At 50.9% G+C, this 57,671-nt stretch carries 53 protein-coding genes and 1 other RNA gene (1 of these 54 running past the window's edge); 16 read left to right on the top strand and 38 right to left on the bottom strand.

Annotated elements, in window-relative coordinates; genetic code table 11:
* From ATY27_RS11510 to ATY27_RS11460, 11 genes are all read right to left on the bottom strand, one after another.
* On the bottom strand, positions 1-397 hold the 5' portion of the coding sequence (locus ATY27_RS11510; protein ID WP_208930789.1) for a hypothetical protein. Its footprint begins 47 nt before the window's first position; only the first 397 of its 444 coding nucleotides appear in the window; the start codon lies at positions 395-397; its stop codon lies off the left edge, out of view.
* 110 nt (positions 398-507) lie between these two features.
* A complete protein-coding gene (locus tag ATY27_RS11505; protein ID WP_208930788.1) occupies positions 508-2,019 on the bottom strand; it encodes a M20/M25/M40 family metallo-hydrolase in 1,512 nt (503 codons plus the stop codon).
* 178 nt (positions 2,020-2,197) lie between these two features.
* Entirely contained in the window at positions 2,198-3,214 is a 1,017-nt protein-coding gene (locus ATY27_RS11500) for a hypothetical protein (protein WP_208930787.1), read from the bottom strand.
* 122 nt (positions 3,215-3,336) lie between these two features.
* The gene (locus ATY27_RS11495) at positions 3,337-3,666 is read right to left on the bottom strand and encodes a hypothetical protein (protein ID WP_208930786.1); all 330 of its coding nucleotides are present in this window, start codon (positions 3,664-3,666) and stop codon (positions 3,337-3,339) included.
* Positions 3,667-3,818: 152 nt separating this feature from the next.
* Positions 3,819-4,121 carry a YciI family protein gene (locus ATY27_RS11490; protein ID WP_208930785.1) on the bottom strand — a complete coding sequence of 101 codons (303 nt, stop codon included), beginning with the start codon at positions 4,119-4,121 and terminating at the stop codon, positions 3,819-3,821.
* Between the two features lie 91 nt (positions 4,122-4,212).
* Positions 4,213-4,488: a hypothetical protein gene (locus ATY27_RS11485; RefSeq protein WP_208930784.1), complete on the bottom strand. Its 276-nt coding sequence runs from the start codon at positions 4,486-4,488 to the stop codon at positions 4,213-4,215.
* Positions 4,489-4,613: 125 nt separating this feature from the next.
* The gene (locus tag ATY27_RS11480) at positions 4,614-5,783 is read right to left on the bottom strand and encodes a type 1 glutamine amidotransferase domain-containing protein (protein ID WP_208930783.1); all 1,170 of its coding nucleotides are present in this window, start codon (positions 5,781-5,783) and stop codon (positions 4,614-4,616) included.
* Positions 5,784-5,910: 127 nt separating this feature from the next.
* Positions 5,911-7,209 (bottom strand): HAMP domain-containing histidine kinase, encoded by a 1,299-nt coding sequence (locus tag ATY27_RS11475; RefSeq protein WP_208930782.1) that lies wholly within the window; start codon positions 7,207-7,209, stop codon positions 5,911-5,913.
* The gene (locus ATY27_RS11470; RefSeq protein ID WP_244151280.1) at positions 7,196-7,888 is read right to left on the bottom strand and encodes a response regulator transcription factor; all 693 of its coding nucleotides are present in this window, start codon (positions 7,886-7,888) and stop codon (positions 7,196-7,198) included. The genes ATY27_RS11475 and ATY27_RS11470 overlap by 14 nt, the downstream gene beginning before the upstream one ends.
* 27 nt (positions 7,889-7,915) lie before the next feature.
* Positions 7,916-9,355, bottom strand: a complete 1,440-nt coding sequence (locus tag ATY27_RS11465; protein ID WP_208930780.1) for a S41 family peptidase — start codon at positions 9,353-9,355, stop codon at positions 7,916-7,918.
* A 148-nt stretch (positions 9,356-9,503) separates the two neighbouring features.
* Positions 9,504-9,845 carry a helix-turn-helix domain-containing protein gene (locus ATY27_RS11460; RefSeq protein WP_208930779.1) on the bottom strand — a complete coding sequence of 114 codons (342 nt, stop codon included), beginning with the start codon at positions 9,843-9,845 and terminating at the stop codon, positions 9,504-9,506.
* Between the two features lie 93 nt (positions 9,846-9,938).
* Here ATY27_RS11460 and ATY27_RS11455 point away from each other — a divergent pair, with 93 nt between their 5' ends.
* Complete coding sequence (locus tag ATY27_RS11455; protein WP_208930778.1) at positions 9,939-10,271, top strand: nuclear transport factor 2 family protein; 333 nt, start codon at positions 9,939-9,941, stop codon at positions 10,269-10,271.
* 87 nt (positions 10,272-10,358) lie between these two features.
* On the opposite strand, the gene ATY27_RS11450 is transcribed toward ATY27_RS11455, so the two are convergent.
* The 12 genes from ATY27_RS11450 to ATY27_RS11395 all read right to left on the bottom strand — a co-directional run bounded on the left by ATY27_RS11450 (position 10,359) and on the right by ATY27_RS11395 (position 18,577).
* Positions 10,359-10,898, bottom strand: a complete 540-nt coding sequence (locus tag ATY27_RS11450; protein ID WP_208930777.1) for a GNAT family protein — start codon at positions 10,896-10,898, stop codon at positions 10,359-10,361.
* Between the two features lie 140 nt (positions 10,899-11,038).
* A complete protein-coding gene (locus ATY27_RS11445; protein WP_208930776.1) occupies positions 11,039-12,208 on the bottom strand; it encodes a serine hydrolase domain-containing protein in 1,170 nt (389 codons plus the stop codon).
* Between the two features lie 116 nt (positions 12,209-12,324).
* Positions 12,325-13,470 (bottom strand): alpha/beta hydrolase-fold protein, encoded by a 1,146-nt coding sequence (locus ATY27_RS11440; protein WP_208930775.1) that lies wholly within the window; start codon positions 13,468-13,470, stop codon positions 12,325-12,327.
* A 119-nt stretch (positions 13,471-13,589) separates the two neighbouring features.
* Positions 13,590-14,114 carry a hypothetical protein gene (locus tag ATY27_RS11435; protein ID WP_208930774.1) on the bottom strand — a complete coding sequence of 175 codons (525 nt, stop codon included), beginning with the start codon at positions 14,112-14,114 and terminating at the stop codon, positions 13,590-13,592.
* Positions 14,115-14,354: 240 nt separating this feature from the next.
* Complete coding sequence (locus ATY27_RS11430) at positions 14,355-14,621, bottom strand: hypothetical protein (RefSeq protein ID WP_208930773.1); 267 nt, start codon at positions 14,619-14,621, stop codon at positions 14,355-14,357.
* A 115-nt stretch (positions 14,622-14,736) separates the two neighbouring features.
* Positions 14,737-15,126: a DUF1801 domain-containing protein gene (locus tag ATY27_RS11425; RefSeq protein WP_208930772.1), complete on the bottom strand. Its 390-nt coding sequence runs from the start codon at positions 15,124-15,126 to the stop codon at positions 14,737-14,739.
* Between the two features lie 132 nt (positions 15,127-15,258).
* The gene (locus ATY27_RS11420; RefSeq protein ID WP_208930771.1) at positions 15,259-15,756 is read right to left on the bottom strand and encodes a GNAT family N-acetyltransferase; all 498 of its coding nucleotides are present in this window, start codon (positions 15,754-15,756) and stop codon (positions 15,259-15,261) included.
* A gap of 278 nt (positions 15,757-16,034) precedes the next feature.
* Positions 16,035-16,496 (bottom strand): hypothetical protein, encoded by a 462-nt coding sequence (locus tag ATY27_RS11415; protein ID WP_208930770.1) that lies wholly within the window; start codon positions 16,494-16,496, stop codon positions 16,035-16,037.
* Between the two features lie 65 nt (positions 16,497-16,561).
* Positions 16,562-17,200: an ASCH domain-containing protein gene (locus ATY27_RS11410; protein WP_208930769.1), complete on the bottom strand. Its 639-nt coding sequence runs from the start codon at positions 17,198-17,200 to the stop codon at positions 16,562-16,564.
* A gap of 70 nt (positions 17,201-17,270) precedes the next feature.
* Positions 17,271-17,726 carry a hypothetical protein gene (locus tag ATY27_RS11405; RefSeq protein ID WP_208930768.1) on the bottom strand — a complete coding sequence of 152 codons (456 nt, stop codon included), beginning with the start codon at positions 17,724-17,726 and terminating at the stop codon, positions 17,271-17,273.
* Positions 17,727-17,925: 199 nt separating this feature from the next.
* On the bottom strand, positions 17,926-18,336 hold the full coding sequence (locus tag ATY27_RS11400; RefSeq protein WP_208930767.1) for a hypothetical protein: 411 nt from the start codon (positions 18,334-18,336) through the stop codon (positions 17,926-17,928).
* Positions 18,329-18,577, bottom strand: a complete 249-nt coding sequence (locus tag ATY27_RS11395) for a hypothetical protein (RefSeq protein WP_208930766.1) — start codon at positions 18,575-18,577, stop codon at positions 18,329-18,331. The genes ATY27_RS11400 and ATY27_RS11395 overlap by 8 nt, the downstream gene beginning before the upstream one ends.
* A 224-nt stretch (positions 18,578-18,801) precedes the next feature.
* Between ATY27_RS11395 and ATY27_RS11390 the strand changes: the two genes are divergently transcribed.
* A complete protein-coding gene (locus ATY27_RS11390; RefSeq protein ID WP_208930765.1) occupies positions 18,802-19,977 on the top strand; it encodes an IS4 family transposase in 1,176 nt (391 codons plus the stop codon).
* 47 nt (positions 19,978-20,024) lie between these two features.
* Here the strand turns inward: ATY27_RS11390 and ATY27_RS11385 are convergent, their stop codons facing one another.
* The 7 genes from ATY27_RS11385 to ATY27_RS11355 all read right to left on the bottom strand — a co-directional run bounded on the left by ATY27_RS11385 (position 20,025) and on the right by ATY27_RS11355 (position 28,551).
* Positions 20,025-20,312, bottom strand: a complete 288-nt coding sequence (locus tag ATY27_RS11385; RefSeq protein ID WP_208930764.1) for a hypothetical protein — start codon at positions 20,310-20,312, stop codon at positions 20,025-20,027.
* 96 nt (positions 20,313-20,408) lie between these two features.
* Positions 20,409-20,714 (bottom strand): hypothetical protein, encoded by a 306-nt coding sequence (locus ATY27_RS11380; RefSeq protein WP_208930763.1) that lies wholly within the window; start codon positions 20,712-20,714, stop codon positions 20,409-20,411.
* A gap of 62 nt (positions 20,715-20,776) precedes the next feature.
* Positions 20,777-21,214: a hypothetical protein gene (locus ATY27_RS11375; protein ID WP_208930762.1), complete on the bottom strand. Its 438-nt coding sequence runs from the start codon at positions 21,212-21,214 to the stop codon at positions 20,777-20,779.
* 658 nt (positions 21,215-21,872) lie between these two features.
* Positions 21,873-22,349 carry an RES family NAD+ phosphorylase gene (locus tag ATY27_RS11370; RefSeq protein ID WP_208930761.1) on the bottom strand — a complete coding sequence of 159 codons (477 nt, stop codon included), beginning with the start codon at positions 22,347-22,349 and terminating at the stop codon, positions 21,873-21,875.
* Positions 22,349-22,801, bottom strand: coding sequence for an antitoxin Xre/MbcA/ParS toxin-binding domain-containing protein (locus tag ATY27_RS11365; RefSeq protein WP_208930760.1), 453 nt, complete (start codon positions 22,799-22,801; stop codon positions 22,349-22,351). Before ATY27_RS11365 ends, ATY27_RS11370 begins: the two co-directional genes overlap by 1 nt.
* Positions 22,802-22,857: 56 nt before the next feature.
* Positions 22,858-23,235 (bottom strand): hypothetical protein, encoded by a 378-nt coding sequence (locus tag ATY27_RS11360; RefSeq protein WP_208930759.1) that lies wholly within the window; start codon positions 23,233-23,235, stop codon positions 22,858-22,860.
* Positions 23,236-23,286: 51 nt separating this feature from the next.
* Positions 23,287-28,551 (bottom strand): S8 family serine peptidase, encoded by a 5,265-nt coding sequence (locus tag ATY27_RS11355; RefSeq protein ID WP_208930758.1) that lies wholly within the window; start codon positions 28,549-28,551, stop codon positions 23,287-23,289.
* A gap of 261 nt (positions 28,552-28,812) precedes the next feature.
* Between ATY27_RS11355 and ATY27_RS11350 the strand changes: the two genes are divergently transcribed.
* Genes ATY27_RS11350 through ATY27_RS11335 form a run of 4 tightly spaced genes read left to right on the top strand, consistent with a single transcriptional unit; the run spans position 28,813 to position 31,950 of the window.
* Positions 28,813-29,601 carry a MipA/OmpV family protein gene (locus ATY27_RS11350; protein ID WP_208930757.1) on the top strand — a complete coding sequence of 263 codons (789 nt, stop codon included), beginning with the start codon at positions 28,813-28,815 and terminating at the stop codon, positions 29,599-29,601.
* A gap of 38 nt (positions 29,602-29,639) precedes the next feature.
* Positions 29,640-29,999, top strand: coding sequence for a DUF3019 domain-containing protein (locus ATY27_RS11345; RefSeq protein WP_208930756.1), 360 nt, complete (start codon positions 29,640-29,642; stop codon positions 29,997-29,999).
* On the top strand, positions 29,999-30,733 hold the full coding sequence (locus ATY27_RS11340) for a response regulator transcription factor (protein WP_208930755.1): 735 nt from the start codon (positions 29,999-30,001) through the stop codon (positions 30,731-30,733). The genes ATY27_RS11345 and ATY27_RS11340 overlap by 1 nt, the downstream gene beginning before the upstream one ends.
* Complete coding sequence (locus ATY27_RS11335) at positions 30,730-31,950, top strand: HAMP domain-containing sensor histidine kinase (RefSeq protein ID WP_208930754.1); 1,221 nt, start codon at positions 30,730-30,732, stop codon at positions 31,948-31,950. Before ATY27_RS11340 ends, ATY27_RS11335 begins: the two co-directional genes overlap by 4 nt.
* A 141-nt stretch (positions 31,951-32,091) precedes the next feature.
* On the opposite strand, the gene ATY27_RS11330 is transcribed toward ATY27_RS11335, so the two are convergent.
* Positions 32,092-32,940 carry a transporter substrate-binding domain-containing protein gene (locus ATY27_RS11330; RefSeq protein WP_208930753.1) on the bottom strand — a complete coding sequence of 283 codons (849 nt, stop codon included), beginning with the start codon at positions 32,938-32,940 and terminating at the stop codon, positions 32,092-32,094.
* 305 nt (positions 32,941-33,245) lie between these two features.
* Here ATY27_RS11330 and ATY27_RS11325 point away from each other — a divergent pair, with 305 nt between their 5' ends.
* From ATY27_RS11325 to ATY27_RS11310, 4 genes are all read left to right on the top strand, one after another.
* The gene (locus ATY27_RS11325; RefSeq protein WP_208930752.1) at positions 33,246-37,988 is read left to right on the top strand and encodes a DUF3320 domain-containing protein; all 4,743 of its coding nucleotides are present in this window, start codon (positions 33,246-33,248) and stop codon (positions 37,986-37,988) included.
* Positions 37,989-38,060: 72 nt separating this feature from the next.
* A complete protein-coding gene (locus ATY27_RS11320) occupies positions 38,061-38,528 on the top strand; it encodes a hypothetical protein (RefSeq protein ID WP_208930751.1) in 468 nt (155 codons plus the stop codon).
* A 123-nt stretch (positions 38,529-38,651) separates the two neighbouring features.
* Entirely contained in the window at positions 38,652-39,665 is a 1,014-nt protein-coding gene (locus ATY27_RS11315; RefSeq protein ID WP_208930750.1) for an SIR2 family protein, read from the top strand.
* Between the two features lie 9 nt (positions 39,666-39,674).
* A complete protein-coding gene (locus ATY27_RS11310; protein WP_208930749.1) occupies positions 39,675-41,408 on the top strand; it encodes an ATP-binding protein in 1,734 nt (577 codons plus the stop codon).
* A gap of 210 nt (positions 41,409-41,618) precedes the next feature.
* Here the strand turns inward: ATY27_RS11310 and gcvP are convergent, their stop codons facing one another.
* From gcvP to ATY27_RS11275, 7 genes are all read right to left on the bottom strand, one after another.
* Positions 41,619-44,507 (bottom strand): aminomethyl-transferring glycine dehydrogenase, encoded by a 2,889-nt coding sequence (gene gcvP / locus ATY27_RS11305; protein ID WP_208930748.1) that lies wholly within the window; start codon positions 44,505-44,507, stop codon positions 41,619-41,621.
* A gap of 171 nt (positions 44,508-44,678) precedes the next feature.
* Positions 44,679-45,068: a glycine cleavage system protein GcvH gene (gcvH, locus tag ATY27_RS11300; RefSeq protein WP_208930747.1), complete on the bottom strand. Its 390-nt coding sequence runs from the start codon at positions 45,066-45,068 to the stop codon at positions 44,679-44,681.
* Between the two features lie 71 nt (positions 45,069-45,139).
* Entirely contained in the window at positions 45,140-46,219 is a 1,080-nt protein-coding gene (gene gcvT, locus ATY27_RS11295) for a glycine cleavage system aminomethyltransferase GcvT (protein WP_208930746.1), read from the bottom strand.
* 218 nt (positions 46,220-46,437) lie between these two features.
* Positions 46,438-47,682 carry an FAD-dependent monooxygenase gene (locus ATY27_RS11290; RefSeq protein WP_208930745.1) on the bottom strand — a complete coding sequence of 415 codons (1,245 nt, stop codon included), beginning with the start codon at positions 47,680-47,682 and terminating at the stop codon, positions 46,438-46,440.
* Positions 47,676-49,022 (bottom strand): 2-octaprenyl-6-methoxyphenyl hydroxylase, encoded by a 1,347-nt coding sequence (gene ubiH, locus ATY27_RS11285; protein WP_244151279.1) that lies wholly within the window; start codon positions 49,020-49,022, stop codon positions 47,676-47,678. The genes ATY27_RS11290 and ubiH overlap by 7 nt, the downstream gene beginning before the upstream one ends.
* Before the next feature lie 58 nt (positions 49,023-49,080).
* Positions 49,081-50,415, bottom strand: a complete 1,335-nt coding sequence (pepP, locus tag ATY27_RS11280) for a Xaa-Pro aminopeptidase (protein ID WP_244151278.1) — start codon at positions 50,413-50,415, stop codon at positions 49,081-49,083.
* A gap of 68 nt (positions 50,416-50,483) precedes the next feature.
* Positions 50,484-51,065, bottom strand: coding sequence for a UPF0149 family protein (locus tag ATY27_RS11275; protein ID WP_208930744.1), 582 nt, complete (start codon positions 51,063-51,065; stop codon positions 50,484-50,486).
* A 138-nt stretch (positions 51,066-51,203) separates the two neighbouring features.
* Between ATY27_RS11275 and ATY27_RS11270 the strand changes: the two genes are divergently transcribed.
* The 6 genes from ATY27_RS11270 (at position 51,204) to ATY27_RS11245 (ending at position 57,501) form a co-directional block, all read left to right on the top strand.
* Positions 51,204-51,461 carry a cell division protein ZapA gene (locus ATY27_RS11270; protein WP_208930743.1) on the top strand — a complete coding sequence of 86 codons (258 nt, stop codon included), beginning with the start codon at positions 51,204-51,206 and terminating at the stop codon, positions 51,459-51,461.
* 36 nt (positions 51,462-51,497) lie between these two features.
* A non-coding RNA gene (gene ssrS, locus ATY27_RS11265) (6S RNA) lies at positions 51,498-51,680 on the top strand.
* Position 51,681: 1 nt separating this feature from the next.
* On the top strand, positions 51,682-52,323 hold the full coding sequence (locus ATY27_RS11260; protein WP_244151277.1) for a 5-formyltetrahydrofolate cyclo-ligase: 642 nt from the start codon (positions 51,682-51,684) through the stop codon (positions 52,321-52,323).
* A 118-nt stretch (positions 52,324-52,441) separates the two neighbouring features.
* Positions 52,442-53,767: a hemolysin family protein gene (locus ATY27_RS11255; RefSeq protein WP_208930742.1), complete on the top strand. Its 1,326-nt coding sequence runs from the start codon at positions 52,442-52,444 to the stop codon at positions 53,765-53,767.
* A gap of 199 nt (positions 53,768-53,966) precedes the next feature.
* Complete coding sequence (locus ATY27_RS11250; protein ID WP_208930741.1) at positions 53,967-55,667, top strand: M28 family metallopeptidase; 1,701 nt, start codon at positions 53,967-53,969, stop codon at positions 55,665-55,667.
* 391 nt (positions 55,668-56,058) lie between these two features.
* Positions 56,059-57,501 carry an IS1182 family transposase gene (locus ATY27_RS11245; protein ID WP_208930740.1) on the top strand — a complete coding sequence of 481 codons (1,443 nt, stop codon included), beginning with the start codon at positions 56,059-56,061 and terminating at the stop codon, positions 57,499-57,501.
* Positions 57,502-57,671: the final 170 nt, after the last annotated feature.

The raw sequence follows: 57,671 nt of genomic DNA, 5'->3' as shown, positions 1-57,671 counted from the left end.
CAAACAAACTACCGATGACCAGACAAATTAAAGAACTGACCCACCAGAAAGTCAGAGAATTTTCCGGAAACTTGGGCATCAGCCAAACAAATGCGGATCCACGCAATAAAAACACAGCGCTAATCAATACCAATGCAATTCTGGTCAGCGGCAATCCGGATAATACACCTGCGCCGGCCAGCGCATAAGCCGCCCAGATCAGCAGCACCGCGGTGATCCCGGCGGTGACCACAGTCGGATACCACAGCTTTTTTTCCGCCATTTGCGCCATCGCCTCACCGGCCCCAAAAAACCGGTACCAGTCAGCGCCAAACAGGATACAACCGGCATGCGCAAGCGCCGCCAGTACGCAACAGACTGCAGCTGCAATCAAGTAATTATTTTGTTCCAGTGCCATTGCCGATCCTTAAATGTGCTCTGACGTAAAATTTTTAGCTACTGCAGCATCGCTGACAGCAGCCCAGGTATTGCAGGATCATTCAGCGCCTGCCACACGCTTTTACCCGCTTAATAAGGTGTGCGCAGCACGCGCAACAAGGTTTGCATGCCAGCGACGTAATGCCCGATGCGCAGGTTTTCGTCAAAACTGTGCTGATTGTTGTCGGCGTTGACCAGCGGCAGAATGACAAAAGGCATCTGCAGCGCGCTGACCAGTTGTTCAGTTGGCAGACTGCCGCCCATCATCCGTATCCGCACCACTGAGTTGCTGTCTTGCAGCAGCACGGCATATACCCAGTTACCAAGTTGAGAATCCAGCGGTGTGCGCGCTGCATCGCCGCCGGCACCAGGGATCAATGACGCGATTTTGTTGTGCATGGCGCGCTCAGCGTCAGTTGGCTCACCTTTGGTTAAATACCAGCCCTGCGCTTTGATATGGCGCTGCAGCAATCCAGTCAGATAGGCAGAATCAGCCTCTGGCGTGGTGCGAAGGTCCAGCTCTGCCACCGCCAGATGCGGGATAATATTGGCGGCTTTGTCTCCGATAGCTGCGGATTGCATGCCGCGAATATTCAACGACGGATATTGCAGCGCTTCCTGATAATTTACGCCCACCGCATCAGGACGGGCGATGCCGGTCCGCTTTAACAGCGCCGCAGCATCATCCGGCACTGTGGCTAACGCCTCACGCTCAGTGGCCGACAGTTGCACTGTGTCGTAATAGCCAGGCACAGTTACGCGGCCAGCATCGTCTTTCATACTGGCCAATAACGTAGCCAGACGCTGCGCCGGATTCGGCACATAGTTGCCATAATGGCCGCTGTGCAGCGGCGCTTTCGGCCCATAGACCGTCAGCGCCAGGCTGGTGGCGCCTCTGTTGCCAAACACCAGCGTGGGTTGATTACTGGCGTGCTGCGGACCATCCAAAATCAATAAACCATCTGCTTTTAACAAAGCTGCGTTAGCCTTGGCGATGGCCTTAATCGTCGGTGAACCTTTTTCTTCTTCACTGTCGAGCAACACTTTGACGTGAAACGCCGGCGCCTGCCCTGCCGCTTTGAGTGCATCAAAGGCCGCCAGCAACATCATGATCGGGCCTTTATCATCTGCCGATGCGCGGGCAAACACCCGAAGTTCAGGGTCCAGCGGTTGGTGCTGGAGTACTTTAGGGTCAACCACCTGCCACTGGCCTTGCTGGTTGCGTTTTTTCACCACCGCCTGCCACGGACTGGTCTGCGCCCACTGCTCGGGCAACACCGGCTGGCCGTCCAGATGCATATAAAACAACAGCGTTTTTGCGTCAGGCGACTGGCTGCGATATTCAGCGTACAGCAGCGGTTTGCCGTTATTGGCCAGCTGTTGCGTGGTAAAACCACGGCGGTTAAACGCCTGCTGCAGGAAATCAGTATTTTTCTGAATATCGGCGGCGACCACGGCGTCATTTGGCAACGCCAGTAACTGAAAATACTCGGTAAAACTGGCTTGCGCCGCCGCCAGCACTTGCGCCTGTGACGGGACAGTTGTCGTGAAAACCTGGGGCAGGCTGGCTTGCGGAGAAAGCGGTGTTTGGGCAGGTACCATGCAACTACTGCATAACAATAGACTCGACAACACTGTCCGATTCAGGCGACCTTTGATTGTGAATGCACTCACTGGTTAGCTCCAGACTGAAAAAACTGCCGGTAAAACACAAGATATAACATCATCGTTCGCTCCTGTGTATCAGTCGCACATTGCTGCTGATCTGGTGCTTTAGGCGTTATGCCACGTGCATAACACTGCGGTGTAGTTTGCCGCGAATTTTTTCTATCCGGCGCCAGCTGCTTTCGTCATTCATCGTGATCCAGCGCCGTTCTTCGCTGCGATAGAACCAGTCCTTGTCGTGCTGATAAAACACCTGCAGGTTTTCGCCTTCGAGGATATTCAGAATTTCGTTGCCATGAGCGCGGAACTCGTCAAAATCCGTGGTCGCCTTTTGCCCCATTTCACTATAGAAACGATTCAGTTCAAGCAACAAGGAGTTAACTTCCCGACTTAATGGCACGGCTTTTAAGCCAATTTTCACTGCTTCATTCAGCAGGATTGGATAATTATGAGACGGATATTTTGAGTTCAGCACGGCCGCAATTTCATGCGCTTTGTTTTCGTCAGCGATATGGTAAGACAGCAATTCCCGGCACAACATCACAGACAATGACTCGGCACGGTCGACAGCCCCAATCACCAGGGGGTGCACATATGAAAACAGCGTTTTATAGGGATTGTCAGTCGAATCATGCTGCTCAGAACGCCAACGGTTAATCACCCGGTTCAGCTCATCCAAACTGACACTGACACGCTCATTATCCCGATCAACCGGCGATAAAGAATGATTCAGCGATGTATCCACAGCAGTAAGATATGCGGTTGGCCCCATTCTGATTTCATCAGCCCCCAGGGTGATCATGGTTGCGGCAGATGCGCATTCAAGTGGCACCAACACCACCAGCTTCTGGCAATATTGACGTAACAGATTGACAAATCGAAGAGAAACCCGGCCACTGCCGCCGTCAGACTTCAAAAATAAATAGAGCGTTTCATGGGTACCTACCCGCTCAAGAATTTCATTCAGTGCCACCACATCATTGGCGCAGACAGAACCCCGAGGGTTATTCCAATAAGTGAGCAGCGGTCCACCAAGCAGTTTGCTGAGTTGTGAGATCACAGCCTGAGTTTTGCTAAACAAGACCGGCGGTTGTTTTATTTTGCGATCCGTCTGAGTATTCTGTTGTTCCATATCCACTTGTCCCTTCAGTTCGTCATGCCTTTTTAGTTTCAACTCTTTTATGCCACATATTTATAACAAACCAAAGAGGGCTGATGAATTCAATCAGAAAAGTATCTGGGATTGAGTCTTTATCAGGCAAAAAGCCGGATATGTTTGGCCACTTTATTGCGTAGCAGACGCACCAACACAGGATCCATCCGATCGTAATTATCCGGAATATCCAAACACACCAGTTTTTTGCCTTTCAGCTGATCCCTAAATTTTTTGGCAACCTTATTTTTATGCGATTTTTCCATTACGAAAATCACATCAGCCCAACTTATCAAGTCACCACTAACCACGGTTTCAGCATCGGCGTTTGTGCCGGCGCCGATCGCATGAATGCCGTCATAAGCCGAAAATACTTCTTCCCCTGTTGGGCTGCGCAGACGATTTTCACTACAAACAAAAAGTAAGTTCATGTTTTTCAAATCCAGATGCAGGTTAGCTATTCATGTCTGTTTGGGCAGCGCCAATCCGTCAAAGATGCTTTACCTTGGCGTTATCATTCCCACCGGCTCGGATTTGGTCAAATCTATCCAAAATAGAACGCTGGAAAAGGTCGCCGATGAAACTAATCCCTTAGTAACTCACGAATTTCGACAGTTCCGCCCGCCTCGTAAATCGGGTTGCCGGACAGAAACTGCTGCGCCGCCAGCAAGTCTTCGGCGCGAACGCGGATAAATCCGGACAGTTGGTTCGCGCTGCCTGCTGCGGTGCCGCTTTTACGAAACGACTGTCCTGCACCAATGGAACTGCCGCCATCAAAGCAGCCACTTTGGTGTAAAAAAGCAAAATACTGTTGCCAGGCGGTATCGTCGGCGGCCGCGGCTTGATCGGTTGCATCGTTGTACATCAAGAACAGATAGTCCTGCATCACTGCATTCTCCTCGGTGGGCCCGCGTGGTCTGGCACAGCGGCAGTGTATCGAACTCAAACCAGCTGGAACATTCTGCAGGCATCCCGTCTCAAACGGTCGGTTCATCTGGCGGCGGCTCGCCCGCTTCCTGCTTGCGTTTGACCTGTTCCTGTTTGATGTGCTGTAGCTTTTTGACTTCTGCCGGCGGGATTGGCAACAACGAGATTAGCGGCAGCAATGCCAGCAAAAAATAGGCACCAGCCGGCCTGCGCTTCGCCCAGCGGATTAACTTTGCCATGGTACAGAACAACAACACAATCCCTGCGACCAGTGCGGCATAAAGAAATAAGACTGCCGGGGACATGACAGTTTGCAACAAATCCATCTGATGGCCTCATGTGACATCGGTATTGGAGGTATTGGGCGTGCAGGAACAGAACTCAAGGCAGAGCCTGATGCAAATCTCAGGCTCTGCGCACGGTGAATGAATTGGTAAAGGAATGGCGACCGTTACTGTTTCACGGCGCTCCAGTAGGATAAGCTGCTGACGCCTGCCTGTTCCAATAATTTCGGTGCTTGCTCTTGCAACTGCAGATACAAAGCCCGCGCAGGTGTCAGCTGTTGCTCCGCCAGGTAGGCCTGCAATAACGCCAGCTGATATTGTGGATGCTGAAAATGTTCGGCGATTTTTGCCATCAGCCGCAGTTCGGTACTTTTGTCGGCGGGCGATTGCGCCAGGCGATAACTGTACATGCCATACAAAGCCAGGTAGTTCAGATCATAAAGACCGGGCTGTTGCGCCAGCGCGATATCAAGATGAGCGACTCCGTTGCTGCGGGCGGTTGCCAGCAACGCCATAGTAGCTTCTTCCGGAAAAGGCGTACGGGTGCGGGGTGTTTGGCCCAGTTGCAGCGCTAATAAATCAGCAGCGGCAGGCACCGACATTGGGTTTTGCGCCGTGATCAACAGTTTGTCGTGCGCCACAAAGGGTAACATCGGCTGGTTGGCGACAAACAAGGCACCAAGTTCGCGTAAACGGGTTTCGAGGATGAACGGGAACTTATCCAGCAACTCAGCGCTAAAAGCCTGCTCTTCGCGCAGCGTAAAGCTGTTCATTTCTTTGCCTGCAACCCAATAACTGCCATCCGGATTTTTCAGATTAACCAACGCAGCTGGCCCATGACAAACCGCCGCAATCGTTTTTTTTTGCTGCACCATCGCCTGCAGGAACTGCTGTGTGCCAGCATCCACCGGCAAATCAAACATGGCGCCATCACCGCCAATAATAAATACCGCTGCATACTGAGTGGCAAGTTCAGCGGTTGGCGCTAAGGTCTGTTTCAGCTGCATGAGGGCTGGCGTCTGCTGCTTAAATTGCTGCATGTAGGGCAAATCGTCTTTGCGGTTGTGCACCGGTACTGCACCACCTTTGGGCGACAAGATATCCAGACTCAAACCGTTTTGTTGCAGCACCAGATACGCCTGGGCCAGCTCTTCCAAATCATAACTGATGGCTGGATCACCTTGCTTGCCATAACCGGAAATCAGCAAGGCCACCTTAGAGTTGCTGGCAGGTTGCGCCGCAGGCGGTTGTATTGCTTTGGCTGGCAGTTGTGTTGCTTTAGCTGGCGCCATGGCGAGCCCAACTATCAGGCCGAATATCATCAATGGTAACTTCATCTTTTACTCCTTAGTGTTGATTCAGGCTGAAGTTACCCTGGTGCTTGTCGTGCTTTTGTGAAGGGCTATTTTTGCAGGGGGGCAGAGAGTTGGTGAAAAACGGTTAGCGGTGTTTTTCGACAATCGCTCAGGCAAGGGTTGAAATTGCATCAAACCGGATGGTGATTTCGAATTTATGCGCATCGTTAGCAAGCTGCAATTGCCAATGTTGTACCTGACAAATGCGCTGGATCAGGCTCAGTCCCTGGCCTATCCCTGTGCTTGCCGCACTGCGTTGGCCACTTCGGAGTGGATCGCTTGGTAACGGCAAGCGAAAGCTGTTGCTGATCACTAACTGCGCAGCGCAGAGTTTAATGCCGACTTCGGGTTCTGACGCATACTGCAGCAAATTGGTCAGCAGGTTTTGCAGCAACATCTGGCACAGGCTGGGATTCGCGACAACCCAGACCGTTTCGGCCAACTGTATATCCAGCTGTAAGCGCTGGCCGGCAGCACTGTGATTTAAAGCGTAATGCTGAAGCAGAGTTTGCTCCAACAGCGCCGTCAGATTGAACTGCTGCTGCGGTACCGATTCCGCCCGTGCCAACGCCAATAAAGTTTCAGTGGTTTGTTCCAGCGTCAACACTGCTTGCGCAAAAGCCTGCCGCTCTGGTACAGATAGCGCAGTACCGAGAGTGGCACCATGAGTGACATCAGGCAGCAGATTTTTCAGCACGCTGAGCGGTGTGCGGATCTCATGGCTGATATCTTTGGTAAAGTGGCTTTCCCGCGCCAAGGCCTGCTGCAAAAATTTTTGGTTGTCGGCAATCGCCTGCGCCAGAGTACCGATTTCATTGTTTGGAAACAGGCTGGCAAATCCGGGCGCCAGCACCGGTAAGGCTGGATCCTGCACCGCTGCGGCCAAACGCAGCACCGGATCGGTGATCTGTCTGGCTAACAGCAGCGCGACCGGCAGCACGACCAGCAAACATAACAACAACAGTAACAGCAAAGCACTGGCCAACAGTGGCGATAACTCGCGGCTCACTTCAAAAGCGCCGACATCCGCCAGTAACACATAAGGTTGTCCACCCAACTGCAGCACTTGCAAATGTACTGTTTTGCCATCCTCCAACCGAAATTCTACCCGCATAGGTTCACGCAGGTAACTTTGATACAAAGTGTCGGGGAGTGCTTGCCAACCCTGATACAACTGCATAAAAGCCGGTCTTGGCGGGTTTACCATGCCGGATTGCTGATAATGTTGTTGCAGATACGCGGCTTCTTCGCTGACCAGCCGGTTGAAAATATTGTCTTCCACGACCCAGGCATACACCAGCACCAACAGGCTGTAGCCCAGCGTCAACAGCAACACCAGGCCGGTAACGAGCTTTAACACCGCCACACGAATAGAATGAGCCGTGCGGATTGGCCTAATGTCCGGCATCGGGCAACTCCAGCCGAAAGCCAATACCATGCACAGTTTTGAGTAAAGCGCTGGCAAAAGGTTTATCCAGCGCGTTACGCAAGGTGTAAATATGACTGCGCACGGCGTCACTTTCCGGTGCGTCATCGCCCCAGAGTTTGGCATTCAATTGACGTTTACTGACCGCATGCGGATAAGCTTCGGCCAGCAGTTGCAACAAGCTAAAGTCAGTGGCTGATAAGTTGAGCGGCACCCCGCCGCGACTGGCCTGCCGCGTTGCGCGGTCGATGGTTAAATCGCCCAACAACAGCGCAGAGCTTTGATGCAACCGATGGCGACGGCACAAAGCCAGCACGCGGAAATACACTTCTTCCAGCGCAAAAGGTTTGGTCAGGTAATCATCGGCGCCTACTTCAAAACCGCTGATTTTATCCTGCAGGCTATCGCGGGCCGTCAGCATCAACACCGGCGGGTTATAAGCGCTTTGTTTGAATTGCTGACACAGCACTAAACCATCGACATCCGGCAAGGTTAAGTCGAGGATCACCAAGTCAAACTGCTGCTGTTGCATCAGCAACTGCGCCAGCTGACCGGTGGCAGCGTAATCGGTGACCAAACCCTTCGCCTGCAAAAAGTCCAGCAGCTGCGTCGCCAGCACGGCATTGTCTTCCACCACTAAAATATGCAGTTTTTCGTTCATCGCCATTCTTTATTTGAGATTGATAGATCACTGAGCGGTTTGCTGTCGCTGTTCAATCAGTTGCAGGCTCTGTTGCAATTGAGGGTCGGCTTCAGCGCCGCCCGGAATGGCCAACGCTGTGTCGTCATTACGGACGTCAAAACGGACATCCGGCTCAACACTGTGACGATGCGGTTTGCCATCAGGCCTGACCAAGATACGTGTTGCGACATAAGCCCGCAATTGTGAATGTGGCAGATTAAATAAATTCCCTTGCGCCGTCTGATTGGCAAAACCTTCAGTCGGGCTGCCGAGCAGCGTGGCAAATTGTTGATCCTGAGCGGCAGTGGCAAACACGATGGCGGCAGAATAAGTCCGTGGGCCAATCAACAGGTAACTTTTGCCCCCAAAACGCTTATCGACCGCAAAAGGCTGTTCCCATTCAGTCCAGTCTTGCTGCAGCAGCGTACCGGATTGGCCTTTATAACCAAACCAACCGCTGTTATATGGGTTGAGTTTTTCCCGCAGTTGCGAGACCAACCGAAAGGGTTTATGACTGAGATAACGGCTTAAATAACTGACGGTATCGGTATTGCCGCCGGTATTTTGCCGCAGGTCGATTAATAAGGAATGCACCTGCTGTTGTTGTATAGTGGCAAAACTTTGATCAAGAAAATCAGCAAATTCGGCTTCATCCAGGTCAAAAGTGTTGAGTTGCAATAAACCTACCCCAGGCCGGATTTGCTTGTAAGCATAATCCTGGCGCTCTGCGTCAACCATTTGCCAATCTTGTCCCCGTTCTAATTGCAGGGTCTGCACGGGCTGCTGCATGGGTTTGAGTGTCACTTCAAACTGATCCTTCCAGCCAAGCGACGCCCACAAACTCAGGCCAAAACGTGACACCAGCATTTCCTGGCGCAAAGCTGCAGTTTCACCATTGCCATAGGCTTGCAGTGAATCGAGTAACTGAGTAACCGGCACTTGGTTGATGCTCAGAATTTCGCTGCCTGCGGCGACCTGCAAACCATCGGCTAACTGGTAGCTATGCTGCAGCAGCAAACTGCCATTTTCGGCCAGTTTGAGCTGCCAGGGGAAAAATAAATGGCCTTGCGACTGCAATTGCTGGTACTCAGGATAGGGCCACAATAACAGGGTATGGCCATCATTAAACATCTGATTTAACCGCGCAATCACGGTGTAAAACTCAGTACGCAGCAGTGGTTTATTAATCTGCTGCTTTAATAGTTTTGCTTGTTGTTGGATCTTTGCCAGATCGGCGTATTCGCTAAGCTCCGGATGCCAGGCGACGACCACTTCAATTAAATGATCGATGTCAGCGTGCATCTGTGTAACGCTTAGCTGTTGCTGCGACATGGCCGGATTCTCCAGCTCCGGGAATATTTGCAGATGAGATTGAGTACAAGCCCCCAGACATAAAGCACAGAGGGCGATGAAGTATTTGGCGAATATTTGTGTCAGCTTTTGCATAAAAGTTTCCTTCAAAAACCTGAAGTTAATGCAAAGCTTGTCGTGGTTTTGTCGTGGTTTTGCTCTGGCTTAAGGTGGTCAATTAAATGCAATGAATCAACAGGCGATACGTCGTAGCTGGTTCAGTGATATCCAGTGCGCAAAGCAGCTAGACCACCTGCCCGCCGCTATTTTTTTGCTCTGCCCAGTGTAACAGCGCGTCGAGCGCGGGACAGAGCGCCTGCCCCCATTCCGTCAGCCGGTACTCAACCTTTGGTGGCACCTGCGGGTACACAGTGCGGTGCACAATGCCGTCGGCTTCCAATTGTTTCAGTTGCTGCGACAGCATCTTTTGCGAGATCTGCGGGATCAATTTTTCAAAATCAGAATAACGCTGCACTTTGCCGTCAAACAGATGAAACAACAGCAGAAGCTTCCAGCGCCCTTCCAATAATTTAATCACATCCTGCACATCGGCCGCAGCGGTAGATGGCGTATAAATCTTTCTCATCGGTCTGTCACTTACCTTTTGGTGCGTTCTTGAAATCGGTTCAGTCTAAGCAGAAACTGCCCGCTCAACAACACAGCAGCAGGCGCACAAGCCATGACAATTGAACTACCGGAATCGATCAAACAGTACTTTTCAGCCGGCAACATCGCCGACCTGCAGGGGCTACAAGATTGTTTTACCAAAGACGCAGTGGTGTTTGATGAAGGTGGCGCGTTTCGCGGACTGGCAGCGATTGCAGCATGGTTTTCAGAGGCCCGGCAGAAGTATCAGTTCAGCGCCACCCCGCTCAGTATCACCACAAAAGATCAACACCAACTCGTGCTTGCCAGCGTCAGCGGCAATTTCCCCGGCAGCCCAATCCAATTGCAGTATGCGTTTTTGCTGCATGACGACAAAATTCAATCGCTGCAGATCTCATCAAGCTGAGGAATTTAGACCTTTCAGGACATAAAACACAGCGTACTGGTGAGTACAGACACCAGATAAACACTTCACCAGTGCGCCGCTGATTTGTCAGGCCTGTTTGTGCCACTCAGTACACAATATCGCTAAAACGACAGTGTCCCACCAGCGTCCTTTAAAGTAGCGGTTTTCTCTGAATACGGCTTCTTTACGCATACCCAGTTGCTCGCATAACTTTACCGCCGCTCGGTTAGCGCTGATAGTCTCGGCATAAATTCTATGCACATTCAATTTCGTGAACGCGAAATTTGCTAACGCAACAGCGGCTTCCTGCATCAGAGCCCTGCATTGATATTGTCTGGCCAAACCACAGCCCATCGCGGCCTGATGATCTGACTCCAGCCTTAAACAAACAGTACCAATCAGATTGCCAGTGGCTTTTAACTCAACTGCCAATTGAAATGCAGTTCTTGGGATGGCACATGCTTGCTGAATAAACAACTGAGTGAGTGCCTGATATTTCTCCACCGTACAATCTTCTTCCGCATAAAATCGTTGATATTTGCTGTCCCGGCTCAAGGCCACAAATGCTTGCTCATCGTCGATGCGCATATCACGTAAAATCAAATGTTCAGTCTCAATAAAAAACATCAAAATAAACCTTTAGGCTGATGATCCGCGTTGAAAGCGATTACCGCACATGACGTCAGGAGCCTGCTCAGCGACTCGACATCAAAAACCAGAGCTGCCGCTATCCGGCCGGACTATAGACCCGGCCCGCAGCAACCGCTTTACTTCGAAGACTCAGCATTCCAGCCGTAGGCGTTGGTAATACGGTCTGCCACCTGATTCATCAGGGCCATGCCATTGTCGCCATTGGTCATGATGATCATGCCATAGCCTTTGCTGAGATGACCCGTCATCCAGGCCCGATAGCCCCAATTGGCACCACTGTGCGAAAAATACTGTTCCTTGCCAAGCTGCTCGATTTTAAAGCCGACCGCGAACTGCCCGACCCGCACCGGTGTCGTCATCTCTGTGGCGGCCTGCCGGCTCAGCAGCTGGCCTTTTTCAGCACGCAGCGCGGTCTGAATTTCAATGATAAATTTGGCCAAATCAGTCGGTGTGGTCCACAGTGCCGAGGCGGCTTGTTCCGGGTAAACATGCCATGGCGCCTGCATCCGCTTGCCATGTTCATCATGTGCCAACGCCGCGGTTTGTGCTGCCGGCATGGACTCAAAGGCACTGTGGGTCATCTGTAGCGGCGTCAGCACTGAGGTTTGCATCAGCTTATCAAAAGCGCAGCGACACAAATCCATCATCGCCTGTTGCATGATCAGGATACCGCCGCCGGAGTACTTAAATTCGCTATAAGGCGGCCGCGCAAACAACACTTTGCCCACATTAGAGGGCGCCTGACCATTGAGGATCTGCACGACGGTCGGCAGCGCTGCCTGCGGGGCGTAACCGGGAAAACCGAACCCGTCATCGGCACCGGACGTGTGACTGAACAATGACCGGGCCGTCACCGGCTGTTGTTGGTTTAGCTTCGAAGACGGTACTTGCCATGAAGTGAGAAAGGTATTGATGTCCTTATCCAGGTCAAGCTGCCCCGCCTCGACCATCCGCATCGCCGCCATTGCCGTCACCGGCTTTGCGATCGAAGCCGCCTGAAAACGACTATTGGTATCCAGCAAACGGCCAGTGTTGGCATCGGCAACGCCGTAAGCCTTGGCCCAATGAATGTTGAAATCTTTGACCACCGCAATGCTGAGACCCGGCACCTGCAACTGCTGCATCAATGCGGGCAGTGCAAGTTTATCGAACTCCGTTTTTCCGGCAGTTTGCGCGGCTTCAATCCGCGTGATCAATGGCGCTGCATCACCTGGTGGCAGCGTTGCCGGCGCTGCAGACACCAGAAAAGCGCAAAATAGCGGTAACAACATATAAATTTTGGTCATCACTGAAAATGTCCTTGATGATGGGGATACTGACGATACCAGTCGGCAAGACAACGGATGCCAAACGACAGGCTGTGTCAGCCAATTCTGACACAGCCAGAAACTTCACGGCCAGATTAACCGGCTTTTACATTAAACAATGCGTCCAGCTCAGCTTGTTGCGCCGCCGTGATACCTGTTAGCGACTGCAGGGTTTCTTTATAAGCGGCTTTTGCTTTATCTGTTAACTTAAAATGCAAATAAGCCTGGATGACACTGATATGCGTGTTAAACGACTGCGGATAGTTTTTTCTGTTCCATACCAGCAGTTCCAATACCTCATCCTGGCGGTTTAAATACTGCAGCCACTGGGCATAACCATTGGCTTTGTCCTCCGGGATCTGCAGCTTTTGACCCAGCAACTGCGATCTGGCATTAAACACCGCCTGCAGATCAGCTAAGTTTTGCGGGACATTGGGGATAGCCCAATTGGTAAACAGGTGTTTTAAGCCTTGGTATTGCCCAACCAAAGTTGTCGAGTCATGACTTTCGTCGCTAAAAGTTTGGGTTTTTACCTGAAGTTTCGGACCCGGATATTGATTGGTTAAATCCACCAGCTGTTGAAAAGCGTTAGTCATCACAGGCTCTTCGTTTGCAATGGACAGAAACACCCGCCCTGAAATGCGCTGTGTTTTTAACGCCGCCGCAGCCAAATCAATCATTTGATTGTTATTCCAATACAATGAAGGGCTTATTGCGATGACACCATTGAACAACCCTGGTCGTTTTATCGCGGCATTGACGGCAAACTGACCACCATGCGACGTGCCCGCCAACGCCTGATAATCTGAAGTGCGATACCGGCTTTTGATAGCTGGGATGATTTCTTGTGCCAGATGGGCCAGCATAAGGTCAGCACCGGCCAATTTATCAGACTGGGCCGCACTGTTTTGCGCTAAGGTCAGTTCTTCCACGCGTTGCTGGCGCGGCGTGACAATCCCAACCACTATCATCGCGGGGATCAGATCAAACTTTGACAGATAATCAACTGTGCCGGCAGTATGCGCGCCCTGAATATCACCATCTGTGATGTACAGCACAGGATATTGTTGTTTTGACTGCGCATAATCAGCCGGCAAATAGACGATTAACTCGCGTGGCTGCAGCAATAGTTGGCTTTTAAGCGTGAATTGTTCGGTTTGGCCTAACGGCATCGCGGCAAACACATGCAGATGCACAAAACACATCACTGCCAGCATCAATTTCACAGTTCTATTTTTCATCGTTTCCCTTCGTTTGCTTGTTGTTTATTAAGTTAAATCATCAATATCGATAAACCGTCGGACGCCGCAACTGTCTGTAAAAATCAAAGTAGCGGGCATTTTTAGGCATAAATGCCTGCTTAGCTTGTTTGAGATAACAACAGCGCGCGATTAACCTGGCGGATGAACCGCCAATGCCAGACCCAGCAAAAAATAGCGACCAGGCCGGCGATTGAACCAAGCAGATTGGGAATTAAGGAAAGGACTTGTGCGCTACACCAGCCAAGCCCCGACATCCTGCCAAAGGAGCGAAATCCGCCGAGTGCAGGGTTGCTGACCGCCTCGGCCTCCAGTGATTTGGCGACATTGGCGATTATGAAAAAATCTTCGATAAAATTGTACGGCAACACAAACATCCACCAAACGCTATTGGGCCTGGCTGTTCTTGACGCCGGCGCAACCAGTTGTAGTGTCTTAACCAGATCGCGGGCATAGAAAAACACCAACAGCAAAAACACTGCAATGGCGACCAAGGACCCAACCGGACCGAATATCTGCAGCTCCGCCAGGATGCCGCCACTGGCATCAGGTTGCAGCAACGGATAGATCAGGCCAATCCCAATCGGGATGCTCAGGATAATTTTGAGCAAGGTCATTGCAGTCATTTTTAATCCAGGCCGTTCGCAGGCGCAAATAAACAAACCACGTTGCGCAAAGCGGGATTTGTAAACAGACAGTGAAAAATACACTACCAGAAGGGATAGAAAGAACACAACTGCTGTTTATTACCAGACAGCGCGACAAGCAACCTGGCTGGTGCTGGCTGCTATCGCTAAAAACTTAAAAAATCAACGCTGGCTAATGGCGGGGTCAGCCGCTGCATCAACAAATAGTCGGGATATCACTCATAGAAACTTCCACTTAACAACAAGGGCAATAATGGTGGGCACAGCAAACAACAACAGAAAGATCGGTAACTCTTCGGCGATTGAATAGCCCGCACGGCTCACGCCAACCCACATATTAAACCCGGTCGCACACAACCAGAGCAGAACAAAAGCTGAAATACCCCATGTTGTTGCAGCAGGGTATTGTTCCGCAAAGAGCTTACTAAAAATAGATATCGCAGCAAGCAGGAACAGGCCGACCAGCAAAATAAGCACTGTACGCATTTCATCTCTCCTGGCATTTTTCATCAAGCAAACTTTGTGTTCGTTACATATAGCTAATCATATGAACCGGCTCGACGGCGCGATTAGCTGTGACAATATTCTGCAGAGATCGCGGCTACTTCAGGCGTTCCAGCCGGCCTTTGCGGCGCACGATGTTTTTGTAGTCCCACTGTATATCGCGGCTCTCGGCAAGCCATGCGCGCAAGGCTACAACGTCGATTTGATCCACCGCCACAAAACGTGCTTCTGCAGCTTTAAATTTGCCCTCAGCCGTCAGGCCAGGCGACGCAAAGGACTGACCACTCCAGAACAGCAAACGGATACATCCTTTCAGCTTGCTATAGCCAACAATTGGATTGCCGTCGAGAAACCATACCGGATGTGCATGCCAGACCTTGTTTTGGGCGTCAGGCAAGGCGTTGTCTATCTCTTGCGCAAGCAGTGCGCATATCTGCAGATCCGCCAGAGATTGCGCATTGTTGTACCACAATGTGTCTTCATGCATGCCAAAGACTCCTCCGGTATTAATAGCTAAAGCCCATATTGCGACTGCCATATCCGCCGTGAACCTTAAAAAAGACCAACCCCACTGCAGCCACAGTTATCGCACAGGATCCCTGCGCCGCCCTGCCACAGCTCAGACTGCATGCGGGGTTAAGGCGAGCCGATAGAACTTCGAATCGACCGCCATCACCGGAAACGTCTGCGGCAGACTAGATTTTTGAACCTCAGCAAAGCCATTTTTTTCGTAAAACCGGTGTGCGGCCACAAACTTGTCGGTGGTTCCCAGTAAAATGTCTGCAATGCCCTGCTTTGCCGACCATACCAGCAGTTCGTCGAGCAGCTGCTTGGCGACGCCCTGTTCAGCACCCCGGTACGCGGCCGCGACAAACATCTTGCGAAGTGCAGCCTGTTGATTACCGATATCGAGCAGGCCAATAGTCCCAACTACATGCTCGCCGTGGATAGCGACCCAAAAGTTACCGCAATTGCGCTGATAAAAACCGGGGATGTCCAGCAGATCAGGCTGGGCGTCCAGCGTGATCGGTACACCAAACTCCGATTGCTGAATGGGCAGGATGACTGAAACTACGCCTGCGGCGTGTTCAGCTGTAAAGGGAATAATCTTAATCATCAGTCATACCGTCAAATGATAACTGTACGCGGCTGAACCTTGCGCAGTGTCGCTGCGCTATTAGATCCGCGTCTTGTCAGCCAAAAGCCGACACAAAGATCACAGCAGCCAGGTATCACTGCAGAGATCTTGCTGCTGCCTTACTGCTATGCCTGTTGCAACCTTTGCTGCGCATAGCAGCAGATTGTATCGCCGATAAAATTAACCATATTTGCATGGTACGCAGTATGGAATGTAGTCATCGCGTCATTTTCAGCATAGTCAAAGTGTGCCCGGCCTCAATTTGTGGCAGCTTTTGCCCGCTGAAGCGCCGATTCAAAGGGCAAAGCTCCGGCGGACTTTATTGTTGCTGCCATCTGTTCATCCAGCGACATCAATCGCTGCCTGAGTTCTTGCAGGTCCTCAACGATCAGCGTGTGACCATAGTCGACCGCAATGCCCCGGTGAATGCTTGCCAGCTTTTTGCACTCAGCCTGATAGCTTTCGCATCCAAGCTTGGAGTGCACTATGGTGAGCGCGCCACTAATCAGCGACAACACTCCGGCTGTGGTTGGACTTAAGATTTGGTTATCGATCAGGAACCCGCCGCCAGCCACCAGCGCCAGTAACGCCGCACCAATGACCAGAATAAAATTGGCCGGGATTAATCGCGCCAGTGTTGTTGCGTAGGCCAGCGAAAGCGCCATGTTCTCCGAGCGGCGTTCCTCGGCGACTTGTCTGAGATCCTCTATCGTAAGCATGCTGGCTTCCTTTGCTGTCTGACGCTGAAGTTAAGCCGCGAAGCGGCGTTGACCTGAATGCTTGGTCAGGCCGCGCCTGACGGAAATATGCACTCGAACTGCTGAAAGACAACAGGCATATCAGGCTGAGGCTGATAGCCAGTCCCCCGGAGTTCCCAATGATAATAGTCCCAATGCGCCTTGCGCCACCAATCCAGTGAGCCGTCGCCCTCACCTTCAATTTTTGCATGGCTTGCCGTGATCTGGTTAAACGGCAGGATCTGCACATGGGTTGTGCGAATAATACAGATGGCCTGCCCGCTCCAGTCCGTCACTATGTTCAGATCGCCAACAACCGGCAGGCTCTCGCCACTGTTGTCAAAAAACCACAAAGACGGTGAGGTCGCACGCTTGCGACCAGTCAAAACCAGCCGGGCACACTCATTCGCATCAGCCTCGTTGTCGCAGAAATACCAGGCTGGTGGCGCATCAATAGGAGCTGGTGATGGTGGAGACTGACCAGCAAGGTAGTCGGCCCACAGCTGCGTGACTGTTCGGTGCATATAAAGTGTTCCTTCCCTGGAGCCGCGAGTGGCTTGAATTACATGGTACTGCCAGTTAAAGCTGGATGAGCGATTAACACAGGCGCTGCCACAACCAACGAACTGACACGCCGAATGAGCCAATAAAGCACAATTGCACAGATTCTGTTTTTGTAACTTCACCTTTGGTTATGCACGGCTTTTAGTCGATCCCGCAGTGACGAAGTGCACAACTTGAACCAGTTGTCAGCCATCAGGAGCCTGAAAGTGCACTGCAGGCCATGACAGTGCTGCACAACACTGTTTGATTAATGATGAAGCCTGTGCCGAAACCCAGGAAGCCCATAATAAAAACGAGAATTGGCTTGTGACACTTTGAGGATCTGCTGATCACTCCGGTTATAAACAGGCCGACAAATGCGCCTGGCAATGAAAATATATGACCTAGACCCAGCAGGTCGTTTATTGCTGATGGCCCCCAGTTGGCCCGAATGTAGACTCCGAAGGTTAACCCTACAGCAAGAACTGCGCCCGAGATAAACAGAGGCTTTGTTTTAATAACAGCGCATGCGATGAAAACTAATAAGAAGACCGATGCGTAGTACCAATGTCCGATGAAAAGAACATCACCTTTCGTTAGTGTAATTGCTGCCAGCAGCGCAATTGCTGCTGTTGTGATGATTGCATCCGTGCTTAGTTTCAGCTCCATGTTGGTTCTAACGCCAAACGCACGTGCGACAAACCGATTGAGGTCTGACGCCCCAGAGGCAACGGACGCGCTTACCCCGTTTTGTTAGACAAACTTGCAACAAACAGCACCACCCGTGTAATTTAAACACTGACAACAGCAAGATAACAATCACGCTGTAGCATTGTTATGTTTGGCAAAAATACGAATAATTTCAGCATTAGTGAGTTTCAAAATACTTTTTCAATTCTTTATAAAGAATTGCGCACTTTGGCGGCTCATCTATTTTGCCATCATGATCACAGTCATATCCTTTAACTGTAGCCAGACGACCGTTTCCGAATATATCGCGATCATCTTTTTCTATATAAGTTACCGTTGGAGACTTTTTGATCCACACTATGTTTTCTTTGAACTGCAAAAATTCTGTTTTATCAGTCAAATTTATCAATCTCTCAAAATCTGCGCGCTCGTCAGCAATGACCTGAAAGGTAAAAAAGCTCAATAAGATTAGAAATAATCTCATGATTCCTCCGCTAACGTTTAGCGCACGAACCCGGTCCTTGGTGAGCGTCGCTGCGGCCTCAGGCCGCAATGTGCCACGCTCCTTGTTAGCAGAAAATTTAAACATGAGGATCATGTAGTAAGACTATCTCTGACTGTTTCACCTCGTAGTTTGGATCGCCACCAGAAATTTCAATCGTATAAATAGGCTCCGAGTCATGCGTATCGACTCCAACGATCCAGCCTGTAACTCTTTCACCATCCTCATCGATGATACTAACCTGAGAATTATGTCGATACTTAATTCCAAGAATCAGCTCACCATTTAAGAACGCTTCATTTAGTTGCCGATACTCAGCTCTGTTCATAGTTACCTGCTAACTACCAAATTTAGCGCGGGAAAACGCGCATGTGTTTTGCGTCGCAGTCCATGCGCAGCGTAGACGATTAACATTTGCTTGTTATGTGCCTTTACTCTGAAGTATCCCCAGAAGTTGTGTAGGTAAAACAATAATTCAGGCGCGGGAGGGAACATTCATGGCAGTCCCTGATCTGATCCTTCGCCAAAAATCACAAACCATGAATAACCGCCATGAAAGCTCAAGCTATGCTCGCCGATTTTCTCGACCTTGTCACCCCAAAAAATTTCCATAAACATCTTTTAAACTCGCTGACGGCATCGCTGCAGAGTTTACTCACCAACGGCCAGTGCACTGTCACTGCGATTGGTCGCGGCATTGATAGTGACGCCTCAGAGCGACATTGCATTAAACGGGCAGACCGTCTGCTCAGCCACACCACAATGCAACAGGCAGTGCCAGAGTTTTACACAGCGATGACCGGCGCATTAGTGAAGGGAAAACAACCACTTATCCTGGTCGACTGGAGTAACGCCGACAAAGAACGCCGCCATTTTATCCTGCGCGCCAGCCTGGCTGTTGAAGGCCGGGCCATGACGCTGTTGCAGATGGTCACGACCGAATCCGATTACAACTGTCCGCATCTGCATAAGGCATTTTTAGCGAGATTGAAGGCGATGCTGCCCAAGCGCTGCTGGCCGGTCATCGTCACCGATGCAGGCTTCAAAGTGCCGTGGTTTAAGGAAGTGAGTGCCTTAGGCTGGCATTTTATTGGTCGGGTGCGCGGTCAGGTATCGCTCAGATTACCGGGCCAGAGTGAATTTATCAGCGTGGCGAAGGTGTATAAAAAGGCCCGGCAGCAGCCGATGGTTCTCGGCGAGATTGCGCTTGGTCAATCTCAGCAATATGCCTGTCGCGCCGTGCTTGCCGGTAAAGGCTGGAAACTGAAAAAAAGCGACAAGCATCTGCCGTTTAAAGAGCCGTGGCTGCTGGTATCTAACCTGGCGTATTGCTTCAATTATGCAAAGAAAATCAACAAGCTTTATGCTGCAAGGATGCAAATTGAAGAAGCATTCCGCGATCAGAAAAGCCAGACGTACGGCCTTGGCAGCAACGCGCATCGGACAAAGAAAAAAGGCCGGTTAGAAGTGTTATTGCTGCTGGCTGCGCTGGCAAATTGGTTGCATTACATGCTTGGGTTGGCAGCAGAACTCGCCGGCAAGCATCGGTCGTTCCAGGCGAATTCGCTGAAACATCGCAGAGTGTTGTCGTTCAATTATCTGGGTAAACGGTTGTGCCGATTAGCCAGAGTCGGTATCAGCGGTGAGGAAATCCAGGCGGCAGTCAGGCAACTGCTTGAATGGGCGGGTCTTTTTGATTGGACCAATGTCAGGAAAGTGAGCGGATGATATGGTTAGGTTATTTCTGGGGATCCGTCAGGCCTTTACTACAACGGTTATTCTATACATCTATTGTTCGAATAATCGAAGCTGCCGCCAGCATCTAAACATTTATCAATTTGAATAAATTCATAGACATGAAAACCCAGAATTACAGCACAGAGCCAGAATAAAAACCCCACCGAAAAAACCGAAAATCCATCTGGGTCAACATTTGATTTGAACGGTTTGCAAATTAAATAACCTGTTCCTTTGCAAAGAAACTCTATCAAAACTTCATTTAAGGTTCTGAATAAAAACCGACCAACCACTTCCAGTAAATCACCAACTGCATCTAGCGCCATATTCGGGTCACTTCCATGTACACATAACTATCGCCTAAACGGCGAGCAACTTGTTGCGAGTCGTCCAGCGCCGCAGGCGCGCTATGCTGGCGATTGCTATGAGTTATTTTGCAGCAGGATTGTTTCACTGAAATCACTCTTGAATGCATCCAATTCATAAGGCGCGCCTGCTTTATCAAGGTACAACGAAAATAGCACTGATTTGCCATCATCATCGATTAGTTCAAACTCTGCGCAAGCTGAACCAAAACTACGCTCAGAATGATTGATTCCAATCATTAAACTGCCCATCCTGCCATCATCCATTGATTCCACTAATAACGATTTTGCGTCATACGCTAGTTCTGCACGTATAAATAGCTCATTTAGGATTCGTGTTTCAATGGTCGTTGGGGTTCGCATTTTCAAAACTCATAACTACCAAATTTAGCGCCAAGGGCGAATAATATTTACTTGTTATGTTCTTATACTCGTTTGATAGCAATCTTTGCATGACCAAAATCACCCGGCACCCCAAATATCATTGGACATTCAACCACTGTATAAATGTATTCATCAGTCGATTTTTCATTAGGGAAATCAGACTCACACTTTGAAATGAAATCTCCAGATTTATTAAAAATGCTCAATGAAATTTTGTACGTATCATGTACAAAGGCAGAATCATTCAAGTTCATGTGCTTTACTGCAAAGATAACTCTTTCAGTTCCAATTGAAGTTTTCGCAATTTCTAAACCTAAAGAATCTGCGAGCAAGCCTAACTGCTTTGAAGAGACCTCATTTAAGCGATTTTTGTAACCATATTCTACAGATGCACCTAACGTGGATATTAGCACTGAATATATAAGCCCTGTCGCAAGAGCAAAACCTACTCCCCACAAAAATCCTTTATAAAGCTCCATTAGGTTCTTCAATTAATCCCCCTATACATAACGATTGAACTCAACGGCGCGCTGTGTAGCGTCCGTTGCAGTGACTTGTTCTGTGTGTAAGTTGGGTCGGACCATCAATCCATGAGTTCCTAAGCACTTGTGCGGTAAAACAATTCTCGACGCTACAACTTGCCGGCCCCGGGGTTTGTGGCCTCACTCGAAGCTAGTCCGCGCCATCCGTCTGCATGCACGCATCAGCGGTGTCGCGAACGCTTCGAGCGTTGCAGAAAAACACAAACTCTTCAAGCTTACTTTGCTCCTAGAATCCGGACTTTATGAATCTCAGATCTATTAGAAAAATCGCCGGCAAGACAGAACATATTAATCAAATGCAAAACGCACGCTTTTAACCCTACGTTGTGCCTTTGATATTTTTTAACATCAGTTAACACTACCGAAAAAACCTACAGATCTCAACCCTTTGCCGCTGCTGCCCGCTTTGTAACAAACGAAAGCGGGCGTGGCGCCGTTGATCTGGCGATATACATTTAATTTACATTTTGCAGGTGCGAATTGCATAGCTGAGCGAACTGCTTTGGCCGCGTTTTTTGAATCATAAGTGGCGGTCGGCATACTTTCTCGGCGTGATGCCAGTCGTACCAGTGAAACTTGCAGGCATTACACCCGGTTAGATGCCCATACCGGCAAACAGCCGTGGGTTATAGATATCGTGGAATACCTGCTGCAGCCGCAGCTGTGTGGCGTCCGGGTGGCTGGCGTTAAATAGCAGGATGCTGCCAAGGCCTGGCGGCACTGTTACGCTGGGTAATTCCAGCAGCACGTTTTGTTGGCTGTGCAGCCAGTCGCTGCCGAGTTGTTGCGTGCTGACCGGATACGGAAAACTGTCCCAGTCGGTGGGCATAGCTCCCTGAAAGCGGCTGACCAGCGCATCTGGTAACTGATATTGCCCGAGCCGGTAGCTCTTGGGCACAAAGCGCGGTGACGGCAGATAATTGGCTACTTCCAGCATCGCCACTGCCGCCGAACTGGCGAAATACAGCACGCGCTGACCTGGTGGATTCCAGCGGCCGCCACTTTTGAAACTGGCGCCTTCGCCGCTGTAATTCTCCAGAAAGGCTTCCGGACAAATGCGGTACAGCTGCATCAGCTGAAGTCACCAAATTCAATAGCTTGCAGCACATCGGCGACCATTTTGCGGCCAACGAAACTGTCAAATAACGCGATAGGTTTGTCGCCGGATAACGCCGGCATCGGGCTGTTAAGCCACTGCCGCGCCATCTCTGTGCCAAACAGCTGTTCAGCGCGGCAAATCAATTGCAGCATATCCAGCACCGGCTCGGCCTGATGACTGGGTAAAGTGCCTTTATACAGGCGGCTGATATTGGCGGCGCTGATCGACAACGCAATCACCAATACCGGTTTTAATTCGGGCAGCCATTGCAGCAGGGTTTTGACTTTATCGCCGGAAACGCCGTCACGTACCAGCTGCAGATAACTGCGTTTATTTGCAAAAACTGCGGTAGATACAGCGCAGGCGTCGGATACGGTTTTGACGGACATTGTCTGGCAAGGAATAGTTTGATATGTCGTAGCCATGGGTCACCTCCGGTTTGCATCTTCTGACATTACATCAAAATGAGTTACCCATCAAATCAAGTTGATTGAACTGCAGATTTATTCCACTGTCGCCTGCTGGGCGCATCTGCCCGCTTTTCGTGCACAATCGCCGAAAAGCTCTGGGTACCACGTAGCTGCATTTTCCCCAGTCTGTTGCAGAGCAAATGACGTTCAACCGGCAACAGGCCAAATTGTTGGCCTTTCGAAATCCCGGTCTCAGCATACCATCCCTGGATATTCGCCGAAAATTGCTCCTGCATTTTCGCCATACCATCCATCCCTGGATATTCGCCGAAAATTGCTCCTGCATTTTCGCCATACCATCCATCCCTGGATATTCGCCGAAAATTGCTCCTGCATTTTCGCCATACCATCCATCCCTGGATATAAAAAGGGCCGTGGTGAATCACCACAGCCCTTCCCCAATCGCCTGTCCGCTATTTCGGACAGACCAGTCACTCAGCTTAACTGTGCAAACGCCGGCGCCAGAAACGTCCGCCAACGATGGTTAACAGCAGCAACATCCAGTTGCCGGATGAACCACCAGAAGATTTTGGCTTCACCTCAACTGCAACTTGTTGCTCTTTGACCGTGACATTGACAATGGCCACACTACTCAGCGCCTGATCCGATACTGTCACTTCAAAGCTGTAGCTGCCAGAAGCGGCATTATTCAGCGTCAGTCTGGCACCGTTGGCGGTGGTATTCAGCGTAGTGCCTGATTTCTGCACCCAGCTGTAGCTCAGCGCATCACCGTCGACATCAGTACTGGCTGAAGCATCCAGCGTGATACTACTGCCGCTGACACTTTCGACATTGCTGCTCACCACTTTTGCCACCGGCGCATCGTTCACCGGTGTGACCGTCAGGTCAAAGCTGGTGCTGATTTTATCGTTCGGTTGTTCAACATCCGCCACAGTGACAGTGACTTTAGTCGTGCCGACAAAGTTAGCCGCCGGTTTGATGTTGATAGTTGAGCCTGAACTATGGCCATCCACCGTTGCTGTGATATTGGCACCGCTGACGCTGATAGTGTTGGCACTGTTATTTTCATCGGCGTACAACACCTGCACATTCTTCAGTTCGCTGTCTTCAGCAACTGTCGCGTTGCGGATAGCGCCGATCGCGATGTTGCCGGGCACTGAAATCTCATGGGTCATGCTGATATCAGCCATCCCTTTCACCTGACTGGTGGCTTCCACTTTCAACAAGCTGCCAACCGCAGAATGCGCAACTTCAGCAGTGAACCTGACCTGAAATTGCGATGACTCCGGGCCAACATAGTTGTAACACAGCACTTTGCCGACACTCAGTTTACTGTCCAGATCATCCAGGGCGTATTCAGTCCCTAAATGCCCTTCCAGTGGACCGTATGTCGATGTTTGACCACGATACCCCTGCAGACCAACAGAACCACGGTTATTACCGGCGAACTCCAGTTGGTTGTATGCCATGTAAAGCTCGTACTCGCCTTTGCCAAAACGGACATTGTTGTTAAAGATCAGTTCGAACTCAAAGCGATCATCACCTTCACCGAAAATTGCCTGCCAGTTTTCATCCATGCCGAGGTAAGGCATGGTGCGCATTCCATCCCATTCAATAATGCCCCAGCCCGTTTGTGTGCTGGCGATGGTCATACCTGACTCCCAGCTCAGCGGCGTGGCGGCAGTTTCCAACACAAAGTTCGGGTAACCGCCCCAGCCACGCCACAACGTACCGATGGCCTGATGCGGGAAGCTGTTGTACGGGAATGGCATATGTTGTGGCCAGAAATACGGGTCGCCGGAGAAGGCAATATTGCCGTTACCGCGCACCGCCATATATTGTGATCTGGCGTGTTCATTGTTGTATAAACCGAAACCCTGACCATCTCCAAACATCGTGTTGTAAGGAATTAATGTGCCTTCTCTGAGCATATTCGGGTCGTCACCAAATCCCGGTGTAAAACCAAAACTACGCAAATCGACATATCGATCATTGTTTTGACCAAAATCAGGCACCCGACACTTCGCGTCTTCATCGCTGGTGCTGATCTTGTACTCTGGCGTGACTGTTGAGGTATCAGGCTGCAAGCCTTTGATCGTCAGCACACCGTTTTTCAGCGTCGCTTCCTTAACAATGCTGTCGTCGCTGGCCTGAATATCATCGGCTGCGAGGTTTAAACCCGCCGGAATTTTGGCAGTGATGGTGAAATCCCGATCGGCGCCTGAGTTATTTGGCAGGGTATTAAACTGCAATGTGACGGGCTGACCAGCGCGGGCGGCCGTTTTATCTGCTTTTAATGTGACATCATCATCACCACGGCTGAGTTTCACTGGTACAAACCCAATATTGCCGGCATTGGCTGGCGACGAGCCGATATCAAAACCGGTGTAATACAGATCACCGGTTTTCATCTCAGCTTTGTTCCAGTTGATTTGTAAATCAACCGGCGTCTTGCCATCGGTTTGCGCTGGCATTGCCACAGAAACATCCGTTGCCGGATCACCTTTGACCACGGCATAAGTGTATTCAAAACTATCGGTGCCAGGCGTCATGTAATCATTGGCATTGTATAAAACAGCGAAGTATTTACCCGCTTCCGGCTCGTTGATATTACAGAAGTTATTGGATACGACATGCCAGGATACACAAAGCATTTCGGTATCTAAATCCATCACACCGTTGTTATTAAAGTCTTTGCCCAGATAAACAATGACGTTGCCGAAGTTATAAGCTTCTTTATTACTGGAGTGTGTTCTTTGCAGGTTCTCGACGATTAAACGTTTACTGTTGGCCGGCACATCAATCCAGAAACTATGGGAAGCTTCGTCCAACCGGTTCTGGTCAACATCACCTTCCTGCCGCGGCCATGGGAAGGTGAAATCATCATCTTTTGGCAATGTGATCTGGTGACGTTCAGCTTTAACCGGTGCATAGGCACGGGTCACCGCCTGACTCATCACCGGCATTGGCACATCTTTCACGGTATAGCTGCTGTGATTGCGATGTGCGTTGACAGTCACCCGCTCCGGCAAATCGCCATTGTCATACTTAAACACGACCGGCAGTCGCATATCCGGCGCTTTGTTGTGGTCTTCTTTAAACATCAGATGCGACTGCAGTTCGACTTCTGAATTCCCCAACACATCCTGAGAATTCATAATCGAAGCCCGCACCATCACGGTCTGAGTTTCACCGGCTTTTAAGCTAAATTTATTCGGGATAATTTCCAGCTTGGCGCCTTGTTGCACATATCTGTCCTGATATGAAGGTGACCAGTTGGTAATTTCATCAGCCGAAACGGTCCAGCTGCCATCTTTAGTGGCAGTAAAAGTACGCACCCAGCTACAGGTTGGCTTACAGCTGAAATTGACCATTTCCGGCAAGTTCAGTTTGTGCACCAGACCACCATTGGCCGGGTTCGCGGCCAGCATATTGTCGTAGCTTTCGTCCATGATTAAACCGGCATCAATGGCGGCAGCCACGTTGATGCGGCCAGTACCGGCACGGTAGATTTCAGCCTTTTTATCCGCTTCCCAAGCGGTGCCCGGATGTACGGCATAAGTCACTGCAGGCTCAGCTGTTAACTGTAACGCAGCTTGTTTTTGCGCCACTGTCCAGGCAGGACGCGCCTGCGTGAGCAGCGCTAAAGCACCGGCCACATGCGGCGCAGCCATCGAAGTTCCGCTGTACACTCCAAAGTCTGCAGTGACCGGGTTTTGACCTAAGCGCTGTGCAAACGGGCTTTCGTCATTAGTTGCGGCATAAATGTCGACACCAGGCGCAGTGACCGAAGGGACTATATGTTCAGGGTTGGCAATGCCGGGGCCGCGCGAGGAAAAATCGGCTAATTTATCGGCTTCACTGGCATCAATTTTGCGGTCAATCGTCGTTGCTGAAATGGTCAATTGATGACCAGTGCTGCTTTCTGTATTCAGCCAGCTGGATAAACCGCCCCACCACTGTGCATTCGATAAATGAATGCCCGGCACCGCATAACTATCCGTGTGGACAACCTTGCCTTCATCACCATAGTCGGTGGCGTTATATAAAATAAAACCTTCGGCACCACCTACGGCGACGTTGGCAGATTTTTCCACTCGGCCATTGGTGCCACGCTGACACACCACGATGACATCGGCTGGATTGCCCTCAGCGTCCAGATAAGGCTGGCCTTCGCTGTTCTTCAGGTTATCAAAAGTGCCCTCAGCAAAAGGTTCGGTACACTGCTCATTGCCAAAATTGACCGCTTGCACCACGACACCGGTCACTGCCTCGGCGTTAATACCACCGCCTTTAATCGGCTCTGTCGGCACACTGTCGCCACCGGCAAAGTTTTCTGCTTTGGTATCAATATCGATAGTCCGGCCTGTGGTCGAAGCCGCCACATTCAGTAACCAGGGTGATACGTGATCAATATAGGTGCCCAGCTCTTGCGAACCGTCAGTACCGGCATTACCGGCCGAAGCGGCCACCGCAATCCCGGCCTGATGAGCGCCTAAAAATGCCAGCTCAATCGCATCTTCCCATGGCGACGTGATATTCATCACATTACCAATCGAGAAGTTGACAGCATCCACGCCGTCCGTCACCGCATCTTCAATCGCCGCGACCAACGCCTCCCCAGGACAACCTTCTAATGGGTAACAGACCTGGTAAGAAATAATATTGGCGTGCGGTGCCACCCCGGAAATCTCCGGAAATAAACCGGCCTTGACCACGGTACCATCGCCGGCAGAACTTAACTGTGGCACCACATAATCTACATTTTTCAGCACATTACCCGCAGCTGTAGATGCCGTATGAGAACCGTGGCCTGCCACATCCTCACCGACAGCCGGGTATAAACCTTCATAAGTGTCGGTAATGACGTCGTAACTGCGGATCCCGATCAGCTTGTCGTTGCAGCGGTCCTTAAATTCGTCCACAGCACAGTCGCCAACATAATTACCGCTGCCGAGCGGGTTGACATGGTCATAGCCGTCACTGCCAACATCTGCAAACGAAGGATGATCACTGTTGACACCGGTATCGATGATCCCGACTACTGTGCCTTCCCCTTTAAAAGGTAAATTGGTGCTGGTTTTGCCGGTCCACACTTTATCTGCACTGATCCGCTTTGGGCCTTCATCCGTGTGTAACTGGTACATCTTTGAACGCTGTACGCTGATAACATCCGCCAAACCAGCCACTTGCTCAGCTTCGTCCTGCGTCAGAGTTAAACTGAACCCATTGATAGCATTAACAAACTGCTGGCGGGCTTTCTTGTTGCCCAGCAATTGGCTGATGTCACTGAGTACCGCCTGCTGTTGTTCCAGCAGAAACTCCTGATAATTTTTAACCGCGGAATTCACCGGCTTGCCCTGCACAAACAAGCGCTGCTGCGCATCAGCTTTTTGCAGCTTGGTTGCTGCAAGTCCGGCAATACCACCGTTGTACTGACTGACCGGATTTTGCCGTAACCGCACTATGTAAACCTGCTCACCGCTGATGTCAGCTTCACGGACAAATTTGACCTTGGTTGGTTGCAGGCTGACGTTTAAACCGTCATTTTCCAGCCGGTTATTTTGCATACTGCGCCGATGTTGGCGCTTTTTCAGCTGATCGGCGTTAATGGCGACCGGCTTCAGGTGATTGGCGGAATTTTGCACATGAGCTGACTCAGGCAAATGCCCTGTTGCCGCATGTGCCAAAGCAATACTGCCCAAAGCGGCAGCAACTGCATAAGCGATTGATTTTAGTTTCACTGGACTCTCCACTTTTGATTATTAAGGCGACTGGTTATTTTTCCGTCGCTGAATTTATCTAATCATTCATGTTGTCCGGGCCGCGAAACCTTTCATGTATCAGTTTGTATCAATGCACTAAAACTGCTGCTTTCAACAATACGAATTGCTAAAGTGAGGTCAGAACCTGTTTGAACCCATTGGTTGTTGATGAGACTTTTCGAACTTGGATTACTTGTTACCTGCTTAGGTGCCAGCGGTAATCTTTTTGCTGAAACAAGTTTGCCTGCTGCACAAACTGAAGCCGGGCGCTGGGAATTTGCCTTGTCACTGGGTACCGGCAAAGTCACCACGCCGCTGTCCAACCGGGATGATTTGCAAGGATCTGTGTTGCCTGTCATCAGTTATTACGGTGAGCGTTTTTTTATTGAAAACAGTTTTGTTGGCTACAGCCTGGTCGAGCGGGACCACTGGTATCTGGATCTGGTCGGCAGCCTGAACGATGACGGCTTTTTCTTCGAACTCGATGGTGTCAATCAGTTTGGCTGGTGGGACGCGCTGGGGATCGAGCGTAGCCACGGTGTTGAATTCGAAGGTGAAGCACCAGCTGATCCACCTGGTACTTTTGAAGACATCGAACGCAATATGTCTTATATGGCTGGCGCCAGTGTTACCTGGCTCACCGACCTCGCCGAGCTGCGGCTGACGGTACTTACCGACGTCAGCGGCGTGCACCATGGTCAGGAACAACACCTCAGTATCCGCAAAAGTTATAGTTATCAACAATGGCAATTCCGCTGGCAACTGGGTGCTTTGCATAAAGACCAGCAGATTAATAACTACTACTATAATCTGCGGCCTTACGAGTTATACAACGCCGAAACCTGGTTCAGGTTATCAGACAGCTGGCAGTATTTTTATGCACTGACCCTCAGTTATCAGTTTGATCCACACTGGGCCATTCAGGCCTTCTGGCAAAAAAACCAACTGGACAAGGACCTACTGAAAAGCCCGTTATTAGCCCAGGACCACTACTACAGTCGTTTTATCGGTGTGAGATACAGTTTTTGATGAGCCAACGCTGCAGCCTGGCTTTCGGGCTGATAATCATGGGAATTTTCGCTGATGCACAAGCTGCGTCAGCGACCCTGCAACTGCAATTACTGCCGCAAACCTGTGTGATCACTGAACAACAACCGCAATGTAATATCCAGCTGAAAGTAAAAGTCTCCGGCGGCGCCATCCCGCAGCAATTGTGTTTATTCCACGGTACGGTACGGCATAGCTGTCAGCGCCATTCCCCGCAACAGAGCAGCTGGTTTGAAGTGAGCATTCACACAGATAAAAACCAACACATCTATCTGAAAGGTCAGCAAGGAGAATTGTTAGCCAGTGCGGAGTTAATGCTGGTGCAGTACCAGAGCGTGCACAAACGGCATAAACGCGGTTATTTGTGGAATATGCTCTGATGCACCAGCATTCTAAAATCCTGCTGATTGAAGATGATGCCGGACTGGCACGCGGTATCATGGAGTACCTGCAGATCCAGCAAATCGACATTGTCCACGCGGCCACAGCACAAGGTGCTTTAGCGGTGCATGGCGATTTTGATTTGATCCTGTGTGACATTATGCTGCCTGACAGCAATGGACTGCATCTGCTCGCTGCCCTGCAACAACGCTGGACTTGTCCGGTGTTGTTTCTGACTGCGCTCAGCAGTGCTGACGACCAAATTTGTGGCCTGGAAGCCGGTGCTGCCGACTATTTATGTAAGCCGATTGACCCCAGCCTGCTGCTGGCAAAAATCCGCAGCAGTCTGCGCGCGAGCCAACGCCGGCAGCAAAACCGCCGTACCCTGGCACTGCATGATTTGGTGATTGATTTCAGCCTGAACCGGGCCTTACTGGCTGGCCGCCCACTGCAACTGACCAGTCTTGAATTTGATATTTTATGCTTTTTTATGACCAGACCCGGTCAAATCGTCAGCCGCGAAGTGTTATTTCAGCATTTAGTCGGCCGGGCTTACGATGGGCTGGACCGGGCCATCGATGTACGGATCAGCAGGTTGCGTAAACATCTGGAACAGCTGGCTGTCACCGGCCTAGCCATTGTCACAGTGCGCGGCCAGGGTTATCTGTTTAATTATCTGCCCGAATTGCCGCGGCCTGACGACGCATCCATTGCAAGGGAACTGCAGCGATGAAAAAACAATTTGTCCGGTTTTATTTGTTACTGTTGTTATCCTGCGCCGGACTGTTGTGGGCCTTAGGCAGTATTTTTCAGTTGCTACAACAGGAGCAATGGCATTATCAAATCAACGCCACGCAATTGTTCGATTTACAACAGCAGCAATTGTCGTTGTTTCAACAACTGCCAGCCGCCAGTTTATATTTCCCTCCTGAAATCCATCAGCTGATCGCTGAAAAACAGGTGGTTGCGGTGGATTTGCCAAACGGTCAGAGTTTGTATTACCGGCAAAGTCTGCAACCAGGTATGTTGGATCAACTGGGCCCAATGCCGACCTTGTCCAGCGCCGACGACAGTTTACCCTTCTTGTTATATGGCGCTTTGGCCTTGTTATTCCTGGCTTTATTGTGGCCGGTATTCCGGGATATCCGGGCACTGACGGATCTGACCCGGCAATTTGCCAACACACCAGGACCACTGCAAACAAAACTCAAATCAGGCTCCAGTCTGTACCCACTGGCGCAAAGCCTGGAAAAAATGTCTGCTCAGATCAGCCAGCTCATCAGCATGAATCAGGACATGTCGCGCACTATCGCCCATGAAACCCGCACCCCGCTGGCGCGGATGAAGTTTACCCTCAGCCTGGCCGGCAGCCAGCTTGAACCGCGTTTTTCCCAACGTTTACTCGATGATATTGCGGAAATTGACGCCCTGGTCAGCAATTATCTGGATTTCTCACGACTGGATTATTTTCATCACCTGTCGCAACTTCCTCTGCAAAAACCGGCCGATTTGCTCAATGATCTGGCCGGGAAGTTTGATATTTACCAGCACTCATTTGAGCTGACTTTTCAGACACAGCTGCAACATGCGCAGTTTAATTATCCGGCCTTGTTGCTGGCCGGCCAAAACTTGCTGGCCAATGCCCTGCGTTATGCCAAACAACAGATCCGGGTCGAATTCAGCCAACAGCGGGTCAAAAATGAGCTGTTTTATCAGTTAACCGTCTCGGACGATGGCCCGGGCATGGCAGAACATCCAGATGTGTTGCAACGGTTGTTTCGCCGCGGTGATAACAGTTCTGGTTTTGGCTTGGGGCTGTATATCGTCAGTAAAGTAGCCAGCTGGCATCAAGGGGAAGTCTGTATCCATTCCGCGGCAGGTCAGGGCACGGCAGTCAGTTTGCGCTGGCCTTGTCCGCACGATGGCTCAGCCATTGCGGCTGATGAATAAAGCTAAGCGGTCAACGATTCAGGCTGCGTGCTGCATGATCAAGTCAGGCGCTGCCGGATAACGCCCTCCCAACTACGCTGGTTGTCTGCGGGCAACAAGCGGTAAACCTGCGTCGCGGCGGTTCGCTATTTTGCCGGCTGGCTATTTCGCCGGCTGGCAACTGGGAGCCGCAGCTTCCGCCGTCAGTTGGTGGCTTTGCAAACCCAGCCATTTTTCGTAGATAGCCCTGGCGGTGCCATCCTGCGCCATCGCATCAAACACCGCATTCACCAGATGGCGCTTAGCAAACAGCGGCGATTTACGCGAAAACGCCACCGCCAGATGGGTGGTATTTAACACCAGCGTCTGGTCGAATTTATCCTGCATCTGGTTTTGTTCGATTAGATAGTTAATCGTCGACAAAGATCCGGCCACAGCATCCACATCACGGCCGAGGCCCGCCATCATCACGCCGGTGGTGTAGTCCAGCACCAGCTGTTTATTCATCACCGTATCAGCATCATAACGCGGATCAATTTTCAGCCCGCGTGGCGTGCCAATGCGGATCTTATACAACGCATCATAATCGGGAATGTCGAAAGTTTTACGGGCGCGTACACCAAAAGACAACGGCACCAGACAACTGCCCCGCTCCGCATACTTCGCGCGGGCTTCCCCCCAGGCCATCAAAGAAAAATCGGTACTGCCCTGCTGCAGATTTTGTTCAACCCGGGCATACGGCACCATAGTGCGTTCGGTTTTATAACCGCTGCGCCGTTCGAACTCATTCAGCAAATCAACGATGATCCCCTCAGTTTGCGAACCGTCACTGCCGGCAACTAATCGCGTCCAGGGATCAAACTGGATCATATTGGTTTTAAAAGTCGCTGCAGCATGGGCCGGCGTGCCGGCTAATAAAGTGATCAGCAGCGCAACAACGCCGGCACACTTCAGGTGCAGCGGCGTTGTCAGCATTTTTTGTGCACGTACACACAAGGACGTTATTTGCATGAATTCTCAACTATGAAATCACTCACCGGACGAACGGCGAATACAAGCATCGGTCATTTCCCCACACTATAGGCCGGGTTTAGAGCACAGTTCAAGCGCAACCGGGATCGGCAGCCTGGTCAGCAGAAATAGCTGCAGGGGTTTTATCGTGCAATGGATCTGCTCATCCAAACAAGGTAAACCGGCTTGTTACAATCCAACTGGATTGCATTTGCAAATAAGGGTTGTTATGTTTCTTTTATCTCGCCAAAACTGTGCGTATATGCAGCAGCGTAGTCACAGATAACAATTCAAAGAGGGATTTTATGGTTGTTGAGCAGCAGCTGGAACGGGCGCGCCTTGAATTATTGGATATGGGGCTTCGCGCCAATCCACAGCTCAATTACCGCAGCAATGCTAAATCGCTGGATATCATTGATGAGCAATCTGCCAAGATTTTTGACCTTTTGGTGGAGCAGGAACAAACCCTCAGCTTTTTACCTCTGCCCGAAGCTTACCAGCAAAAAATTGCCGACGATGAAGACGAAGGCACCTTCTTTCAGTCCGACGACGGCACTGAATTACCACCGTTGGATTTATACCTCGAAGAGAAAAAAGGCAGCTCCCGCTTCAGCGACAAGTACCTGCAAACGGGTCTGGTTCCGGCCAAACTTGATAAATCGCTGCTGAAGCTTGAAGCCGAAGCGCACACCATGCTGCAGGAACAAGGCATTGAAGTGCTGTATCTGGCGCTGGGATTTCTGCAATGGAGTGAGCCCGCCAACGCCGCAGTGGCGCGATATGCGCCACTGATCCTGGTACCGGTCGAATTAGTGCGTTCTTCCGCCCGCGACAGTTTCAAAATTCGTTATACCGGCGAAGACCTCGGATCTAATTTAACGCTGGCAGCCAAACTCAGAACCGAATTTAAATTAATACTGCCGGCCTACTCAGACGAAAGCACTGTTGCTGACTATTACCGGGCCGTCACAGATGCTATCGCAGCGCAACCGTCATGGCGGGTGCATCCGGATAAAATTGGTTTAGGACTGTTCTCTTTTGGCAAGTTTCAGATGTACACAGATCTGGACCCGGCCAGCTGGCCGGAACAGAAAAAACCTTCCGCCTTACCGCTGATTGGCAGGTTATTTCGCGATGGTTTTGCCGACAGCACAGAAGTCAAAGCAGAAGATCTGAACCAGCCGGAAAAACTGCATCTGGTCAAAGACGCCGACTCTACGCAGATTGAGGCGATTCTGGCGATGAAAGCCGGCACTGATTTGATTATCCAGGGGCCGCCCGGCACCGGCAAGTCGCAAACCATCACCAACATCATTGCTGAAGCAGTCGCATTGGGTAAAAAGGTGCTGTTTGTCGCGCAAAAGATGGCTGCACTGGAAGTGGTGAAAAAACGGCTGGATGAAACTCATCTGGGTTTTGCCGTATTGGAATTGCACAGCCATAAGAGCACGAAGAAAGCGGTACTCAGCTCTATTGCGGAGTCACTGGATCAGGGAAAACCACAAACTCAAAACCGTGACGCTGAACTTGCTGATTTAATCACAGCGAAAGCGCAGCTGGATGCATACGTACAGGCTATTCGTCAGCCAATACTCAACAGCGGCATAAACTACATCGATGCGTTAGGTACTTTGTTACAGCTGCAACAGCTTGATCTGGATACCAGTTTGCCTTTGATCCCATTTAACTATTTTGCCAATTGGGACAAAGAGCGATATAGCAATGCGAAGAAATTGCTGGCGGAGTTGGTACAACAGCTGGTTAAGATTGGCATACCAAATCAACATCCATTTGCCATGTCTGGCCGCACTGATTTCTCTCCCGCACTGCAACAAACTCTGACAACAACGCTGACAGCCTCAGCTTCAATGCTTGAGCAACTGGCCATTTCCAGTGATGCGCTTTGTCATTATCTGCAGCTAAATGCGCCAGAGAGTTTACTGAAGCTGCAGTCTCTGGCAAAAAGCGCCGACTGGCTGGCGAACGTGCCAGATCTGAAAAACGTCAAAGTGAACAATCCGCTTTGGCAGACCGAGCAGAAAAAAATTCAGGGCGGCCTGCATTGCCTGCAAACCTTTATCAACCTGAAAGCTGATTGCGAACAGCATTTTATTGCACAGGCGCTGGACGCTGACTTGCTCAGTATCAGACAGGGACTGATTGGCAAAACTGATAAATGGTGGCGTTTTTTGTCATCAGACTACCGTAAGGCCAAAGCCAGATTAGCTGGACTCTGGCGTAATCAGTTGCCAGATAACAACGCTGACTGGTTACGCGCGCTGGACACTGCACTGCAATATCAGGCGGCTAAACAAGAACTAGCTGATTATCAGATTTTACTTGGCCATGTATTTGGCATGCAGTGGCAAGGCGAGCTGTCGGACCATGCTGCGCTGACAACAATCTGGCAGTGGATCGATGATTTTTATGCCAAAACCAATCGCCAGGAGTTACCACCCTCTTTAGCTGAACTGATTGACCAAGGCGCTGATAAAGCCTTATTACGCAATCAGGCCGACATGCTGACTGCATTGCAAAACAAACTGCTGATCCAGCTGACAACTATAAAAGAAATACTGCAAATCGCAGCGGCGGAACCTGTTTTTAATGTTCTGACCATGCCACTGCCGCAACTGACTTCCATGTTAGCTGGCTGGCAAAACGCTGCTCAGTTATATGACTACGCCCGCTACAACCAGATCATTGAAGCGTTTTCGCCTTATCAGGTTCAGCCTGTCACCGAACTTGCGCACAGCTGGCAACGTTCCCCGGAATTGTTAATGACTGTGTTTGAGCTCAGCTATTATCGCGGCCTCGTGGAGCATGCGTATGGCAATAGCGAGCCCATCAAACGTTTTGATCGCAATAAACACCAGCAGTCTTTGCAAGACTTTAAACGGATTGATGGTGCCAGTTTGTTCTACGCACAAGAGTTGCTGGTCAGTCGACTGTATGAGCGTTTGCCGAGAAAAACCGCCATCGGTGAAATGGAGCTGGTGCTGCGTGAGCTGGGGAAGAAAAAGCGTCATATCCCCATCCGTAAACTGCTGGCAGAGGCCGGCAATGTGATACAGCAGATCAAACCGATTTTTATGATGAGCCCGATGTCGATTGCCACTTATCTGAAACAAGGTGCCCTGGACTTTGACCTGGTGATATTTGACGAAGCCAGCCAAATCCCTGCCCCGGATGCGTTAGGTGCCATGCTGCGCGGCCGGCAGGTGATTGTGGTTGGCGACAGCAAACAAATGCCGCCAAACAGTTTGTTTGGTAAAGCGGTTGAGCTGGAAGAAGAAGAGCTGGAAAACAGTGCCACGGCCGAAATGGAAAGTATTCTGGCGCTGATGGAAGCGCGTGGCGCTGCGTCAAAAATGCTGCGCTGGCACTATCGCTCGCGGCATGATTCGCTGATTGCCGTATCCAACGATCAGTTCTACCAAAACAAGTTGGTCGCTTTTCCAAGCCCAGGCTTTCACCCGGACGCGACCGGCTTACAGTTTCACTATTTGCCCGAAACCCACTATGACAAAGGCGGCAGCCGGACCAATGCCGGCGAAGTGAAAGCCGTGGTGACCGCAGTGCTGGAACATGCGCTGAGTAAACCGCATTTGTCATTGGGTGTGGTGGCGTTCAGCTTGTCGCAGCGGGACGCCATATTACTGGAGCTGGAAAAACAGCGCCGGTTGCACCCGGAAACGGATGACTTCTTTGCCCGGCACGCCGGCGGCGACGAGTTCTTTGTGAAGAACCTGGAGAACGTTCAGGGCGACGAACGCGACGTTATTCTGATTAGTATTTGTTATGGCAAAACCAACAATGGCCAGTTAAGCCAGAACTTTGGTTTGCTGAATAAACCTGGCGGCGAACGGCGCTTAAACGTGCTGATATCACGCGCCCGGCTGGCCATGGAAGTATTTGCCAATTTTAAAGGTGAAGAGCTCAAAGTCGAGACTGACAGTCCTTTTGGCGTGCGGGCGCTGCAAATCTTTTTGCAGTTTGCTGCCTCGGGCAAACTCGATAAAACTCACCACGAACAGCAGGAACAAAACTTTGCCTTTGGTGCCCTGCTCCATCAGGCAATCCAGCGGCTGGGCTATCAGGTGGCTACCCGCGTGGGGAGTCAGGGTTATTACATCGACCTTGCCGTGTGTCACCCGGCTGAGCCGGATAAATTTGTGCTGGCGCTCGAATACGATGGCGCCGGTTATTACAGTGCCGCATCAGCACGGGATCGTGAACGCCTGCGTCAGTCCGTGCTGGAAGGATTAGGCTGGACATTCGCCCGCCTCTGGTCCACCGACTGGTACCGCGACCCGGAAGCAGAACTGCAGCGGTTAAACACATTAATCGAACAGGCCATTGCCCAGCACGACAGCCGGCTGCAAGCGCAGACTGCCGACACTGAACATAAAACAAAAATAACGCTGAGTACGGCAGCTGCACAAGCTGCACCTATTTTGCGGGTCGAAGCGGAACCCGAAGAATTTGCCGCCTGTACCACGCCTTATAAAAAGACCGATGTATCTAAACTCAATATCCCGCAGGTAGATGACTTCAGCGCCATTCCACTGAGCGTACTGGTGCATGCCGTAGAGCGGATTGTCGAAACCGAATACCCAATCTATGCCTCATTAGTGGCCACACGCCTTGCCAACGCCGCCGGCCTCACTCGGGTTGGTGCCAAAATCCGCCGAACCGTAGACCAGGCAATTGAGAGCGCCGCAAACAGAGATTTGATCCGCCAGGACCAAGACGAAGTGCTATGGCCCCAAGGCCGCAACACAGTAAAACTGCGCAACTGGAACAGCGCCGACGCCAATACCCGCAAACTGGAAAACGTCTGCGACGCAGAACTAACCAACGCCTTATTACTGACAGTACAAGACGCCCACGCCATCAGCATCAGCGACGCCGCTTCAGCTGCCTTGGGCCTGCTCGGCTTTCAGCGTGCAACAGCACCTGCCGTGGAACGGATGAGTCAGTTGGCGCAAGTTCAGTGTGATAAGGGAGTTTTGGTTTGTGAGAATGAGCGGTTGAAAATTGCTTGAACAATTATGATTGATAACGCTGCTATCTAATTTCTAATTGCAATTTGTCTTTATAAACCAGAGTACAGAGTGATGCCTACACATAAAGTAATAGAAGATGCCCTAAAGAATATTTTTACTGGGATAGCGCTATTAAAAGAAGCTCTACCAAGCAAGGAATTCACAATCGATGGAAGGCTTGTAGGAGATATCGGAGAAGCTATCGTTCAACGTGACTACAACATAAAACTTTATGAAGGACTAACAAAAGACTATGACGGTGAAACTCCTTGCGGGAAGAAAGTTCAAATAAAGGCCACTTTCAAAGATTCACTTACATTTAGAAAAATATCCGACTACTACATTGGCATCAAAATTTATGAAAACGGTCAATACGAAGAAATTTTTAATGGCCCAGGATACGTTATTGCTGAGGAATACATCCACCGAAAGGGTTTTGGTAAAAATTTGCTATCGTTCCCAATCAAAAGATTGAAAGATCTTTCAAAAAAGGTAAGCAATGATCATCGCATCACGAGAAAGATAGAAAAAACGACTTAATTTGTTCACACTGATATTCAGAAAGTACATTCCTTGGTTTCTGAAAATTATACGTTTAGAAAAAAGTGTCTGTTCATCAGAGCTCACAAAAATGATTCAGAGAAATATAATGGTGCAATTGACATGTCTGATGTGAACTACAAAAAACAAGCTCAGGACTACTACAACAAGGCTCCCCTTATAATCTTAGGCAGTGGCGCATCGGCCGCCCATGGAATGTCCGGCATGGCTGCGCTCGCAAAGTATCTGACTGAAAATATCAATATTTCCGGATTATCCACTGGTGAGGTAACCGTTTGGCAGAATTTCTGTGACAAACTGACTGCAGGAGTTGACCTAGAATCTGCGCTACATCAGGTAGCTGTAACAGAACTGCTAACCTCCAGAATTATTAGTACTACCTGGTCACTCCTCAACACTGAAGATATCAACATTTACCATAAAAGCCTGCAGAATCAGGCTATGTTTCCACTAAGCCGGCTACTGAGCCACATGTTTGAAAGCAGCCTTACCAGATTAAATATTGTTACTACGAATTACGATCGACTCGCTGAATACGCCTGCGATCAGGCGCGAATTCATCATTACACGGGCTTCACACACGGATTTTTCCGACAACTGGCTGCACCGAATGAGATAAACTCTGCCCGCAGAGTCAATATCTGGAAGGTGCACGGTTCGCTGGACTGGTTTAAATCGCCGCTCGACGACATTGTAGCGCTATCAAATATTCAAGGAATCCCTGTCAACTACAAGCCGGAGATAGTAACTCCCGGCACTCAGAAATACCAAACGACGCATTTAGAACCATACCGATCAATTATCAACAATGCCGACCAAGCGATTACTATGGCGAACTCATACCTGTGTATTGGCTACGGTTTCAATGACGAGCACATACAGCCAAAACTCATGGCGAGATGTCAGCGGCAGAATATCCCAATAACGATTATTACCTATGGCCTTTCAGACGCTGCCAGAAACCTAATCAAGGACGGTAAAGCGAAAAATTGCCTTGCAATAGAGCGGGGAGCCAGCGACGACCAGTCAATCGTTTACTCCTCATTGGATAAGACTTCAGTGACCGTTGAAAGAAACTTGTGGAGTCTTGAGGGTTACCTGTCACTTATCATGTAGGAAGAAGATATGCCGATTTTCAATTTTAGGGATGAAGATGCCCTTGGAAAGGTTGCTTCCGTCGATACGACAAACGTTATCGTGGACGTAGAAAATATAGACCAACTCAAAAGATTACAAGTCAACCATCTGGCCGTGCTCCAAAGCAGTAGACCTGGACAGCATCTCATCGGGCTCATAACCCAGGTGACACGTAAGCGTGGTATCGAGGACGTAGTCAATGATGGCATCAGCGAGCGGACATCAGAACTGAATCTGTGCAAAATCGCACTGATCGGCACGATGCTGGATCGTGATGGAGATAGAGAAAATGTATTTCGCCGCACTCTGGAAAGTGTTCCAGAAATTGACGCAAATTGCTTTTCGCTAGAGGGCGAAAACCTTACCGGATTTATGCGTACGCTCTCTAGCGTCTCAGCAGATGGCAATGCCCTAACACTGGGCAAATACACACTTGACGAACACGCTATTGCCTATCTTAACGGTAACAAATTTTTCCAGCGCCACGCTTTCATCGGCGGCAGCACAGGGTCAGGTAAGTCCTGGACGACAGCCAAGATTATTGAACAGATGGCAGGGCTCTCTACGGCTAACGCCATTGTTTTTGACCTTCATGGTGAATACTCACCATTGGTGGGAAAGAGTATTCAGCACTTCAAGGTAGCCGGACCTGCAGATGTGGAGGCAAAACGCACCATTGACGAGGGCGTGCTTTACCTGCCGTATTGGCTGCTTTCGTATGAAGCGCTCGTCTCAATGTTTGTTGACCGAAGTGATCAGAATGCGCCTAACCAGGCAATGATCATGTCCCGTGAGATCAACCAGGCCAAAAGAAAGTACTTAGATGACGACGGCCAAGAGGACATTCTGAAGCACTTCACAGTAGATAGCCCGGTTCCATTCGATCTGGAAGTTCTGATGGGCAGGCTGAACGAGATCAACGTGGAGATGGTGCCAGGCGCATCGGCCGGTAAAGAAAAGCAGGGAGACTTCTTCGGAAAGTTAGCACGAATGATTTCACGCCTTGAGAACAAAATCTCTGATAGACGTCTTGGTTTCATGTTCAGTGGCGGCGGAGATGTTCTGGATTTTACCTGGCTTGAAAAATTCACCACGGCAGTGCTCGGTTGCTCAGGGGAGAATGGCAAAGCAGGGATTAAGATCATCAATTTTTCCGAAGTACCTTCAGACGTTCTTCCGCTGATCGTTTCCCTTGTCGCGCGGGTTACATTCTCAATCCAGCAGTGGACACCATCAGAACTACGCCATCCGATAGCACTTCTGTGTGATGAGGCTCATCTTTACATGCCCCAGCGAAACATGGCGGAGTCCGCTGACGATATCTCCCTTGATATTTTCGAACGCATTGCCAAAGAAGGACGCAAGTATGGTGTCAGCCTTGTGGTGATAAGCCAACGTCCTTCCGAGGTTAATAAAACGATGCTTAGCCAATGCAGCAACTTCGTGTCCATGAGGCTGACCAATGCTGAAGATCAGGGCGTTATCAAGAGACTTCTCCCCGATAGTCTTGGCGGTTTCAGTGACATCCTGCCGACCCTTGATACAGGCGAGGCGTTAGTAGTTGGGGATGCGAGTTTGCTGCCAAGTAGAATTAGGATCGATGAACCTAGAAACAAGCCAAATAGTGGGACCGTCAATTTCTGGGATGAATGGCAGAAACCAGTCAAAGGTAAGCGCTTGTCAATTGCTGTTGATAACTGGCGTAAGCAGAATATTCAATAGTGGAAGTAAGTACTAACCAAATTTTCGTCCGATTAATCGTTTCTTAGCATGCATAAAACACGTTAGCACAACTCGAATATTCTTTTACGCCAGACCACTCCAAATATCTTGTGAAGTAAGAATTTAAAACAAAAGGGCCTTTCGGCCCTTTTGGTTATGTGTTTCGGTGAGTCACAAACTTAATTACACGCTGACAACCCAAAAATTTTATTACCGGTAATCTTCCGGGCTTGGGCATGCACACATCAGATTCCGGTCGCCGTAGACGTCATCGATGCGTGTTACTGTTGGCCAGAACTTGTTGTCGGCAACGTACTGCGTTGGGAACGCTGCGTATTGACGGTCGTAGGCGCGGTCCCAGTTGGCGTCGAAAATGTCGGCCATAGTGTGCGGCGCGAAGTGCAGCGGGCTGTTGTCTGCTGTCCATTCGCCGGCTTCTACTTTGGCAATTTCTGCGCGGATAGAAGTCATGGCTTCGATAAACTTGTCCAGTTCCACTTTGGATTCTGATTCAGTTGGTTCAATCATCAGCGTGCCAGCCACCGGGAATGACATCGTCGGTGCGTGGAAGCCGTAGTCCATCAGGCGTTTGGCGATGTCCATTTCGGTGACGCCAGTGGCTTCTTTCAGCGGACGCATGTCGATAATACATTCGTGCGCGACGCGGCCGTTGGTGCCTTTGTACAGTACCGGGAACATCGGGTCGAGTTTGGCCGCCATGTAGTTGGCGTTCAGGATGGCGTATTCAGTTGCCTGACGTAAGCCCTCGCCGCCCATCATTTTGATGTACATCCAGCTGATTGGCAGAATGCCGGCGCTGCCAAATGGCGCGGCCGATACTGCGCCGTTGTTGGCGCCGGTGTCTTCGATTTTCACCACCGCGTGGTTTGGCAGGAACGGGGCCAGCTGTTTCTTCACACCGATTGGACCCATGCCCGGGCCGCCACCGCCGTGTGGAATACAGAAGGTTTTGTGCAGGTTTAAGTGCGATACGTCAGCACCGATAAAGCCTGGCGCTGTCACACCGACCTGCGCGTTCATGTTGGCGCCGTCCATGTAGACCTGGCCGCCATGGGCGTGGATGATGTCACACAGCTCGCGGATAGATTCTTCAAATACACCGTGTGTCGACGGGTAAGTCACCATGATGGCCGCTAAACGGTCAGACACAGCTTCAGCTTTGGCTTTTAAATCGGCCATGTCGATGTTGCCTGACTTGTCACAGTCCACCAGTACTACTTCGAAGCTCGCCATTGCCGCAGTTGCCGGGTTGGTGCCGTGCGCAGAGACCGGAATTAAACAGATGTTGCGGTGACCTTCGCCACGGCTTTCGTGGTATTTGCGAATGGCAATCATACCGGCGTATTCGCCTTGTGCGCCTGAGTTCGGCTGCATCGACATTTGGTCGTAACCGGTGATGTTCACCAGCCAGTCGGCCAGTTCGCCAATCATCTGGTAATAACCTTCCGCCTGATTTTTTGGCACGAACGGGTGCAGTGCGCCAAATTCTGGCCAGGTCACCGGGATCATCTCGGCGGTGGCGTTTAACTTCATCGTGCACGAACCTAAAGAAATCATCGAGTGGTTCAGTGCTAAGTCTTTGTTTTCCAGCTTTTTGATATAACGCAGCATCTCAGTTTCGCTGTGATACTGGTTAAAGACCGGGTGCGTTAAGTACTTGGAAGTACGTACTAAATCAGCCGGAATTGAGTCAGAGCCTTTAGCAACGATAGCGGCGTCAAGCGCTGCAACGTCCAGGCCGTGGCCTGTGCCGAATACGATGTCAAAGAGTTCAGCGATATCAGCAGCAGTGGTGGCTTCGCTGAAACTGACGCCTAAAGAGTCAGCCAGATCAGTCCGGAAGTTCACGCCAGCGGCTTCTGCGCGCGCGATGACTTCAGCACGGTTAGCCAGGCTGAACGTCACAGTGTCGAACCAGGTGTTGTGTTTCAGTGCAACGCCTTTGGCGATTAAGCCGGCAGCGAACACGTCGGCAGAGCGGTGAATGCGCTCAGCGATGTTTTTAAGGCCTTGCGGGCCGTGGTACACACAGTAGAACGACGCCATGTTGGCCAGTAACACCTGTGCAGTACAGATGTTCGAGTTGGCTTTTTCACGGCGGATATGTTGTTCCCGCGTTTGCATTGCCATGCGCAGCGCCTGATTGCCACGGCGGTCTTTTGACACACCGATGATGCGGCCTGGCATAGAACGTTTGTAATCGTCGCGCGTAGCGAAGAATGCTGAGTGTGGGCCACCGAAGGCCATTGGCACACCAAAACGCTGGGCAGAGCCTAATACGACGTCTGCGCCCAATTCGCCCGGTGCTTTTAACAGCAGCAGCGCCATTGGGTCAGTTGCGACCGCAACTACGGCTTTTTTCGCTTTTAAATCAGCGATTAACTGCGCGTCGTTACGCACTTCACCAGTCGTTGACGGGTATTGGATTAATGCGCCGAATACATCGTGGTTCACGGCGTCAGCGGCTTTGCCTACGATGGTGTCAAAACCAAACATCTCGGCACGGGTGCGTACCACGTCAATCGTTTGCGGATGCACGTCATCGGCGATGAAGTAAGTGTTGGATTTGTTTTTGGTGACGCGTTTAGCCAGTGCCATCGCTTCGGCGGCAGCTGTGGCCTCGTCCAGCAGTGACGCTGAAGCCAGTTCCATGCCGGTTAAATCTAATGAAACCTGCTGGAAATTCAGCAGTGCTTCTAAACGGCCCTGGGCAATTTCTGGCTGGTATGGCGTGTACGCGGTGTACCAGCCCGGGTTTTCTAACACGTTACGCAGGATCACGTTTGGCGTGTGCGTTGGGTGGTAACCCATACCGATGTATGATTTGAAGATTTTGTTTTTGCTGGCGACTGCTTTTAAGTAGGACAGCGCTTCCACTTCGTTAACTGCTTCGCCTGTCGCCAGTGGCGTGGTCAGACGGATACCGGCCGGCACTGTCTGAGCGATCAGCTCTTCAACGCTGCTGACACCTAATTCGGCCAGCATGGCCTGGGTCTGCTCAGCGTCCGGACCAATGTGGCGGGCGATAAATTCTTGATGATTCGCAAGTTGCGACAGGGTTTTGACTGAAGTGGTCATGCCTGAGATTCCTGATAGTGAACTTAAAAGCTGTTTGTACGCTGCCGGCGGCGATTGGGCCACCGGTTGCCGAAATTCAGTTTTGGCCAGCAAGCTGGCGACAAGGCTGTGCCCGCCGCTAAATCAAAGCCCCGTAAAACGGGGCTTTGCGGCGCTGGCTCTTAGCCTTGCTTATTCTTCGTCGATGGCGTTTTTGTAACCAGCGGCGTCTAACAGACCAGCAACTTCGCTCTCGTCGGACGCTTTGATTTTGAACATCCAGCCGTCAGTGTATGGCGCGCTGTTAACCAGCTCTGGTGAATCGGTCAGTGCTTCATTCACTTCGAGGATCTCACCGGCGATTGGTGCGTAGATGTCAGAGGCAGCTTTCACAGATTCAGCCACTGCAACGTCGTCGCCCTGAGCGACAGAGTCACCCACTTCTGGCAGCTCAACAAATACCATGTCACCCAGCAGGTCCTGAGCGTGCTCAGTAATACCTACGGTGTACACACCGTTGCCTTCACTGCGCAGCCACTCGTGAGAAGATGCATACTTTAATTCGGTAGGGATATTGCTCATTTATTTATTCCTCGGACCTAACTCGACGTTTTTTATTGAGTGTTTGTATAAAAAATTCTGCAAAAGCCAGTTTAGACGACTTTTTTGCCCATGCGGACAAAAGACGGCTTGACGACTTTAACCGGTACTAATTTACCACGGATGTCCACTTCAGCGCTGTCGCCGGTCGAAGCCGGTACACGGGCCATCGCAATAGAATAACCTAAGGTTGGCGAGAAAGTCCCTGAAGTAATTTCACCTTCGCCACCTTCTACGACGACGCGCTGGCCGTGGCGTAACACACCTTTTTGTTCCATCACCAGACCAACCAGCTTGTCAGTACCCGCTGCTTTTTGCTGCTCGAGCGCCGCGCGGCCGATGAAGTTACGATCGCTTGGTTCCCAGGCGATAGTCCAGCCCATGTTGGCGGCCAGTGGCGATACGGTTTCGTCCATATCCTGGCCATACAGGTTCATGCCTGCTTCTAAACGCAGTGTGTCGCGTGCGCCTAAACCGGCAGGTTTAACGCCCGCATCTAACAGTTGTTGCCAGAAATCAGCCGCTTGGGCTTCTGGGACAGAAATTTCGTAACCGTCTTCACCGGTGTAACCAGTGGTGGCGATAAACAAATCACCGGCTTGCACACCAAAGAATGGTTTCATGCCAGCTACAGCAGCTTGTTGTTCAGCGGAGAGGATAGTAGCGACTTTGGCTTTGGCGTTCGGGCCTTGTACCGCGATCATCGCAAATTCAGGACGCTCAGTGACGCTGACGTCAAAGGCTTTGGCTTGTGCGTTGATCCAGGCTAAGTCTTTTTCGCGGGTGGCGGAGTTCACCACTAAGCGGAAGAAATCTTCAGTCAGGAAATAGACGATCAAATCGTCGATGACGCCACCAGCTTCATTCAGCATGCCGCTGTATAAGGCTTTGCCAGGGACTGTGAGTTTGGCCACGTCATTGGCCAATAAGAAACGCAGGAATTCGCGGGTACGAGAGCCTTTGAGGTCAACGATGGTCATGTGTGACACGTCGAACATGCCGGCGTCTTGGCGCACAGCGTGGTGCTCTTCAATCTGTGAACCGTAGTGCAGTGGCATGTCCCAGCCGTGGAAATCAACCACTTTTGCGCCAGCTTCCAGATGTTTTGCGTATAACACAGTTTGTTGAGCCATCAGTACTTTCCTCTGGTGCCGGTACATAGCCGGCTGTCTAGGTATTAAACCTGTAAGGGCAGAAAGTGACACAGTAGGTCGGGCGGATGCCGTTATAACCGACTGGCCACCAAAAGATGGCCCGGATTATAACCGATGGACTCCACGTCAAATAGCCCCTTTTCGATTAGATTTAATAATCCGAAAACAGGCGCTATGACCGCTTTAGCCGAACAACATTACAAAGAGATGACGCCAGGCCGCGCCACAGCTGGCAAATCGCCATGATTGCCGAGCGCTGCCGCCAGCAGCTGCCGCTTCACCGGCGCCAGCTGATTAGTGGCCGCCATGCCAACAGCTCGTACCAGCTTGGCCAGCGGATGCTGCAACATAAAGCCGCGTTTGAAGGCTTCCATCAACGCAATCATCTGTTGCGCCTCGGCTTTTCGCCAGCGTTCGTACTGCCGCAGCATGCGTTGCTCGTTACAGGTTCGACCAGTGGAGATATTTTGTACTATTAGTTCTGCTAATGCACAAACATCCATCAGCCCGAGGTTCATGCCCTGCCCGGCCAGCGGATGTATGGTGTGCGCCGCATCTGCCACCAGCACGGCGTTATGCTTCACCCATTGGCTGGCATAACGCATTTTCAGTGGATAACTGCGCCGCTCACTTTGTACAGCAAGCACGCCCAGCACCGACTGACTGGCCGCCGTCAGCGCCTGATTAAATTGTTCGGCAGGCAGAGTTATCAGCTCTGCCGCACGCTCCGGCGCCACACTCCAGACGATTGAAACTAAGTGAGGATCGGCCAGTGGCAATAACGCCAATGGCCCGGTCGGCAAAAACACCTGGCGGGCAGTCGCCTGATGCGGCTCGCTGGTGCGCACCACAGCGACTAAACCATGATGATCGTAATCCCAGAACGCCAACGGCATTTTTAACTGCTCGCGCACCATCGAGTTCGCACCGTCCGCCCCGACCAGCAATTTGCTGATATAGGCGCTGCCGTCAGCCAGCGTCAGCAGATTCTGTCGCTCGCTGGCACTGATTTGCTGGATGCGGGCATCAAACTTCCATTGGATATTCGGATACTGTTGGGCACGTTGATATAAACAACAACGCAGTTCTTCGTTATCGACAATCCAACCGAGCGCGGGTGAAGAGCTACCGTTTTGCGCATCAAGCGCGCCTAAATCACTGGTGGCAAATTCGATGCGGGCAAAACTATCCGCCTCCCACACCTGCATCTGCTGATAAGCCGGTTTGGCGTTTAACAATTGCCAGACGCCAAGGCTGTCCAGCACGCGCATGGAGGCCAGATTGAGTGCACTGACGCGGTTTAAGCTGGCCGCACCGGCTTGCGGTGCCGGCCCTTGTTCGAGCACGGTGATTTGCAAATCCGGGCTATTTTTCGCCAGCAATAACGCCAAAGTCAGACCAGCACTGCCGGCGCCGGTGATCAGAATATCGGTATCTAACATGATGAATGTCCGGTGGCGGCGCCTTTTGCTTCATAAGTGGCCGCATGAGTGGCTGTTTGAGTTGTCACTTGAGAGGCTGTTTGCTGGTACAACGCGATTTGTTGCTGTTGGCTGGCGAGCGGTGATAGCCCCATCGTCAGCGCTGCGAACGGCTGTTTCAGCACGCTGCACTGGTTCAGCACAGTAAGACCCAGGCTTCGGCCGAGCGCCAGCAGTTTGCTGTCGTTAGAAAATAATCGCACCAGGCTGTCGGTAAAACCCACCACCTGCGCCATATCGGCGCTTCGCAGCAGCTGATATTGCCGGGTCAGCCCATAAGATCCAGCGTCCGGGCTGTGAATAGCCAGCAGCTGCAACAGCGCATCTAAATCCCGCAGCGCCAGATTAAAACCTTGTCCGGCAATGGGATGTAAGTTGTGCAGGCTGTTGCCACAGAGTACCAGCCGGTGGTCGGCCGCTTTGGCTGCAGTTTTTAACTTCAGCGGATATAACACGCGGTTGCCGACGCCGCTAAAAACTCCGGCGCTGTAACCAAGCGCCTGCTGTAACGCAGCAATAAACTCCGCATCCGGCAGTGCCTTCAGCGCAACGGCCTGCTCTGGCTGGCAAGTCCAAACCAGCGAATAACGCTGCTGGGTTAATGGCAATAACGCCAGCGGGCCATCAATGGTAAAACGTTCAAAAGCTTTGCCCTGATGCGGCGCAGCGACTGCTACATTCGCAATCAGCGCGCTTTGCTGATAATCATGTTGCACGCCATCGATGCCGGCAAGCGCGCGGCTTGGCGAATCACCGCCTTCGCACAGCACTAATAAGCGACACGAAAGCTCAGTACCACTTTTTAGCTGCAAATGCCGCAAGTCGCGCTCGGTGCGGATAGCGCTGATTTGATCCGGCCTGAACCAGGTCAGCTGGCTCGCCGGTACTTGCTGTAACTGTTGATATAACAGCCGGCCAATCCATTCAATTTCAATGACATAACCTAAAGCGCTGCGGCCAAACTCGGTCGCGGTTAACCGGCTTTTGCCAAAATGGCCGCGGTCCGACACCTGAATATGCTCGATGGCACAGGCATGCGGTTTTAACTCAGGCCACAGGCCCCAGCGGGCTAATAGCGCCACACTGCCGGCAGAGAGCGCAATGCTACGGCTATCGAAGCTGGTGGTGTGTTGTTCACCGCCTTGCTGTTCAACACTTTGTTGCTCAATGATAGCAATGCGAAGGTGTGGCAACTGGCGGGTGATTTGCAGCGCCAGCATGGCGCCGGTCATGCCGCCGCCGGCGATCACCAGGTCAAATGGCTTGTCACTGTTCTTTGCCGTGCTTTGGGCTGAACTCACATCTGCTCCTGTGCTTGGGCTGCTACAAATGCCGCTAACAACAACTGTCGTAAAACAATCAACGGCGTGCCATCAAAGCTTCAATGTCAGCAATTTCTTTGGGCGCAGTATCGGTCAGATTCAGGTGGCCATCTTTGATCACCAACAAATCATCTTCAATTCGTACCGCCATACCCCACCAGCGTGGGTCGCAATCCGAACCGGACGGAATATACAGGCCAGGCTCAATCGTCAGCACCATGCCAGGCTCAAACGGCCGTTCAATCTCGCCGACTTTATAAGCGCCGACATCGTGTACATCAAGGCCAAGCCAATGGCCAAGGCCATGAATAAAATACTTTTTACAGGTTTGTTCGGCGATCAAGGTCGGCAGATCGCCATGCAAAATGCCTAGATCACGTAAGCCACGCGTTAGTTCGGCAATAGCCGCCGCCACCGTATCACGGCTGCTGTTGCCAGGTTTTACCGCAGCACAAGCGGCATATTGCGCGTCCAGCACCACCTGATACAAAGCGGCCTGATCGGGGCTGAATTTGCCATTGACCGGAAAAGTGCGGGTGATATCGGCGGCATAACCAAAGAGTTCGCCGCCGGCGTCAATCAGCACTAAATCGCCGTCTTTGAGGGCATCGTTGTTATCGGTGTAATGCAGGATACAGCCGTTTTCGCCGCCGCCGACAATAGTGTTGTAGGCTTGCTGCCGCGCACCGTGCATGGCGCAATAATGGCGAATTTCGGCTTCGAGCTGGTATTCAAACACACCGGGTGACGCAATTTGCATCGCACGTTTATGTGCACCGGCGCTGATGCGGCCGGCCTGATGCATCAGCGTTATTTCGTGTTCGTCTTTAAATAGCCGCAGTTCTGCCGTCAGTGGACGCAAGTCCTGGATATGCACCGGCGCGCTGTATCCGCGTTTGGGATAAGTACGCAGCGTGCTAAGCGTCTGGAAAAGTTTGTTGTCAAGCTGAGGATAAGCGCCCTGCGCAAATACCAGCGTCTGTTTGCCATTGAGCGCCTGCAGCAGCTCCTGCTCCAATACGTCATGGCATAACGCTGGTAAACCAAACTGCAACGCGGCCGCTGCCGGGCCAAAGCGCCGGCCTTGCCAGACTTCGGCCAGCTCGTCTTTTGGCCGGCATAACAACAACTCATGGCAACTGCCGTCGCTGTCTTTGCTTAAAATCAGCCAGGCTTCCGGCTCAGGAAAACCGGTCAGATACAGCAGGTCACTGTCCTGACGGTACGGATAATCGGTGTCGCGGCTGCGGATCACTTCCGGCGCTGCGCAGTGCACCAGCACCGATCCCGGGGTTAAAGTTGCCAGCAACGCGGCGCGGCGCTTGGCATATACAGCAACAGGGATCACAGCAGTAACTTGTTCGGGCGTCATCAAGGCCTCTTATTCCATTCTAAACGGGCTTGGATCACAGTTTCAGCACAGGCGGAGTTTACTGCCTGTCAGTGCAATGTCTGGCTGGACACTTCGGCGGCGGCAAACTTTTGGCCGACTTCACTGAAGCAGGTCAGCACCATGATGCGCACGTGCTCCAGCACCAGGAAATACGACTCTTCGTTGTCAGCTTCGCTGGTATCGTCCGGCGTGTAGATATCAATACGCGTCACTTCGGTTAACTGTTCAACAGCGTCGCGCACTTCTTCGGCGACAATGGATAAATCAGTTTGCTGAATGGCAAAACCGACCAAAAACGCCTGTGACCATTCGACTAAGGCTTCCAGCCGCTCGGGCAGTGCATCATCGTCGCCCGGCAGCAAAGGACTGAAGCCCAGTTCTTCGTCGGCCAGTTGCCGCGCTGTTTCCGTGATCAGTTCACTGATCTGGCTTTTTAAAGCTGCATTGACCGCTTGCCCGTCGTTTAAGAAGTCGTGTAAAACTGGTAGAATCTGATTCGCATCTGCGGGGACGCCGGCACTTAACATTCCGGCAACCAGACCGTGCAGCTCAGCTGCCGAGGCCATCAGTGCATTTTGATCTAAAGTGCTGGTCCAAAGGTCGTAATTCATTAAAGGATGTGCAGGCATCGGTAGAGCACCCTGTAGGTGAAGCTGAATGCCACTATGCTAACACCGGGCTTCCTGAGCGCCAAGGGCGCACCACCCCGAACCTATTAACCAGACAGCGGCAATTGCCACTGTAGTTTCAATAAAAGCAGACAATTTATGTATCCAAAAGCGCAAAAACCAGCAGCCAATCCGAACAAACCAAAACAACTGACCATCGCTGTATTAGGCCGGCATATGAAAATTTCCTGCCCGGCCGGTCAGGAAGAAAAACTGCAGGCGGCCCTCAGCGAACTGGAAAGCCGGGTCAGCAATACCAAGTATCAACCGGGTGTGCATGGCGCCGAAGACGTGTTGCTGATGATTGCGTTAAATTTGTGCAATGAGTTGCTGGAAGCGAAAAAGAGCGACGAATAAGGCTTATTTCGCTGGATTCCGGTGGTATACTTCAGCCGTTCTCTGAGTTGTTTGTGACTGGCTGATGTCCCTGAGCCGATAATTCTTTACATCAGGGTTTCTTCTCCAGCGCTATTGTGCAAGCCCGGCCCGTATCGGGAAGCCTGCGGTGCTGATTAGTTTCCCGCCTTGAACCTCTGGTTCAAGGGCTTACGCCGGTCACGGCAATTCGGAGAACACTTTGCCCGCTGTTAATCCCGATTTTATTGATGCGGATAATGACAAACTGGCACCGCGCCAAGCTCTTCGCACCGCGATCCGCCGGCAAGTACGTCAGGCCCGCCAAGCCCTTTCCCCCGTGCAGCAACAACAAAACGCCGCCGCGCTGGTTGAACAAAGCAATCTCATCACCGAACTAAACAGCGCACAGCACATTGCCCTTTATCTCAGCAATGACGGTGAGCTGGATACCGCACCTTTATTAGCGCACTTGCAAAAACTAGGCAAAACCCTGTATCTGCCGGTGTTACACCCATTTTGCGCCGGTTACCTGCTATTTCAGCGTTATGATGCCAATACCGTAATGACGGTGAATAAATTCGGCATTGCCGAGCCCAAACCAGACGTCAGCGCCATTATATTGCCAGCGCAGCTCGACATTATTTTTATGCCGCTGGTGGCTTTTGACGACCAGGGCCAACGTCTTGGCATGGGCGGCGGTTTTTATGACCGCACACTGGCATCGTTACCACAGGGCAGCCAAAAGCCACTGCTTATTGGCCTGGCGCATCAGTGTCAGCAAGTCGGCACCGTTCCGGCAGAACCCTGGGATGTGCCGCTGCCGCGGGTGCTGACTCCGCACAAACTGTGGTCTTTCCGCTGATTTTTAGTCCATTAAGTGCGCGATCCAACGGCTGAAACTGACATCCCGCTGAATAGCCCCCTATACCTGACAAAAGTTTTTGATATACTCGGCTTTCCTCAGTCACCTTATGGTTTATATGGAAATCCTCATACTTGTTAGTCTGATTTTGTTAAACGGCTTATTCGCCATGTCCGAAATAGCCATAGTCACAGCACGCAAATCACGTCTGACAGCACTTGCTCACAACGGCCGTTCTTCTGCAGCCATCGCGCTGAAACTGGCCGAAGATCCTACGCAATTTTTATCAACAGTGCAGATTGGCATTACCTCGATTGGTATCTTAAACGGTATCTTCGGTGAAGCCGTGCTCGCTGGCCCATTCTCGATGTGGTTACAAAGCTACGGTCTGTCTGAAAGCTTCAGCTCGATTTTCGCCACAGTGCTGGTGGTTGTGGTCGTCACTTATGTGTCGATTGTCGTCGGTGAACTGGTGCCAAAACGCATTGGCCAAATCAGCGCCGAAACGATTGCCTGCATCATGGCCAAGCCGATGCTGCTGCTGGCGCTGCTGACCAAACCTTTTGTCTGGTTATTAACGGGCTCTACCCACGCGATGATGCGGCTGTTTGGTTTTGCCCATAGCCAGGAATCCAACGTCACGCACGAAGACATTCAGGCCATGCTGCAGGAAGGTTCCAGCAGCGGCGTGATTGAACATACCGAACACACCATGGTGAAAAACGTGTTTCGCCTGGACGAGCGCAGCATTTCATCGTTGATGGTGCCCCGCTCAGACATCGTGTTTCTGGATGTTGAACTGAGCCTCAGCGAAAACATGCAGCGCGTGATGCAGTCGCCGCATTCGCGGTTCCCGATTTGCAAAGGCCACGCCGATGAATTAATTGGCATTATTTCCGCCAAACAGTTACTGGCACAGTCGGTAGCCGGCACGTTAAACGACCTGCAACAGCTGGCGCAGCCTTGTAACTTTGTGCCGGACAGCTTAACCGGTATGGAACTGCTGGAGCACTTCCGCAGCTCCGGCAGCCAGATGGTGTTTGTGGTCGACGAATATGGCGACCTCAAAGGCCTGGTGACATTACAGGATCTGATGGACGCGCTGACCGGCGAGTTTAATCAGGCAGATTCCGCCGAACAGGACATGATGGTGGTGCAGCGTGACGACGGCTCTTATTTACTGGACGGCCTGCTGCCGGTGATCGACTTAAAAGATTGCTTAGGCATCAGTAAGTTGCCAGAAGAAGACAGCAAACGCTACCAGACCTTAAACGGGCTGATCATGATGTTGCTCGGTAAAATTCCGCAAACGGCGGATAAAGTAGAACTGGACGACTGGTTACTGGAAATTGTCGATATGGACGGCAAGCGCATCGACAAAGTGTTAGCCAAACGGATAGATCCGCCGGTAGAAGAAGAAATGCCAGGCGCGCTGGCTGATTAACCCAGTCAGCACAAGTAGCGCCCTGGCGCAGACTGGCTTTGATTCCCTGCGTTTCGTCGCAGTAGCCAGCTTTGACCACAACCGCCCGCTTGGGCGGTTGTTTGCTTTTGTGCTAGCCTCGGCAAGATTTGTTAAAAACAGTTGATTTAATAACAAGATGGCAACGTCAATCGTCAGTCATCATTTCACAGGAACACAAATGAAAACAATTCACTGGCTGACTCTCGGGTCAGCACTGGCGCTTAGCGCATGCCAGCAAACCAGCCAGCCACCAACGGCTGCCGCCGCCCCTGAAGTGGCCAACAAAGAAAACAGCCAGCGCGCTGTGGCTGAACGTGTTGAAGCCCACATGCTGTTTTTAGCTGACGACGCCCTCGCCGGCCGTGATACCGGAAGCTTGGGCCATCAGATCGCCAGCCATTACATTGCCAGCAATTTCCAACAGTTAGGCTTAAAACCTGCCGGCACTGAAGGTTACCTGCAGCCGGTACCAATGAAACAAAGCAAGCTGGTGCAATCGAGCCCGAAACTGAGCCTGACCGTTGATGGCAAAGCGACAGATTTCGCTTTCCCGAAACAATTTATGACAGGCCCAAGCAGCCATGAAGGCAAAGTCGACGTCAGTGCCGGCCTGGTGTTTGTTGGTTATGGTCTGGTGTCAAAAGAATTTGGCATCGACGATTACGCTGGTTTGGATGTCAAAGGCAAAGTGGTTGTGATCCTGCCAGGCCGGCCGGACCATCTGCCAAGTGAAGAAGCGGCGCATATCAGTTCATTAAAAGCCCGCACCGCCGCCGAGAAAGGCGCTGTCGGTATTATCACCGTCAACACACCTAAAGATGAAAAGCTGCGTCCATTCGCGCAAGGCGTTATGTACCTGCACCAGCCACGGATCCGCTGGTTACATGCCGACGGCGTGGCTGAAGGTGATTATCCGCAGCTGAAAATTTCGGCATCACTGGATATGAAACCAGCCGAAGCGCTGTTTGCTAAAGCGCCGGTGTCGTTAAAAGACATTTACGCTCAGCTGGAAAAGAAACAAGCGCCAAAAGGCTTTGTGCTACCAGGTGAAGTGAATTTCAGCCGTCAGTCTGAACACCAGCAAATCAGCAGCCCGAACGTCGCAGCTGTGCTGGAAGGCTCAGATCCGGTGTTGAAAAACGAATACGTGGTAGTGACCGCGCACTCCGACCATATCGGTGTCGGTGTGGATATGCGCAGCAAAGACCGCATCAACAACGGTCTGATGGATAACGCCGCCGGTGTGGCCATTATGCTGGAAACCGCACGGCTGTTTGTCAACGCGCCGGTAAAACCAAAACGCTCCATTTTATTTGTTGCGGTAACTGGTGAAGAAAAAGGCCTGCTGGGTGCGGACTACTTCGCGCACAACCCAACCCGCCCGGCTGACAAGCTGGTGGCCAACGTTAACCTCGACATGCCAGTGCTGTTATACCCATTTGCCGACATCGTCGCCTTTGGTGCGAACCACTCAAGCCTTGGCCCGGTAGTGGCAAAATCCGCTGGTTTATATGACGTGAAACTGGCGGCAGACCCAATGCCAGACCAGGCAATTTTCACCCGCTCAGACCACTACACGCTGGTGAAACAAGGTGTGCCTTCAGTGTTCCTGATGACAGGTTTCACCTCACGCGACCCGAAACAAAAAGGCGGTGAAGTGTGGGGCAAATTCTTCGCCAAGCACTACCACAAACCAACAGATGACGTAGCCGGCCTCACCAAAGACTTCGGCGCCATCCGTTACGACTACGGCGCCTTATTCGCCGACATCAACTACGCCATCGGCACCGAAATCGCCAACGCCCCAGCGCGCCCAACCTGGAACAAAGAATCTTTCTTCGGCAAGATTTTTGGCAAAGACTACAACACTGTGAAGTGAGTTGTTGTTTGGGATTTTGAATGGAAAAAAGCGCCGTTAGGCGCTTTTTTGTTGGGTGAAGGTCAGGTTTTAGTGGGATTGCTGATTGCAGATTGCTGGAGCTGCTAAGGTCGACTGACCAGCTAAGAGTGGCAAAGCCAACATCGCCACCACCATGTTCGCCCGTTCGCGCCTCCCGCGCTCACTCTTAACCGCTCACTCCATGGCTGCCGATGCTGGCTTTGTTGGGGATTGGGATAGCAGCTTTGAGCGCAGGCTGTGTGAAAACTGCTGATCACCTTTTGGTCTAAATGGTCGGTTTTTATGATCAATCATTCTGGATATACCTGAACTGTCGTAGGTCAGCAGCTCTAAACTTATCTGCATACGAATCAACCTAGTGTGCGCAGCCATGACAGAACATATCAAAGGTCAAGACAGATACCAGGTCACTCTGTTGCCGGAAGCGTTGGACGACTTTGTCAGTGGTGATAATCCAGTCAGAGTCATCGATATCTTTGTGAATGGTCTACAGCTTAAAGCGCTTGGCTTTGACGGCGTGGAAGCAAAACAAACCGGACGTCCCGGCTATCACCCTGCCACGATGTTAAAACTCTATATTTACGGTTATTTGAATCGTATCCAATCTTCACGTCGGCTGGAAAAGGAAGCCAATCGTAATGTAGAACTGATGTGGTTGCTGGAGCGGCTGACACCTGATTTTAAAACCATTGCGGACTTCAGAAAAAACAACAGTAAAGGGATTAAGAATGCTTGCCGTGCCTTTATTGACCTATGTCGACAGATGCAAATGTTCACGGATATCACTGTGGCCATCGATGGCAGTAAATTTAAGGCAGTGAACAGCAAACAAAATAACTTCACGCCGCAAAAAGCGAAAGACTATATAGCGAGGGTCGAACAAAGCATAAGTAACTATCTTGAAAAGCTCGATAAAGCTGACCGCGACGCACAGACTGATGTAAATGCTGAGTTAACCGCAACAAAACTGGCATGGCTAAAGAAACGTTTAGGCGAACTACAAGAAATCCAACAAACTGTTGAACAGCAACCAGATAAGCAACTGTCTTTAACCGATCCTGACTCCCGGTTAATGAAAACAAATAACATGAATCGGCAAGTCTGTTACAACGTGCAAACTGCGGTGGATACGAAGAATCATCTGATTGTTGCCCATGAAGTCACGAACACCACTGACCGTGGCCAGCTGCACTCGGTAACTCAGTTGGCTCAGGCAGCTGTTGGCAAAAAGGATATAACCGTACTCGCCGACAAAGGCTATTACAGCCGCAACGATATTAAAGCAGTGCTTGATACCGGAGCTGTAGCCCTGGTGCCAAAAGGTGATACTTCTGGCGCTGATCGCAAAGGCCTTTTTAACCGCTCGTTGTTTAAGTATGACCAGGAAAAAGATATTTATATTTGCCCGACAGGTAACGAGCTTCAGAATAGGTTTGTAGGTGTTGAAGACGGTTTGGAGCTGCAAATGTACTTTAACTGTATCGCCTGTCGCGACTGCAGTCAGCGTTCGAAATGCACCACATCCAAAGTAGCCGCAAGGCGTATAAAACGATGGGTTCATGAAGATGAAATGGAAGTTATGCAGGCAAGGCTGGATGCATTACCGCAAACTGCGCTTGTACGTAAGCAAACGGTAGAGCACCCATTTGGAACGATCAAAATGTGGATGGGAGCCACTCATTTCCTGATGCGACGATTTAAAAACGTCAGTACAGAAATTAGTTTGCATATTCTGGCTTATAACCTGAAAAGGATGATATCGATCTGGGGGACGGCAGGATTGGCCAGTAGGCTAGAAGAACTCTACGGCTAGCAGCACTTGCCATTTTTACCGCTGCTTAGCGCCGTATCGCAACAAATACCAGGCCATATAAACCTCCCTTTAATACCTGTCTAAAAATCACAGCATGTAGAGTCATTTGTAACGCTTGATGCTGGGGAACATGCCGCGATACAGCAAAAATGAGTTTTTACACAGCCTGC

The organism is Rheinheimera sp. F8 (assembly GCF_001518915.1).
Note: the sequence above shows the minus strand (reverse complement) of the source record. Positions and strands in the feature narration are given on the sequence as shown.

Bases quoted from the DNA above. Each gene is read 5' to 3' on its own strand.
- ATY27_RS11505 (WP_208930788.1), bottom strand. From the start codon at position 2,019: ATGGTACCTGCCCAAACACCGCTTTCTCCGCAAGCCAGCCTGCCCCAG.
- ATY27_RS11500 (WP_208930787.1), bottom strand. From the start codon at position 3,214: ATGGAACAACAGAATACTCAGACGGATCGCAAAATAAAACAACCGCCG.
- ATY27_RS11495 (WP_208930786.1), bottom strand. From the start codon at position 3,666: ATGAACTTACTTTTTGTTTGTAGTGAAAATCGTCTGCGCAGCCCAACA.
- ATY27_RS11490 (WP_208930785.1), bottom strand. From the start codon at position 4,121: ATGCAGGACTATCTGTTCTTGATGTACAACGATGCAACCGATCAAGCC.
- ATY27_RS11485 (WP_208930784.1), bottom strand. From the start codon at position 4,488: ATGGATTTGTTGCAAACTGTCATGTCCCCGGCAGTCTTATTTCTTTAT.
- ATY27_RS11480 (WP_208930783.1), bottom strand. From the start codon at position 5,783: ATGAAGTTACCATTGATGATATTCGGCCTGATAGTTGGGCTCGCCATG.
- ATY27_RS11475 (WP_208930782.1), bottom strand. From the start codon at position 7,209: ATGCCGGACATTAGGCCAATCCGCACGGCTCATTCTATTCGTGTGGCG.
- ATY27_RS11470 (WP_244151280.1), bottom strand. From the start codon at position 7,888: ATGAACGAAAAACTGCATATTTTAGTGGTGGAAGACAATGCCGTGCTG.
- ATY27_RS11465 (WP_208930780.1), bottom strand. From the start codon at position 9,355: ATGCAAAAGCTGACACAAATATTCGCCAAATACTTCATCGCCCTCTGT.
- ATY27_RS11460 (WP_208930779.1), bottom strand. From the start codon at position 9,845: ATGAGAAAGATTTATACGCCATCTACCGCTGCGGCCGATGTGCAGGAT.
- ATY27_RS11455 (WP_208930778.1), top strand. From the start codon at position 9,939: ATGACAATTGAACTACCGGAATCGATCAAACAGTACTTTTCAGCCGGC.
- ATY27_RS11450 (WP_208930777.1), bottom strand. From the start codon at position 10,898: ATGTTTTTTATTGAGACTGAACATTTGATTTTACGTGATATGCGCATC.
- ATY27_RS11445 (WP_208930776.1), bottom strand. From the start codon at position 12,208: ATGACCAAAATTTATATGTTGTTACCGCTATTTTGCGCTTTTCTGGTG.
- ATY27_RS11440 (WP_208930775.1), bottom strand. From the start codon at position 13,470: ATGAAAAATAGAACTGTGAAATTGATGCTGGCAGTGATGTGTTTTGTG.
- ATY27_RS11435 (WP_208930774.1), bottom strand. From the start codon at position 14,114: ATGACTGCAATGACCTTGCTCAAAATTATCCTGAGCATCCCGATTGGG.
- ATY27_RS11430 (WP_208930773.1), bottom strand. From the start codon at position 14,621: ATGCGTACAGTGCTTATTTTGCTGGTCGGCCTGTTCCTGCTTGCTGCG.
- ATY27_RS11425 (WP_208930772.1), bottom strand. From the start codon at position 15,126: ATGCATGAAGACACATTGTGGTACAACAATGCGCAATCTCTGGCGGAT.
- ATY27_RS11420 (WP_208930771.1), bottom strand. From the start codon at position 15,756: ATGATTAAGATTATTCCCTTTACAGCTGAACACGCCGCAGGCGTAGTT.
- ATY27_RS11415 (WP_208930770.1), bottom strand. From the start codon at position 16,496: ATGCTTACGATAGAGGATCTCAGACAAGTCGCCGAGGAACGCCGCTCG.
- ATY27_RS11405 (WP_208930768.1), bottom strand. From the start codon at position 17,726: ATGGAGCTGAAACTAAGCACGGATGCAATCATCACAACAGCAGCAATT.
- ATY27_RS11400 (WP_208930767.1), bottom strand. From the start codon at position 18,336: ATGTTTAAATTTTCTGCTAACAAGGAGCGTGGCACATTGCGGCCTGAG.
- ATY27_RS11395 (WP_208930766.1), bottom strand. From the start codon at position 18,577: ATGAACAGAGCTGAGTATCGGCAACTAAATGAAGCGTTCTTAAATGGT.
- ATY27_RS11390 (WP_208930765.1), top strand. From the start codon at position 18,802: ATGAAAGCTCAAGCTATGCTCGCCGATTTTCTCGACCTTGTCACCCCA.
- ATY27_RS11385 (WP_208930764.1), bottom strand. From the start codon at position 20,312: ATGGCGCTAGATGCAGTTGGTGATTTACTGGAAGTGGTTGGTCGGTTT.
- ATY27_RS11380 (WP_208930763.1), bottom strand. From the start codon at position 20,714: ATGCGAACCCCAACGACCATTGAAACACGAATCCTAAATGAGCTATTT.
- ATY27_RS11375 (WP_208930762.1), bottom strand. From the start codon at position 21,214: ATGGAGCTTTATAAAGGATTTTTGTGGGGAGTAGGTTTTGCTCTTGCG.
- ATY27_RS11370 (WP_208930761.1), bottom strand. From the start codon at position 22,349: ATGCAGCTGTACCGCATTTGTCCGGAAGCCTTTCTGGAGAATTACAGC.
- ATY27_RS11365 (WP_208930760.1), bottom strand. From the start codon at position 22,801: ATGGCTACGACATATCAAACTATTCCTTGCCAGACAATGTCCGTCAAA.
- ATY27_RS11345 (WP_208930756.1), top strand. From the start codon at position 29,640: ATGGGAATTTTCGCTGATGCACAAGCTGCGTCAGCGACCCTGCAACTG.
- ATY27_RS11340 (WP_208930755.1), top strand. From the start codon at position 29,999: ATGCACCAGCATTCTAAAATCCTGCTGATTGAAGATGATGCCGGACTG.
- ATY27_RS11335 (WP_208930754.1), top strand. From the start codon at position 30,730: ATGAAAAAACAATTTGTCCGGTTTTATTTGTTACTGTTGTTATCCTGC.
- ATY27_RS11330 (WP_208930753.1), bottom strand. From the start codon at position 32,940: ATGCAAATAACGTCCTTGTGTGTACGTGCACAAAAAATGCTGACAACG.
- ATY27_RS11325 (WP_208930752.1), top strand. From the start codon at position 33,246: ATGGTTGTTGAGCAGCAGCTGGAACGGGCGCGCCTTGAATTATTGGAT.
- ATY27_RS11320 (WP_208930751.1), top strand. From the start codon at position 38,061: ATGCCTACACATAAAGTAATAGAAGATGCCCTAAAGAATATTTTTACT.
- ATY27_RS11315 (WP_208930750.1), top strand. From the start codon at position 38,652: ATGTCTGATGTGAACTACAAAAAACAAGCTCAGGACTACTACAACAAG.
- ATY27_RS11310 (WP_208930749.1), top strand. From the start codon at position 39,675: ATGCCGATTTTCAATTTTAGGGATGAAGATGCCCTTGGAAAGGTTGCT.
- gcvP (WP_208930748.1), bottom strand. From the start codon at position 44,507: ATGACCACTTCAGTCAAAACCCTGTCGCAACTTGCGAATCATCAAGAA.
- gcvH (WP_208930747.1), bottom strand. From the start codon at position 45,068: ATGAGCAATATCCCTACCGAATTAAAGTATGCATCTTCTCACGAGTGG.
- gcvT (WP_208930746.1), bottom strand. From the start codon at position 46,219: ATGGCTCAACAAACTGTGTTATACGCAAAACATCTGGAAGCTGGCGCA.
- ATY27_RS11290 (WP_208930745.1), bottom strand. From the start codon at position 47,682: ATGTTAGATACCGATATTCTGATCACCGGCGCCGGCAGTGCTGGTCTG.
- pepP (WP_244151278.1), bottom strand. From the start codon at position 50,415: ATGACGCCCGAACAAGTTACTGCTGTGATCCCTGTTGCTGTATATGCC.
- ATY27_RS11275 (WP_208930744.1), bottom strand. From the start codon at position 51,065: ATGCCTGCACATCCTTTAATGAATTACGACCTTTGGACCAGCACTTTA.
- ATY27_RS11270 (WP_208930743.1), top strand. From the start codon at position 51,204: ATGTATCCAAAAGCGCAAAAACCAGCAGCCAATCCGAACAAACCAAAA.
- ATY27_RS11255 (WP_208930742.1), top strand. From the start codon at position 52,442: ATGGAAATCCTCATACTTGTTAGTCTGATTTTGTTAAACGGCTTATTC.
- ATY27_RS11250 (WP_208930741.1), top strand. From the start codon at position 53,967: ATGAAAACAATTCACTGGCTGACTCTCGGGTCAGCACTGGCGCTTAGC.
- ATY27_RS11245 (WP_208930740.1), top strand. From the start codon at position 56,059: ATGACAGAACATATCAAAGGTCAAGACAGATACCAGGTCACTCTGTTG.